Genomic DNA, 57,671 nt, shown 5'->3' on the forward strand with positions numbered 1-57,671 from the left:
TCAGTAACGGAAAGGGCGTGCGGGTATATGAACTTCTCGTGGAAGCGAAATCTCATCATATTGTGGATTGGTGTATTTTTTTGCAGCACGGCGTATTCGATCTCAATTCCATTTCTACCCCTGTTTCTAAGTGCTGACTTGGGGATTCGTGATCACCTGGAGTTATGGTCGGGACTTGCCTTCGGCATTACGTTTCTCGCGAGTGCGCTCGTGTCTCCGTTCTGGGGTTCGCTGGCTGATAAATACGGGCGCAAACCTATGCTCATCCGGTCAGGATACAGCCTTGCCGTCTTGTATCTTATCAATTATTTCGTGCAGGACCCCTATTCGCTAATTGTTGTTCGATTGTTTCAGGGTCTGCTTGCAGGGTTTGTTCCAGCAGCAATTGCCCTGGTGGGTACAAATACACCTGAGGAGAAGACCGGTTATGCACTGGGTATTATGTCTACTGCTGGAGCCACTGGTGGTATTATTGGACCGTTAATTGGTGGCGTGGTGAGTCACTATTATGGCAACCGGAATGCATTTTTGTTTTCGGCAATTGTTGTATTGGTATCAGCTATTATTGCAACCTTTTGGGTAAAAGAAGAGAACTTCAACCGAAATAAAGCTCGTTCCCATGTCTTGGATGACATTCGTGAAGCGAGAGCGAATCGTGTGTTTATGACGGTGCTTGGCATGATGGGCATATGTACATTCTCCGTTATGATTCTGGAGCCCCTTTTGACGGTCTATGTGATGGAAATGGGTGTTCAGCCTGATCGTGCCTCACTCAGCTCAGGGATTATTTTCTCGGCGGTGGGGGTAGCAACAGTTATTATGGCACCGCGTTGGGGCAAGATTGGTACAAGGATCGGATACGGTAAAGTGCTGATCATTGGACTGGTTGGCGGGGCTGTAGGCAATCTTCTACAGTTCTTTACAACAGGTTATATCGCATTTGGCATTTTGCGTTTCGTGTATGGTCTATTCTTTGCAGCTGTATTTCCGGCCATTAACGCCATGATTGTGCAGGCTACCGCATCAAGTTTCAGGGGAAGGGCTTTTAGTCTGAACCAGTCCGCTGCCCAGATCGGGACGATGGCGGGACCAATTATTGGTGGCGTTCTCGGTGGCTGGTTGCCAATACGCTGGATATTTATCATTAATGGACTTGCACTGATCATCACTGCGATTGTAGCGAAGTGGTCGGGATTGGATCACAAACTGCCTGGAACAGGCAAGATCTCCGCTAAGCGGTGATACTGAATTGCAAAGAGAAATTGAACTTACAGGTAACGAAACGAAAAAAGATGACGCTGTGGAATTACAGACGTCATCTTTTTTAAGTCTACTATGGATCTATATAAGTTGAACTAATCTTTTACACGAGAACGTAGAGGGCAGAAATAATCTGAAGAAACGGAGTGCTCGCCTTTATCCCCGGATTATTACCTTTGAAAAGTGAATCAAAAAATCTGGGGATAACAGCGATCAGAAGGTTATTTCTGTCATCGGAGTGGCAAGTGTAATACTTTATAGTTCAATTTTTATAGGAAGGCTTTATTGACCATCCGAAGAGGGCTTGCGAGAAGCCTTCTCTTTAGGAATGGCATGCTCCACCGCATCACGTTGATCCTCATCCTCAAGTGCTTCGGGGAAGGAGTCCTCAGTGAACAGTCCGAAGTCCGGGTCAATATCCCTTTCGGTCACAAGATTATCCGGTTCATGCGTATGTTTGTCGCGATCTTCCTTCATCGTGTATGCACCTCCTCATTCAGGATGTCATAATTGCCGTTAACGTCGTGGTGGGACATCGTTCTCGGGTTTGGCATCTGCACCAGCACCATTGAGCAGATCAGTACCATGCAGTGCATCCGGATCGGGGGCAGCAGGATCAACTGGACTGTTTGGTTGCAGCAGGTCTGCATCCGGTACAGATTCCAGCGGTGTCTCCGCCAAACGTGAATCCAATTCCGGCTCGTCCACAGCCGTTGCGGCTACCGGTGCAAGTTCCGCATCTTCCGTTACAATCCGTCTGCCGGAAACTTCATCAAAGGTATCCATATCGCCTTCCGGGACTTCCGTCTCTGGCGGAATATCGCGGAACCTCTGATAACGGTCATAATAGCGGTCGCTCTCTTCGTTACTAATTGGTTTGTCAGACATCAATAACACTTCCTTTCATTGTTGGTTGCCCAAGCTTCTTACCCCGTAGTTACCCAAAGCGCTGTTGTTGTAATCTTGCACATTTTATTATCCCCGGGGTTTGCTACGATATGAATGCCTTAGAATTTAGGGAATACATATTTAACCAGGAAGTATAAGAATCCGAAAAAGATTATCACATAAGCGGCATATTTAATAAATGTGGAAGCGACCATACTTGAATCCGATTTATGCTGAACATCCTTATGTTCCACCTCAACTGTACGATGCGGCTCATTCATTGCAATCATCTCCTTAGCGTGTTTGTTTGCTTTGAGAAACCATTACACCTGAAGCAAAGGATTGAATCTCGGTCACCGTTTTTACAGCTTTTCCTGTTTTGCCTATGTTATGATTAAGCTTGAATATGTAAGGGAGGGGTCTCAAGTGGACTGGTTCACACTGGGAAATATGATTACACGCATCCGTATCGGGCAAAAGGCGTCTACACCCGGTTTCTCCCGTACCGTCATCCGTCGTCCGGACGGTTTATTTTGGGTAGGCGGAATATGGTCCGGACAAGTTGTACAGTTGCGGGATTTCCTTTTTTCCGATATATGGACCATCTATGATGATGAGGAAACAGAGCAGTGGCTTGAATTCCGCAGTCAAGTTGAACAGAAAGAACGGGAAATGATAGAGAACCAGTTCGAAGACTTGCGTGATTAATCATATATGCATAACAATAAAATGGAAATAAAACTATAAATCGACTTAAATGTGAAATTTCATTTTATCTAAGAAGGTGACGTGACAAATGGTGGCGAATGATAAATGAGAGAATCTAAGATAGGGAAAATTGGAACTTTGAGGTGCTGTGAATGAAAAATGTGCCCAAAGCTATCGTCATCTTATGGATGAGTGTATTGATTATTCTAGGTATGCCACATGGAATGGTCTTTGCAACTACAGGAGCGATTCAGCAACCTGCATCCATTACAGGATGGGAAGTAAAATGGGGGAACGTTGACGATCAAGGGTTCATAAGTGAGGTTAAGGGAACAGATGAGATATGGGAAAAGCAGGGCATCGATAAGTTGGAGTATAGCAATACGGATCGATCGAGTTCCTTATGGACTCGCCTGACCATCCCTGAATTGAGTGAAGAAAGCTCAGCCATTCGATTTGAGAACATTAAAGGCAATCATATTGTTATCTATCTGGAGGACCGCAAGGTCTACGAGAACTATCATTACAATTATGATAATAATGCGGTGTTACTACCCTTATCCAGCGAAAATTCAGGTGACACGCTCTATGTATGGTCGCAAAATGAGAAAGGTCGTCTGGGCATACAAGGTACTGTTCAAGTTGGACCATATGCTGCGTTACAGGAGAGATATATTCATAACGGGCTTATTGATGTCATTTTGGGTGCGACCTTTGTTTTCACAGCGATTACGATGCTGAGTTGTACGTTCTTCCTTGGCAAATTCCATAAGGGATTGTGGATCTCACTATGCATGGTGATGGGTTCCATCGGCACAATGATCATCACGTATTCGCAATTTTTGTATACGTTCTATCAGGTGTATGGTGATCTGTATTCGGTAGTCTTTGATCTGGCTATGCTGCTGGGAATGCCAGCGCTATGTTATTTTTTTGAGCAGATTATCGGGCCGGGACTGCATGGTATCTTCACCAAACTGCGAAAAATAACATTCATATATTCAGTTATCGCTGTGTTCTCTCTATTTATCTACGTTACTTCAGGTGGGCAATGGGAGTTTCTCTACAATCTGCTCGTACAGCGTGTGGTCGGTATGGTGCTGGTCATCCTGCTGACAATTCTGTTGGTTGGAACCATCGCCAAAGCACTTCAACGAAATCGGGAAGCCATCCTGCTTGCGACAGGATTCGGTACATTTGCCTTGATCAGTGTGGCTGAACTGTTGTGGTATTATCAGCGGAGTGGGACGTATCATCTGTTATGGTGGAAATGGTCCATGGTTGCATTTGTGATCTCGCTGATTGCCATTCTCGGAAGTCGGTTTGCCGAAAAACACACCAAAGTGCTGGAGTATTCCAAGGAACTGGAGTTATTCAACAATGAGTTGCAGCGATCCGAGAAGATGGAGATTATTAGCGAATTGGCAGCTTCCGTTGCCCATGAAGTACGTAATCCGCTTCAGGTGACAAGAGGGTTCCTGCAACTTATGACAGAACAGGAAGACAACAAAAATAAGGGATATGTGCGTATTGCACTGGAGGAACTTGACCGTGCTTCGGGCATTATCACGGACTTTCTTACCTTTGCCAAACCTGAATTCGACCATATTATCTCGCTTAATATCTCGGATGAGTTCAATCATATTGAAGGTATCCTTGTACCGATGGCTAATCTGGAAGGTGGCAAAATCACCACTGACATTCCGCCAGATTTATATATTCGGGGCAATTCCTCGAAGTTTAAGCAGGCTTTTATCAACATTATCAAGAACAGTATTGAAGCTCTGCAGGGACAAGGCCAGATTGATATCTGGGCTTACAAGCAGGATGGGGTTATTAAGGTGCATGTCAGGGATAATGGAGAGGGAATGGATGAGGAAGCACTCTCCCGGTTGGGCGAGCCTTATTTCTCCAATAAAATCAAAGGCACTGGTCTCGGCATGATGGTGACATTCCGAATTGTTGAAGCGATGCAAGGACAGATCAGCTTTACAAGTACCAAAGGGGTAGGAACAGAAGCGGTTGTATCTTTTGCTGAGTTCGTCGAATGACGAACTCACAGAAGCATACAGCGGCTTTTTTTGTCCCTACCCCTAATCACTTACGTTACCAATTTAACTCACCCGATTTAACTTCTCCAAGGTCCGCAATTCACATCATAATTTACTTTGGAAGGATTGGGAGGTATGACAAGAACATAATCATTCTGCTGCTCCTCAACGGTACGTACCTGAATGTGCTCCGGGATTATGATTCCGAAAGCTTCACGAAGCGCTTGCTTCGGATTGGAGTGCAATTGTTGTCTGAAATGCTCGTCAGTCCAAGCCTTTTCAATAATATCCTCATGCAACGTTTTTTCTGATACCATCATCGTCAACATTCCCTTCATATTTGAAATTAAACTGAATCAGCTTAGTCCTTATGCTCATAATTCCAAATGTTGATCGCTGATCCAGTGATGAAACCCACCTTGGAGGAGCCGTTTCTTCCGTTGTGTAATGTCCTGAACGGCTTGTACTAAAGTGCTGCATAAATAAGAATCAAACACCTCGAGATGCGATATTCCTAAGTTAGACGATGTTAATGTACGATTATAGTGAAATGCAATGTCTACATAAGAGTTCATGAGTTGAGTGTTGTATACATTGTCATGTATACGTTCGCTAAGAGGATGAGCGGGATAGTTGTGATTCAGTGCTGCGGATATGTGGGAGAGGTAGCTGTTGTAGTTTCCATGCACAGCATCTTGATGCGTATCTGTGAAGTCATCGGTCATCTGGAGTGTCATGAGTGTAATGTTGATGGCAGAACATACTGGGATGATCCGCTCGGACTGATTCAACAGAAGGAGTGCACCCGTAGCTCCGATGAGTAGAGGGGCAGCCTTTTGCGCAATCAACAAGGGATTTTGTTGAAAATAATCAATGAAATGCTCACCCGTAACACTCACGGCCCAATCCACTACATATTGTCTGAAATAGATCCAGAACGTGGAGGAAAGATCGAATAATGCCGAGTAAGATTGAAGTGCATCCATGTAATATAAATTGCCCAGGGATAACTTCAGAGCGGCATTCTCCGGTTGTTCATCCATCACGTCGTCCTGATTCAGAAAATATAACATGTGAATCAGACAGGCTGTACTTAATTGGTGTGCTTTCTCCTGAGGCAGTTGATCCGAGTACTGCATCCAAAGTGGGATGATATACCCGATATAACTGTGCCCCGAATCTCGTAACAGGGGATTAACCGAATGAAGTTGCTCCAATGCATGTCCTGACAAGGGTTCGGGATATTCCCGTACGAGTTGTTCCGCTGAAGCAAAAACGACCTCCAGATCGGAGCTAAACGGATCTAACCAATCTTTCCGCATCGTTACGTCTCGTCCTTCCTGCGATAAGGTGGTCCAGGACTGTTCGACTGAATCATGAAGTACATTCAGTATAGCTGAAATAAACTGAAAAAAATAGGATTTTTTGTGATCAATTGTGAGAAAAATGATGACTTTTTGTATTTTATGGCATAAAAAAGTGGATTTTAGGCTCAAACTAGGAAGGTACAGAGATTTCGACATCGGAAAGGCGGCAGAAAAATGAATTTGAAATGGAAAACATGGATGGCAGCCGGATTGGCAGCCGTAGTTATAACAGCAGCAACAGGACATGTAGCATTCGCTGATTCAACGGCTCGGGCTGAGGAATATGGTGGTGCATCAAAAACTTCTTCCTCCGGCAAACCAGCTAAGCCATGCATGCAGGCAGGACACGGTCTGTTCATGATTGGTGAAACGGCAGACTTGCTTGGGATTGGGCTTCGGGATCTGAAAGAACAGATGGAACTTGGCAAGACGTTGTCCCAGATTGCGAAAGAGCGTAAGGGACTTAGTGAGGAGCAGTTATTGCAGAAGTTGAAGCCTACACTTGCACAGCGTCTGGATCAAGCAGTAGAAGAGGGGTGTCTCACCAAGGATCAGGCTGCAGCCACGAAGGTGGACATGGATACCAAATTAAAAAAGGTCATCAATACCCCGCTGCGTGATTTGCGGCGTGAATTTGCCCACCATGGCAAACGTCCCATGGTGGATAAGGGCGAAATTGCCCGGTTTATTGGAGTCACCCCTGCTCAACTTCATGAGCAGCTTCAGGGAGGGAAATCCTTGGCTGAGATTGCTCAGGCAAAAGGCATTAGCGAAACACAGCTGGTTAACAAGCTGAAAGAACAATTAACGGGTGATCTGAAGAGATTTGTGAATCAGAAGGGCAACGTACATCCAGCCCCAGGGCCCCAGGAACCTGTTCCGGGACGATCAACGTCGAGCGAAGCAAAATAAAGAAGCGTGTCTCCATCAGGGGACGCGCTTCTTTATTTTAAAACGGCTCACTTGTTCCCGGACTGCGAGTTGCACCGGGTGAGGGGGTTCGCTCAGGTAAATTTCTTTTGTCCACAGCGCCAGCTGAATCCGGGGTTGAACGTGGTTTGCGCATTAACCCTACGGTGAAACGTGAGCCAGGAAGTTTGGAGAGTGCCCAGCTGATTGCAAGAGCAATACTAACCGTAACAAGGAACGATAGCAATGTTACAGGCAGATGCCATCCACTGAGTTGGAGCGGTCTGGTTACGTAAGCGATCGCGTAGATCACCAGTGCATGAACCAGATATCCACCAAACGAATAACGGCCAATCCAGGCTAATAGGCGCTGAAACCATGTGTCTTTGCTCCGCATCAGTACAAGGAAACCATACATCATAAGCATCTGGGCCATAATGATCAGAAATGTGGTTGGTTTCAAATAGGTGGAGATATTCAGATTAACAACATCCCCGGACCCGCGGAGCACATCGTAACCAAGCCATATATACATCCCTATAAACAGACAGATGGTCCATGGCAGTAACTTGGTGGTCCAACTTCTCCAGTTATCGACTGACCAGGCACATACGGCACCCAGTAAAAAGTAGAACCAGTACATCACCCATGAATAGGAGCGATACTGCAGCAACGTTGACCATGGCTCAGACATGGATTCTGTCCAGCCCCCCATATTGTAGTAGGACCATTTCATAAGCAGGGCGTAGAGTGCAGCTGCAAAGAGAATTAATGCCACAATAACTTGCATTGGCGTGAAACGTATGACGTTTTGGATACGCTTCTGAATGGCTTTTGCTCCTGTCCAAAACAGGGGGAACAGAATATAGAACTGAAACACCATAATGACAAACCAGAGATGATATCCGGTCTGTGGTAGAAACAGTTCACGAACCAGACTGCGCATATCCGGTATGCCACTGGCCCAGAACGCAGGGGTGAAAATTCGGACAGCAAGCCAATAGATGAGTGTCCATACCACAAACGGCATATAGATATCGCCAAATCGCTTTCGAATGAAGCGAGGGTATTCCGGTTTGGTGTTATGGTGATGGTAAAACAACATGACTCCCGACAGAAATACAAATGTTGGCGTACCAAAACGGGTCAGATGATAAATCATAGTCAGCATAATGGAATCGGGTTGTTCAATATCGGCGCGATAGATATACTCGGCAATATTATGCTGCATGACGATCGCCAGAAAGGCAATGCCACGCAGTTCGGTCCATTCCGCTATTCGCGGTTTTTTCACATGTAATCCTCCCTCCAGGAACCGGAGTTCATCATATAAGGGTACCTGTTAAACATTAAGGCTGCATTAAATGGGGAAAATAGGTACAAAAGAAGACGGCCGAAGCCGTCTTCTTTTGTGGGTATTAAACTGAAATATACGTTGTTTAATAATCGCTTCATTTTCAACTCTGTTATTCTCAGTTCTGTTCATCTGATGATGAAGACTCCGAGGGCGCAGCATCTTCTTCAAACAGTTTCTGAATATAGGACTGGAGTTTGCTTACATCGACACCCAGCACCTGAGCGGAGCCTACCAGTTCATTGGTGAGCAGCTTGTTCGGTGGAATCTGCTGCTGGTCTATTTCGTTCGCATGGATATCGAAGCCAAGGGACGCCAGTTTCAACATCTGGGTCGGACTAAGATCCGTCTCTATGTAAGGTGCGATCGCTTCCAGGATATCCGGGATTTTGAAGAGCGAAGTGGTACTCTGCATCTTTTTGGCCAGTTCGGTCATGAAGATTCGCTGCCGTTCGGTACGGGTGAAATCCGAGGTAGCATCATGGCGGAAACGAACATATTGAAGGGCTGTTTTGCCATCCATATGCTGCAATCCCTTTTTTAAATCGATGTCATACATATGTTTATCTGCTTTGCTGGTGTAATACATATCTTTCTCAACATCAATCTCAATACCACCTACCGCATCAACGAGTGCCATGAAGCCTGTAAAGTCCGTGTACACATAATGCTGAATGGGAATACCGAGCAGATCACTGACGGTTTGTTTGGTCAACTCTGCACCTCCGTAGGAAAAAGCTGCATTGAGCCTGCTCTTTCCATGACCGGGAATTGCGACATAGGTATCTCGCAGTACGGAGAATAGATGGGCTTTCTTCGTGACGGGATCAATAGAAGCGACCATGACCGAGTCTGAGCGTCCCGCATCGTCACCTCTTGAATCTCCGCCAAGCAGCAGAATGTTCACCCGTTCCTGGCCCTCCCATCTGGGAATCGTTCTCGTTGGGGTATCTGAGTCGCTGTCTGTGCCAGATGAGGAAGCGTTGGATGAAGTCCCGGAAGTGGTTGAGATGCTATTGGCAAAATGAACAATCGAATATCCGTAATATACAACGACCCCTGTGACAGCAAGCATCAGGGTCAGGGCTGTACCCCATAACCATTTTTTAAGCATAATCTTCACCTTTCTATGTTTGAACTGATATGTAACCCAAACTAGTTTAACAAAAAGAAAGAAAAATGTCCTCTTTGATTTCGTAACTTCGGTCAATGTGAGGATTGTTTGACAAATAGTTAGTGAATATTTAATATGTAAAAAATAATCTTGTTGTGTGTAATGGAGGTATTAAAAGCTAGTTATGAATCAATCCGTATTTCATTGGATTAATCAGTTTGCAGACCGGATTCCATTTCTGGACTGGTTTATGATTGCATCATCGGAGTATGCGGTCTGGGTTATGATTGCACTGCTCATTATTGTATGGTTTCTCGGTGATCCATCAAAACAGCGAATCGTCTTCTATGCCTGCGTGGCTTCCATTGTAGCGCTAGTTCTGGCCAAATGGGGCATATCACCAGCAGTAGGACATCCAAGACCTTTTGTGGAGGGAAACGTACATCAGCTGGTTGCTCATGTACCTGATCCATCTTTTCCAAGTAAGCATGCTTCCTTCGTATTTGCTCTAGCGGCTGCTTCATTCTTTATTGGACGTCGCTTTGGGTTATGGATGCTGTTACTTGCTGCGTTGACTGGAGTGTCTCGTATATATGTTGGTGTGCATTATCCAGGAGATATCCTGGGGGGATTCCTTCTCGGTAGTCTGCTCAGTGTGGTTCTGATTACAACCCGCAATTATACCAAGTCGATACCTGACTTCTTCATTAACATACACCGGCGTGTTTTTGGGTAGCGATTGAAAGAAATGTCTAGTAAATTGATGGTAGTTATTATTAATGAAAGAAGTCTTATATCTCTGGTTCTGCCAAAGATTGGAGGCTTCTTTTGCTTTATTTTCGAAGTTACATGAGATTTGCAGAAATTGAATTCTGACATCTACAATTCATGACTAGAGGTGACGATATATTATTCATATGCATTAGTTTATGCGCTAAGTTGAGGAGTGGGGAATGTGGAAGACACGCGGGGGAATATGTTGGGGAAATTGAGGTTAACGATTCGAGGCAAGTTATTGACTGGTTTTCTGGCAGTCGTAATTCTGCTGGTTTTTGTAAGTGGCTATGCATTAGTCCAGATTCATAGTATGTCTGGCAAGGCGAATGAAGTGGATCAGACCTGGATGCCGAGTGTGAGCTTACTGGGAAAGATGAATGGTGATATTTCCGATGTAGAGCGTTTGGCTCTGGGAATCATCGTTGAACAGAACGAAGATGAGTCGGCTAAGATGAACGAAGCGCTACAGTTGCTGCTTACCAAGATTGAAGATGAGCGTAAACAGTTACAAACGTTGATTGCAAACAACGATGCAGCGCTTAAGCTCTATAATGATTTTAGTACGAATTATGATGCTTATGTAGCGAAAATGCCGGCATTTATCGAATTTGGTTTGAACAACAATTATGATGAGTCTAGTCGTTTACACACAGAGGCTTATCCGATGTGGTACACAGCAAATGACTCTATCACCAAGTTAATTAATTTGGGCAATGAAGGATCGGATGCTGCAACAAATGAGTCTGTTTTGCTTGCGGAAAATACATTTAATGTAATTTTGGCTGTGACAATTTTTGCCTTCCTGGTTGCGATGTTCATTGCCTTCTTCATTGCAAGCATCATCTCACGTCCAATCAAAAAGATGAATGAAGCTGCCATGGCAATAGCAAGTGGTGATCTGACAGGCGAGAAAATTGTACTGAAGAATAAGGATGAATTAGGCACGTTGGCTAATTCCTTCAATACCATGTCGGGTAATCTGCGCGAGATGATTGAATCGGTATCAATGACTTCCGAACAGGTAGCTGCTTCATCGGAAGAGCTTCTTGCAAGTGCGGAGCAGAATACCCAAGCTTCGGAACAGATCTCCCAAACGGTAGAGGAATTGGCTGTGGGTACGTCCGATCAGGTCGATATTGTGAAGCGTTCTTCACAGGCGATGAATGAGATGGCTCTCGGGTCGGAGCAGATTGCTGAGCTTGCCCAGAGTGTATCTGTATCTGCTGTGGATGCGGCGAATCAATCTTCCGAAGGGAACATGATCATTCAGCAAGCGGTTGAACAGATGGGTTCTGTTCGAAATTCCATTGCTTCACTTACAGAGTTGGTAACAGGGCTGGGGGAACGTTCAGCAGAGATTGGAACCATTACCGAGGTAATCAACAACATTGCCCGGCAGACCAATCTGCTTGCACTGAATGCAGCCATTGAAGCCGCACGAGCAGGAGAGCATGGACGTGGTTTTGCTGTAGTTGCAGGAGAAGTGCGTAAGCTTGCTGAGGAATCTTCCACATCAGCCCAACGGATTACGGATCTCGTTCAGTTGATTCAGAAAGATACCGATCATGCTGTTCAGGCAGTCAAAGTGAACAGCAGTGAGACGGAAGCAGGAATCGAGATGGTTACTGCGGCAGGACAAGCGTTCGAACAGATCTCGGATGCGGTTAACAAAGTAGCGGGTGAAATTCAAGAAGTATCCGCTGGTTCAGAAGAAATGTCAGCGAGTACGACTGAAGTCGTAGGCTATGTAAGTCAGATCTCCAACATCGCCGGAGAGGCAGCAGGCGGGGTTCATAATGTGTCTGCCGCAACTCAACAGCAGTTGGCTTCCATGGAAGAGATCGCTTCATCTGCAGGTTCATTATCCAAAATGGCTGAAGAACTGCAGGAGCAGATTAACAAGTTCAAAGTATAATCATTAAGATGTTTGGATACCTAAGGGTAGAAGAACATACAGACGGAATGGTCAGAATGCCATTTAATTTGTGGTATTGATTATAGCAAGGGCGAGAAGCTGTTTCTCTAACGCGTATATGGGTTAGAGAAACAGCTTTTTTTGTCGTTTGACGCAGACTAGGTCACAACAATGTTATTTCAGAAGTCACCAACGCTTATATAGCTAGTAAAACAAACGGCTATAATGGTAATTAATGGTGGAACTTACACTCAAATACACCATGGAGAGGAGCGATATAAACTTGCAGTTCAGAGTAATGCATAAGGAATATTCATGAAGAGGAGATGAATAGTTGAACATGAAGGGGAGCTGGTGGAGACGAGTCGCCATGATCGCGTTATCGGCAGGATTATTGGCAGGGAGTTTCTCGATGAACACAGGACTTCGTAAGGCGGATGCGGCCGCCGGAGATCAGAACTATGCTGAAGCACTGCAAAAAGCCATTTACTTCTATGAAGCCCAGCGTTCGGGGCCATTACCAGCAAATAATCGGGTCGAATGGCGTGGTAATTCAGGCATGCAGGATGGGTCTGATGTAGGCGTCGATCTGACCGGAGGGTGGTATGATGCCGGGGATCATGTGAAATTCGGCTTTCCGATGGCTGCTTCCGCTACGATGCTCGCTTGGTCTGTCGTGGAATACGGCGACGGATATGAACAGGCAGGACAACTGGAGGAGATCAAGGATAATATCCGATGGGCGACCGACTATTTTATGAAAGCGCATACGAAACTAAATGAATTATGGGGACAAGTCGGAGCAGGTAATACGGATCATGCCTGGTGGGGACCGGCAGAGGTCATGCAGATGAACCGTCCGTCGTTTAAGATTGATGCTTCCTGCCCAGGCAGTGATCTGGCGGCAGAAACGGCGGCAGCGCTGGCAGCGTCGTCGATTGTATTTGCAGATGATGATCCGGCATACTCGGCCAGACTGCTCCAACATGCCAAAGAGCTGTACAACTTTGCAGATACTTATCGTGGGGAATACACCGATTGTATCACGGATGCCGCAGCGTTCTATAACTCGTGGACAGGATACGAAGACGAGCTGGCATGGGGTGGAGCATGGTTATATTTAGCCACTAATGATAGCGCTTACTTGTCCAAAGCCATTGCAGCTACGGACCGTTGGTCTTCTAGCGGAGGCTCAGCCAATTGGCCGTATACCTGGACACAAGGTTGGGACAGTAAACATTATGGTGCCCAGATCCTGCTTGCCCGGATTACGTCCAGCTTGAACATGCCGGAGGCGACGAGATTTATTCAGTCGACAGAACGCAACCTGGATTACTGGACAGTTGGAGTTAATGGGACACGAGTCAAGTATACGCCAGGAGGTCTTGCGTGGCTGGATCAATGGGGCTCGCTCCGTTATGCAGCGAATGCAGCCTTTATTTCTTTCGTATACTCCGACTGGGTCAGTGATCCTGTGAAAAAATCAAGATATCAGGATTTCGCCGTCTCGCAGATGAATTATATTCTGGGTGATAACCCGCGTCAGAGCAGTTATGTGGTCGGATACGGTCAAAATGCACCCCAACATCCGCATCATCGAACCGCTCACGGTTCGTGGCTGAATAACGAGGATATCCCGGCTAACCATCGCCACATTCTGTATGGTGCCATGGTCGGCGGACCGGATGCATCAGATGGATATACCGATGATATCGGAGATTATGTGAGCAATGAGGTGGCAACTGATTACAATGCCGGTTTTACTGGTGCACTGGCAAAGATGAATCTATTGTTTGGTCAGAATCATCAACCCCTTGCGAATTTCCCTGCACCTGAGGTCAAGGGTGAGGAGTTCTTTGTGGAAGCTGCCATCAAATCATCCGGTTCCAATTATACGGAAATCCGGGCACAGCTTAATAATCGTTCCGCTTGGCCTGCCCGAATGGGAGATCAACTTTCTTTTAAATATTTCCTGGATTTGAGTGAAGTGTATGCTGCTGGACGTACTGTATCGGACGTTCATGTTACCACCTCCTATACGGAGGGAGCGACGGTATCCCAACCGGTTGTGGTGAATGCAGCCCAGCATATCTATGCGATTACGGCGAACTTTGGTAATACGAAGATCTATCCCGGTGGGGAAGGGAATTATTGCAAAGAAGTACAGTTCCGCATTACAGGCCCACAGGGCGCATGGAATGCAAACAATGACCATTCGTTCCAGTCGCTGACCACAGGCAATCCTGTGAAGAGCATCTACCTTCCAGTCTATGATGCCGGAGTGAAGGTGTACGGACAGGAGCCTGGTGTGGCACCAGTTACGGTTCCAAGCGCACCTGCTAGCGTGCAGGCTGTGGCGGGAAGCAGTCAGGTTAACCTGACCTGGATAGCTGGTTCCGGGGCTGAATCGTATACGGTGAAGCGTTCCGAGGTAAGTGGAGGGCCATATACCACTGTCGCGACGGGTGTGAATGAATTGACCTATACGAACACGGGGCTGACGAATGGAACCACTTATTATTATGTAGTGACTGCCGTGAATTCAGCAGGGGAATCATCGGGTTCTATGCAGGTGTCGGCTACGCCGCAAGCAGCTTCAACAGTGCCGGGAGCACTGACTTTAAGTGGGACGGCTGGCAATGCACAGTCGGTCCTGACCTGGACAGCAGCTTCGGGCGCTACCAGCTATAAGGTACAACGTTCGGTGGCAGGAGGAACATACGCGGATGTGGCAACCGGATTGTCCATATTGACTTACACGGATACGACTGCGCTGAATGGCACCACGTACAATTACCGGATTGCAGCCATGAATGCGAACGGGCAGACGCTGTCCAATGTCCTGGCACTGACGCCTTCTGCACCTCCGGTGACGACGGATACACTCGAAGTGCAGTACCGCAGTGGAGGGTCCGGGAATTCAAGCAATGCGGTGACCCCGCAGTTCAATGTGAAAAATACCGGCACACAGGCAATCGATCTTAGTACAGTGAAGATCCGATATTATTTTACCAAGGATGGTACCGATGATATGACGTTCTGGTGTGATTATGCCCAGATGGGTACGGCCAATGTTGAAGGAACATTTGTCGCGGTGAATCCGGCGAAGGGTACAGCTGATACGTATCTGGAGATCAGCTTCAAGTCCGGAGCAGGCAGTTTGGCCGCTGGAGCAGAGACCGGCGTGATCCAGACACGCTTTTCCAAAAATAACTGGAGCAATTTCGATCAAAGTAATGACTATTCCTATGATGCCTCCAAGACGGCTTTTGCCACATGGAACAAGGTAACCGCGTATCAGGGAACCAACAAAGTATGGGGCTTGGAGCCGTAACTGGCTGAATGTCATAAGTCGAAGAGCAGCATGGGCAGACCAACAGCACTTATAGAGGATGTTCAAAAAGTTCGCTTTTGATTACGAAGGATGCCTGGTGGCATCATCAGCATCGAATATGGAATTCAGCCGAAATAAGTGGGAGGCTTACGAAGAATGTTTCCTTGGGAAACATTGTGGTCGCTCACGTAGTTTTCCCTACGCTGCGCTACTCCATTTCTAGCTTCATCCCATCTTCTCGGTACTGAAAACCGCTCTTTTTGAACACGCATTTATATTCCACTATTCCAGGGAGGTATATATCAATGTTGAAATCAGCTGCGAAAAAAAGTTTAACAGCCATGCTGGCGGGTACTGTCATGTTGACCGGATACACCGGACTGTGGGCAGGGCCGCAAACGGCACACGCCGCAGATCAGGCCATCGAGATTCAGTCCGACAGCATCAATGAAGCCCGGTTTTTGCAATTGTATGAACAGTTGAAAGATCCGGCAAACGGATATTTCTCGCCAGAGGGTCTGCCTTATCATTCCATTGAGACCCTGCTGAGTGAGGCCCCGGATTATGGTCATATGACGACGTCCGAGGCATACAGTTACTGGCTATGGCTAGAGACCATGTATGGTCACTATACGGGAGACTGGTCCCAACTGGAAGAAGCATGGGACAGTATGGAAAAATTCATTATCCCGGTCAACGAAGGTGACGGCAAGGAAGAGCAGCCGACGATGAGCTCATACAACCCGAACAGCCCTGCTACGTATGCAGGGGAAAAACCATTCCCGGATCAATATCCATCGCAACTTAATGGGCAGTATGCAGCGGGTAAAGATCCGATTGATGCTGAACTGAAGGCGACCTATGGTGACAATCAGACTTATCTCATGCACTGGCTGGTGGATGTGGATAACTGGTATGGATACGGTAACCTGTTGAATCCATCCCATACGGCTACCTATGTGAACACATTCCAGCGTGGGGAGCAGGAATCTGTGTGGGAAGCGATTCCGCATCCATCCCAGGATGATAAATCCTTTGGTAAGGCAAACGAAGGCTTTATGAGCTTGTTCACAAAGGAAAATCAGACACCGTCAGCGCAATGGCGTTACACCAACGCAACGGATGCCGATGCACGTGCTGTTCAGGTTCTGTACTGGGCGAAAGAGATGGGATACAACAACCCGGAATATCTGGATAAAGCGAAGAAGATGGGCGACTACCTGCGCTATGGCATGTATGATAAATACTTCCAGAAAATTGGAAGTGCTAAGAACGGTACACCGACGCCGGGTACAGGTAAAGATTCCAACATGTATCTCATGGCTTGGTATACGTCATGGGGCGGTGGTTTGGGTCAAGGTGGGGATTGGGCTTGGCGCATTGGAGCGAGTCACACCCATCAGGCTTATCAAAACCCGGTTGCAGCCTATGCCTTGTCTGACCCGGCTGGCGGCCTGATTCCTGAATCAGCAACAGCGAAGGCAGATTGGAATGCCACGCTCAAACGTCAGCTGGAATTCTACACATGGCTACAATCCCATGAAGGAGCCATTGGCGGGGGGGCAACCAACAGTATCGGTGGTTCCTATGGGGCCTATCCGGCAGGAATTAGTACCTTCTATGACATGGCCTATCAAGAAGCACCCGTGTATCGTGACCCGGATTCCAACACATGGTTTGGATTCCAGGCATGGCCGCTGGAGCGTGTAGCCGAGATGTATTATATTCTTGCCGAGAGCGGTGATCTGTCCTCTGAGAACTTCCAGATGGCCAAGAAAGTGATCACGAAGTGGATTGACTGGTCCAAGGACTATGTATTTGTAGGTGAGCGTCCGGTGACAGATGCGCAAGGCTACTATCTGAATGCAGCAGGACAGCGCATTTTGGGTGGAACCAATGTTCAGGTAGCGACAACACCGGCTCCAGGAGAGTTCTGGATTCCAGGTGGTCAGGAATGGCAGGGTCAACCGGACAAATGGAACGGCTTCAGTTCGTTTACGGAAAATCCGAACTTCCGTGTAACGACCAAAGATCCCGTGCAGGACACAGGAGTTCTGGGAAGTTACGTTAAAGCACTGACCTTCTTCGCGGCAGGGACACAGGCGGAGAACGGCACACTTAGTGTGAAAGGTCAAGAAGCCAAGGATCTGGCGGAAGCTCTGTTGGATACTGCTTGGGATTACAATGATGGTGTGGGTATCGTTACCGAAGAAGAGCGTAAAGACTACTTCCGCTTCTTTGCCAAAGAGATCTATATCCCGGCCAACTGGTCCGGAACCTTTGGTCAAGGCAATACGATTCCAGGTACAGCAGGTGTACCTTCCGATCCAGCGAAAGGCGGCAATGGCGTATACATTGGATACTCCGACCTGCGCCCGGCCATCAAGCAAGATCCGGCATGGGCTTACCTGGATAACCTGTACAAAACGTCGTATAACCCGACCACGAAGCAGTGGGAGAACGGAGCACCTACCTTTACGTATCACCGCTTCTGGTCACAGGTGGATATGGCTACAGCTTATGGAGAGTATGATCGACTCCTTGGAGATTCCGATAGTCCGGGAGTGGAAGTGCCCGGTGCTCCTGCTGGCGTAACAGCAACCGGAGGAAGCGAGCAGGTGGTTCTGAATTGGAACGCAGCCGCTGGTGCAGCCTCGTATACTGTGAAACGTGCAGAAGTGAACGGTGGTCCTTATACGTCTGTAGCAACAGGGGTCTCAGGATCAACATTCACGGATACGGGCTTGACCAACGGTACAACGTATTATTATGTCATCACTGCGGTGAATGCCGCAGGTGAGTCTGCACCGTCGACACAGGCATCTGCAACACCACTCGCAGGTGTCGTTGTGCCAGGCGCATTCAACCTTACTGGAACGGCTGGGAATGCCCAGGCGGTACTGACATGGACAGCATCGACTGGAGCAGCAAGTTATAAGGTACAGCGTTCGGTAGGCAACGGGGCGTATGCTGATCTGGCAACGGGGTTGACTGCACTGACGTATACCGATGCTACAGCGGTGAATGGTACGGCATATAATTACCGAATCGTAGCCGTGAATACGAGTGGTCAGACGAATTCGAATGTCTTGGTATTGACCCCATTAGCCCCTCCGGTCACAACGGGAGCACTTGAAGTACAATATCGCAATGGTGGTTCAGGAACTTCAGGCAATGCGATCACTCCACAGTTCAATGTGAAGAATACAGGTACAACTGCTGTGGACTTGAGCAAAGTGAAGCTCCGGTATTATTTCACGAAGGATAGTGCGGCTGATCTGAGTTTCTGGTGTGATTATGCCCAGATTGGAAGCAGTAACGTGGAAGGACATTTTGTTTCGATCGATCCGGCCAAGGGCACGGCAGATACCTATCTGGAGATTGGATTCAAATCGGGTGCGGGCAGTTTGGCAGCGGGTGCCGAGACCGGAATTATCCAGGTGCGTTTCTCGAAAAACAACTGGACGAATTTTGATCTAACGAATGATTATTCCTTTGATTCCACCCAAACGGCCTTCAGTGCATGGACGAAAGTGACAGCTTATCAGGACGGCGCGAAGGTATGGGGAATTGAACCTTAATCAGTAAACAGCTGCTTAACCAGTTGTAGGATCATTAAGGACATGAGAAATACAGATTAAGCTGGGGAGAAATCCCTGGCTTTTTCTTTTTTTATAATAATCCTTCAAATGGGTAACGGTAATTAGAAATTGAACCATAGTAATGTTTACCATATTTGCGATTTTAAACATTAAAATATAGTTCATATGACCCATGTACTGGATGAGGATTGACCTAACTCTTTTATTGGTGAAAAATGAAGCATATCAAATAGTTACAATAATTTAACCTTTGTAAAAGAAGGAATCAGCAGTGCTTTTTGCCAATAGAGGATGGACAGACCCTGTTACTTAGTGCTCAAGTGCGCCTGCATCAATACAGGACTTTTGACTGATGAACGTTATGGATAGCCCGTTTACAATGGGGCAAGCCGGGGAGAAGCAACCCAGGTTAAAATTCTGTAACATCAGGGGGAACTCGACATCATGAATTGGAAGAAAACAATTATTACAGCAAGTGTCACAGCATCGATGCTGATGGGAAGTCTGACGACAGGAGCACTAACGGCACAGGTATCGGCAGCTGCTGTTGAGAATTCACAAGTAAAAGTAATTTGGGGCGTAAACCTACGCACAACACCTTCTTCTTCTGCGAAAGTTGTTCGCTTGATCGCTAAAGGGGAGACGGTAACAGTGCTTCAGCAATCCGGTTCGGATTGGTATAAGATTAAGGATTCTGCGAATCGGACAGGCTACATATCTTCTTCATCCAAATACACACAAGCTGTAAGTGGCGGTACAAGCGGGTCGGGTTCAAATAGTGCCACATCGGAAACCGGTAATGCGTCTGTAGAAAAAGTCATTGCAGCGGGTATGAAATATTGGGGTACACCGTATGAATTCGGAGCGAGTCGTAACAGCACAGCTACGTTTGACTGTTCCAGCTTTATACGTCAGGCTTTTATCGATGCACTTGGCATCAAGCTTCCAGCTGATTCTCGTAAACAGGGAGCATATGTGAAAGCTAAGGGTGCTGTTCAGACCAACTGGAAAAACCTGAAGCGCGGGGACCTGATGTATTTCATGTCGTATAAAGGCAGTTCTGCATCATCGTATTCGGGCGTGAATAAATCCAGCGCAACCATTACGCACACAGGGATCTACCTGGGCGACGGCAAGGTATTACATACGTATTCCAACGCCGGCGGTGGTGTAACGATTAGTGATATCTCTGGCAAACATTGGGAGTACCGCTTCCTGTTTGGTGGCAGTGCGCTGTAGGTTAGAACAAGAACTTTCTTAGAACCGCTGTGATATTCTGCGGATGTTTATAGGTATACAAAACACCTTCCATTCTGCCTTTGACGGGCGAGTGGGAGGTGTTTTTGTGTTATCTATTGAACCGAACAATTCAATCCTGATAGTACAGGCGGAACAGGATGTCCTGATTGTAGTTGCCAAATCCCTCACCATACAATGTGAGTCCGCCTACATGCTGGGCATCTTCCTCTACAGATAGACGAAGGGTCCACTGGTTGCGTTCGACAGGGATATCTGAAAGTGTAATTGCGGATAGGTGTTGTCCATCAATAAATGTGCCCTCATTGGTGATTCGCAGTACCTTGAGCATGCCATATTGATTGACACTGTCGCTCCACCATTCAGGGGTAAACATGCCGCGTCCGTTGCCTGAATCTCCAGGGCTTGTCCATTCACCCAATCGGATGCCATTGAGCATAAAAGTAATATCCGAGGGCCAATTGGGATTAACGGATGGGGCTTCTGATCCGATCTCCAGGGAAAGTTCAATGGCGTTGATCTGCTGTCCGGATAAAATATAGTTTGGAATTTTGTATTCCACAAATCCACGGCCAAACCACAGAATATGGGCATGCATTCGCTCGGGGTCGAGGAAATAGCGAGGGTCATCGTACTGGCCAATCACCTGAGTGGACGTTGCCAGCCCGCATGTCGGATAGACGTCAAAGTGGGTGTAGTGTCCCACAGGTACAGAAACCTCGTGCAGCTTGCGGGCTGTGCCGCTTTCCTGCGGCATGGAGATGCCAATCCAGTCTACAGCAAGGCTGTTCATTTTATGCGTGCCACCGTCTTTGCGTATCATTTTGGACTGAATAATGCCCACATCCTGAAGTTTGCGGACATGCATGGTCACGATGGCACTACTCAGACCCAATGAAGCAGCGAGGTCTTTCACATTCATGGGTGTCTCGGCAACAAGGCGGATAATCTGTAAACGTACTTCACTGGCAAGTGCTTCATATAGGGGTAGCCATTCGGCATCGGTATTTGCTCGGATCACAGTTGTTCCTCCATTATGTCTTTATAGAATTAAGTTAAACATAAATTCAGTAAAAAGAATAACATTTTGCAAAATTCAGGTTGAAATTGAGGCTATAATCGATTTTAATATAAATATGAACGTTGATCCATAGAATATCAATTAATTTTTATATTAATCTTAGGGAGTTGAAATTCATTATGGAAAAAGCAAAAATGACGGTAGACAAAGATTTTACTATTGGAGTAGTTGATAAGCGTTTATACGGTTCATTCATTGAGCATCTTGGACGTGCCGTGTATGGTGGAATATATGAGCCTGGACATCCATCTGCGAACGAACAGGGTTTTCGCACGGATGTGCTGGAGATGGTCAAAGAGCTGCACGTACCGATTGTACGTTATCCAGGAGGTAATTTTGTATCCGGTTACAATTGGGAAGATTCGGTTGGACCTGTGTCAGAACGCAAACGCAGACTGGAACTGGCTTGGAGAACAATTGAGACCAATGAATTTGGCTTCAACGAATTCGTGGACTGGGCGAAACAGGCCAATTCCGAAGTCATGATGGCCGTTAATCTGGGAACACGTGGCGCCGATGCAGCCCGCAATATTGTAGAGTACAGCAACCATCCGGAAGGTTCGTATTATAGTGATCTTCGCATCAAGCATGGATACAAGCAGCCGCATGCGATCAAAACATGGTGTCTGGGCAACGAGATGGATGGTCCTTGGCAGATCGGTCACAAAACGGCAGAAGAGTATGGACGTGCTGCTGTTGAAGCGGCAAAAGTCATGAAGTGGACGGACCCGACCATTGAACTGGTAGCCTGCGGAAGTTCGAATCTGAATATGCCTTCATTCCCGGATTGGGAAGCAACCGTGCTGGATCATACTTATGATCATGTGGAGTATCTGTCCCTGCATCAGTACTATGGTAATCAGGAGCAGGATACGCCAACGTTCCTGGCACGCTCACTTGAAATGGATCGTTTTATCGATACCGTGAAGGCAACCTGTGATTATATTAAAGCGAAGAAACGCAGCAAAAAGACCATGTATCTGTCCTTTGACGAGTGGAATGTATGGTATCACTCCCATGAAAGTGACTCCAAAATGGATCCGTGGCAGATTGCTCCGCCACAGCTGGAGGATATCTACAACCATGAGGATGCACTGCTCGTTGGTTGTATGTTGATCAGTATGCTCAAACATGCGGATCGGGTCAAAATGGCATGTCTGGCACAACTCGTTAACGTTATTGCGCCGATCATGACAGAGACGGGCGGTGGTTCGTGGAGACAGACGATCTTCTATCCATTCATGCATACGTCCTTATTTGGACGTGGAACGGCATTGGTGCCATTGATCCAATCTCCGAAATACGATACCAAACAAATCACAGATGTTCCTTATCTCGAGGGCATTGCAGTTCATAACGAAGAGCAGGGTGAAGTGACTGTATTCGCAGTCAACCGTCATCTGGAAGAAGCGCTTCCGCTCGAAGTGGATCTGCGCAGTTTCGGGAAATGCAGCTTGATCGAGCATATCGTGCTGGAAAGCGATGACCTCAAAGCATCGAATACGGCCGCACAACCGAACCGCGTTGCTCCTCATAATCGCGGGGGTGCAGTGGTATCCGAGACCCTGATTACAGCGAGCTTGGCGAAAGCGTCATGGAACGTGATCCGTTTGAAAGTGCAATAAGGGATCAGGTAAAAGGTGAGGCACGGGAACCTGATTGCAGGTTGGATGTCCGAGAGGGATGCCTGCGGGTTAGCTTGGTTCATGTATCAAAAAAGCTGGGTGCAAGTTCAATGCATCCAGCTTTTTCGTCGTATTTTATAGGGGAACAGAAGGCATGGCGACACGGGCAATAATGTGGCTGACGCGTAGCAAGCAGGGTATCGATGTAACACGTGTGTTGAACATGTAGTAAACAGTACACAGTACGGAGTAAATAGTACGTATTACACACTACATACTACAAACCACATACTACAAACCACATACTACACACTACGCAGTTACACACTGCATGTACACAGTGATCTGCGTACGTGCTAACGAACCTGGGACACCTTATTATGTCGATTATCTTTATAGTTGAAATTTAACGAATCTGAGACACCTTATCATAGTAAAATGACGGGCAAATCTCGGGAAAAGCACATCCAGATAGCGAATAACGTGTAAAGGATTCGTTAGAATATTAGATTAGCCGAAAACAGACGAATAGCGTGTGCTGAGTTCGTTACAATCACCCGCCCGTTTGAAAGGTTATTTCTCTTCAGCGTAGCGTGCACTTCAACCTCCAACCTTAAAACTTAAAACTCAAAACTTTCGCCATCACGCGGAATGAGTACCTGACCATCCAACTGCTCGGATGTCAGATAAGTGGCAAGATCCGTACGAGACATCATACAATGATTAATCGCATCCATGTGCACGGCGATGACATGAGCAGACGGCGCATGGCGCTTCACGGCTACAACGTCAGGCCCGTCCATTGTAATGGGATCACCCTCCAGGAAGCGTGCGCCTCCGGCATTCACGATAATGACTTCAGGTGTGTATTGACGAATGGCTTCAGCAGGTTCTTCGCACCAGATGGTATCCCCAGCGATATAGGTGACGGGTTCTCCATCTGCTTCAAGTACGAAACCGGACACGTTGCCCATACGTTCTCCGATTTCACCTGTGCCATGATGCCCGGATGTGCGGGCGAATCGGACAGAGTGATGCTCATGTTTTTCTTCGACAGCTGTTACATTTGTGAATCCGGCACCCAGAAATACATGCTCATCCCCAGGCTGGCAGATTAGAGGAATGTCTTTACCAAGTTGTTTCGCCGCTGCTTCATCCCAGTGATCGGGATGGGTATGTGTCACAATCAACAGATCTGGATGCAGATAATCCGTTTCGGTTTCAGGCAGAGCTACTCTTGGATTACGTAACTCATTGGGTGTATTGGGGAATGCGGGCATGACTTCGGCGTCCATCAGCATGGGATCAACGAGAATGTTCAGCCCTCCGTATTCCAGCCACAGTGTTGCATTGCGAATCAATTGAATTTTCATGATATTTGCACTCCTTCGGGTTGTTGAATAGTATTACCCTATATGGTATACAACCCGTTTAACGGCGTACATAACATGATGAATGGAATTAGGCTAAGCTAATTTCACCGTGAAAGGATTGCTGAAGCAAGATGAATGAAATGATAGATGACACAGATATCCGTATTTTGCAGATCCTGATTCAGGATGCCAAACGTTCTCACAAAGAGATCGGTGAAGAGGTTCATCTCACGGGACAGGCCGTCGGTGCAAGAGTGCGCAAGCTGCAAGACCTGGGGGTAATCGAAGGGTACACGGTAAAATGGAACCCGGAACGCCTTGGCCTCGGCCTACAGGCCTTTGTCACGGTTTTCTTGAACTCCGGTAACAGACATGCTGCCTTTCGTATATTCATTGCTGATCGTAAGGACATCGTTGAAGTCCATCGCGTCAGCGGAGAGGGCTGTTATCTGATGCGGGTGCAGACCAGCACCACAGAGGAACTTGGACAACTGTTGGAAGCATTGCTGCCTTACGGCAATTACAGAGTCAGCCTGTCCATAGGTGTGGAGAAATCACAGTGATGTGTGGTGTGGGAGGCTTGTCTCATCCCTCACGATAGTCCATGATCTTGCTGCTGATCATGCAAAGTCTCCTGAAGCAAAGTCACCGCTTGGTTCAGCTCTTTTTTGCTGAGCAGATGATCGGTCTGAATATGAGACCGGGTGCCGTCTTTCAGGAACAGAACGATCATGGGAGAAGCAGACAGGAGCCACTTGCTGCGGGCAGGTGATGCAAGTTCGACTTTGCGAATCCGGCTCCATGGAATCTTCCGCTTGCCCGTGTTCAACGCATCATCATCCCAGGATAACAACACGGCAGGGCTTCTGGTTAGTCGTGACACGAACATGAAGAATAGCGGTCCGACCAACCACATGCCCAGCACGGCAGCGATGGAATAGTATATCGTCTCCAGTCTTTCGGCTTGTCCGTCCACGATGATCCATAATAGGCTCACACACAAGAGAAGGAAAAGGAAGCATAGACTTGCTTTCCATAGAGCAGTGCTGCGTCGGTAATATATCTGCTGATGATCATGCTTGGGTATTCCAGGTTGCTGCATAGATGTTCCTCCTCATAACAATGCTGATCGATATGCCAAACGTGCCGCCTGCATAAGCAGAGCGGCATGTTCAACGTTATTGGCTATAACACAGATGACAGACTCAGATGAATTCATTAGCCTGATCTATAGTTTAACACGAACTTAATTCAGGTCCATTACCCTGATATCGCTGAATTTTTACCTGCATCACGCGCATGTGTGTACAGATCGGCATACACGCCTTGAGCCTCAATCAGCTCTTGATGCGAGCCTTCCTCCACAATCTCGCCATTCTCCATCACCAGAATTCGGTCCGCATGCATCACTGTGGACAGACGATGGGCAATGACAATGGTGGTGCGTCCTTGGGATACCGATTCCAGAGCCTGCTGCACGAGCTGTTCCGTGTGTGAATCCAGATTGGCCGTTGCCTCATCCAGGATGAGCACTCGGGGCTGGAACACAACGATCCGGGCAAACGATATCAACTGCCGCTCCCCGGCGGAAAGCCCGCTTCCGCGTTCGGACAGATGTGTATCATATCCTTGTGACAAACGTGAAATCATGGCATGTGCTCCGACAAAACGGCAGGCTTCAATTGCTTGCTCTCGCGTAATATCCTCACGAAACATTCTCACATTATCAATGATGGAACCGGAGAAGAGGAATGGTTCTTGTTGAATCAGACCCACGATCCGATGAAGTTTGGCCTGCGGCAACTGCCGAATATCGGTACCATCAATTTCGATACTGCCCTTGTCTACATCATAAAAGCGATTGAGCAGGGAGATCAGGGTGCTTTTGCCAGCGCCTGTTGTGCCCACGATCCCTACCATTTCACCTGGATAGAGGTGCAGGTTCATATGCTGGATCAGGGGCCGATCTGCCTGATAACCAAACGACACATCATTAAAATCAATCTGGCCCATCACGTTCCGAGGTTCCAGCGAAGAGGCCTGCTTAGGCTCAGGATCGGCAACTTCAGGCCGCGTATTCAGAATGTTCCAGATGCGATCCATGGATACGGTGGTGGACTGGAATGTATTCCACTGCATCGTAATCTGGTTGATTGGTTGGAAGAACTGCCGAATATAACTGATAAACGCATATAATACCCCGACTTGCAGGGACTCACCCAGAACGGCGCGACCTCCAAGCCAGACCATCATGACCAGTGCCGCATTGCCAAGGATATCAAAGGCCCGGTTGAATATGACATTGGAGCGGGCTTGAGCAATGTTGGCTTTCAGATGGAGCGCATTTTGTTCCGAGAAACGTTTCTTCTGTTCTTCTTCCTGGTGAAAAGCCTGAATCAGGAACATGCCGGACAGGTTCTCCGCTGTAAATGCGATTAAACGGGAAAGACGCGTACGGGCATTCTGATAAGCCTTCCGCAGTCGACTACGGAATAATACCGCAACCACTGCAATGACAGGCAGGACGATCAGGGAGTAACCCGCGAGCACAGGATCAAGTTGGAACATAAAGACGATAATGAGCACCAGCATCATACCATCCCGAATCAGACTGAGCAGGACTTGGGTGAAAAAGCTGCTGATAGTCTCCGTATCACTGGATACGTTCGTGACTAGACTGCCGATATGAAAACGGTCAAAGAAAGACATGGACATCTTGGAGATATGTTTGAACAGGTCCTTTCGAATCCGGGATACAATGTTCTGTCCCACATGCTGCAACAGATTATTCTGCACATAGGTAAAAATAAAACTAATAACTGCCAGCCCGAGAAAGATGGCTGCGAGCTGAACGAGAAAGCCCACACTGGTCTGGCCGATGGCCAGATGATCATCGATGGCGATCTTCACCAGATAGGGTTGCAGTAGATCTGCCGATATGCCCAGCAGTGAGCAGAAGAAGATGCCGGCAAATGCCCATTTATGCGGTTTGGCGTATGCCATCATCGCTTTGAACGAAGTTCGTTTACTCTGATCGTCTTCTGCATCTGGTCGAAGTTCAGCGTTAGACATGATGTAATCCCTCCTCCTGCAAACGGTAGGTGGCCGCATATAACCCCTTGGCAGCCATCAACTGCGCATGTGTTCCCTGCTCAGCGACGCGCCCTTCATCCAGAACGATGATATCGTCTGCGTGACGGACCGCGCTGATGCGATGAGAGATGATCAATGTGGTCTTGCCCTTGCCGATCTCGCGCAAACTGCGCAGAATACCGCTCTCTGTAACGGCATCAACCGCGCTCATGCTGTCATCCAGAATAAGTAACTGTGCTTGCTTGATCAATCCTCTTGCAAGGCTGGTTCGCTGACGTTGTCCACCAGACAGGGTAAGTCCACGTTCGCCAAGACGTGTATCGAAGCGATCCGGAAAACGGACAATATTGTCATAGATCATGGCTTGCCGTGCACTATGTTCCACTGTATCCAGCGATACTTCCCGGTCGCTGAATGCGATGTTATCCCGGATGGTGGTGCTAAACAGGAAGCCATCCTGAGGGACATAGGCGATGCGCGATCTCAGACTTTCCAGCGATAGCTGCCGAATATCGGTACCATTGATGCGAATCGTTCCTTCAGGTGGTTCATATGTACGCAGCAACAGCTTAACGAGGGTGCTTTTACCTGAGCCGGTCTTGCCTACAATACCCACCGTTCGCCCGGCACGAATATGGAGTTGAATATGTTTGAGAGCAGGGGATGAACTGCCAGGATAGGAGAAGGTTAGATTCTCCATGGTGATATCTTGTACGGTATGGAGCGCTGTGGCTTCGGGAAGTTCACGCACATCCGCTACTTCGCTGAGCAGGTCATTCACCCGCTCCAGGGATGCGCCTGAGCGCTGAACGGTATTAATGACATTACCGATCTGTTGAAGCGGTCCCATAATAATGCGCAGATATAAGGTTAGGGCGACAAAACTCCCGAGTGTAATGGAATTCTGCATGGTCATCATACCTCCGACAAGCAGAGAAACAACCAATGAGATGGCTCCCAGCAGCGGGAGCAAGGCTTGAAACAAGGAAGACAGACGAACAAGACGAAGCTGTTTGCTCTTAATTGCATCGACGGTAGTTCCAAAACGTGCACGAGCACTGTCTTCGATGGCAAACGTCTTGGTTACGCGAATGCCGCCCAGCTGTTCTTCTGCAGATTCCGTCATGGTTGCAAGGGCTTCCTGTACTTCACGAGAGCGCTTGCGAATCCGCGGACCGAAAAATACGACCAAAAATGGAATCGCCAGCAAAGGTACAACGCTGATTAGAATGAGTGTCAACGGAATCCCGCTAAGCAGCATCATCACAATGCAGGACAACAGCAGGAAGGTGGCATTGGTCATGAGTGTCACGCCATTGGATATTGCTTCACGTACGGAAGTAACATCGTTCATGACATAACTGAGCAGTTTTCCGTTCCCTTGTTTGGAGAAATAATGTTCGCTAAGTTCGGAAAACTTACTGAATATACGCTCACGCGTCATGAATTCGAAGCGTCGACCAAGCTTCATAATCATGAACTGTCCGGTACCGAACAGTAGATTATAGCCGATGGCAATAGCTAGAAGGGACAGGCTGTACCTTACGATTGTCTGCATCTGGAGTGTGTTCTGCATCAATTGATCCGTGAAACTGCCGAGTATGCGGGGCAGGGATGCTTGCCCGACATTGGAGGCAATAATCAGAAGAACAGCAAACAGATAGATAGGCCAGTTCGATACGACATAACCGCGAAGTAATCCTTTCTTGGACATAAGCATTGTTCTCCTTTTGTTATAGGTGAAGTCAGTTCAGCGGGTGGAGTCAAGAAAAGGGCCGACACCTGTTATTAGCGCGTCGTGCCCTCTTACTGTATGCGATCCGGTTCGCTGTTTATCCGTCATCCGATGGATTTCTCTATTCTTATTTTTGCGCTAATCCGATGGGATGTCAACGAAGTCAGTTAGCAGCAGGCAGGTGGATCGGATTAGTGACTGCGGAGAAAAGTTCTATGCAGTGTTCCCGTGTTGTATTCACCAGATGTCGAAATTACTGAAACATTTTCTAGAGGTACCCCGTCTGTAGGAATGAAGAGGTAAAAAATAGGCTTTACTAATCATATGGAGGTGCCAGGAAATGAAACATAAAAAAGGATTGGCTGCAACGCTTGCACTCTGCGTTTCTTTGACAGCAGGAGGTGCATCCGTATTTGCTTTCTCAGATGTGAAAGATGAGGGTCAGAAGTCGATTGTGGATTCATTGAAAACAAAAGGTGTTATTAACGGAGTAACAGCGGATCTGTTCCGTCCAGATCTTGCATTGTCCGAGCCACAGGGTGTTCAACTGATTGTGAATGCATTTGGTCTGAAAAATGCATACGCGGCGTCTGCCGCTCAGAATAAAATTAGTCCGGACACATGGTATGCGGATGCTGTACAGGCCGCTACCCAAAATGGATTGTCTATTCCGGTAGAAGTAAACCCGCAGGGCAAAATGACACGCGAGCAATTTGTTATTTTGCTTCATGAAGGTATTAACACAACCGGGAATTATCCGGTCATCATGAAGTATAATCTTGTTAAGGACGAAAATAAAATCGGTAAGGACGCCATATCTGCGGTCCAGAACTTGCTGAACATGAACATCATTGAACTGGATAAGGACGGTAATTTCCGTCCAGATCAGTCGCTTACCCGTATGGAGGCTGCAAGCATGATCTTCAATGCACTCGAATTCGTGGATAAACACGGCAATGGCGGCTCAGCAGAGCCGGCTCCAACCAATCCAGGTGAAGGCCAACAAGCGATCGTACCTGAAGTGACTACAACGAAGGTTGATGACAAAACAACCAAAGTTAAACTCAGTGCTGAAATGCCACACCCAGGTTATGGATTGAAGATTGATGATGTGAAACTGGAGAAGAATGGACGCGCGATCGTGCTCTATTCCATTATTCAACCTGACCCGGACATGATGTATCCGATGGTTATCACGAATGTGACTGCAGAAACGGATATCCCAACAGGATATACGGCAGAAGCTCAACCTTCAGGCAAGTAAATTCACTGCAAACCCTATAAACTATCCTGGATAAACGAATTGTATCCTGGAAACCACTCTCCATACGTATATGGAGAGTGGTTTTTTTATTTGACTGAAAACGTAAAAAAGTTCTTATATGTTCACTTATATTACATTTAAAGAAAAATAATATTACATTTAAATCAATTGAATGGATAACTGCTTGGGTTATAAGGCCAATTCATGTTATGAAATCGGTGATTTTTAAATAGTATTTTCCCAAATATCTATGGGTCTAAGCGTGCAAACCTTGTGCAAAATCTACACATATAACTTCGAAAACTCAATGTTTATAAGCGTTTTTGTATCCTGCACGCAAAGATAAAAACAACATATATACGAAAGAGACAGGAGAAATATAGAATAAAAGCAAGCAATGACGGGTTTGTAAAATGCGATAGATGTATGATAGGTAATATTACATAATTCGCATCGGTAACATCTGTAAACCTCCACATTCAGCATAATGCTTGTAAACATGAACACGGTGTCTGATCGTATATGTGGGTTTTGACTTTAATGCCTGTTTTCTAACCTCATTTAAGATCTGACATCTTTCCAGGTTCATGTGACGGAATCCTAAATGACACTTAAGGAGGGAAACCGGTCAAATTCTACATGTTTTACTTCCCCAAAATGACAATGACAAGCTGGCAACATAAGTGTAAACCCCTGTTGTAACAGTATATTCGGTGATTTTATATGGAAAGATTGAAATGGCATATTTACGGATGGGGAAATGAACCATAAACTCGGTATGTAAGCGTTACCAAAAAAGGAGGAAACAACTGATGCAACCAGATGGGAAGTCCACCTTGTCGCAAAACCTATCGGTATACACCAATCCGAGCAGTAAGAAAAATAAATTAGGGAGAAGGATGATTCGAAACTGGGAGTTGTATCTGTTTATCGCGCCAGCCTTTCTATACTTTCTGATATTCCATTATGGTCCGATGTACGGCATACAAATTGCATTCAAAAATTTTATTCCAACGCTTGGTGTCACGGGAAGCCCATGGGTCGGATTCGATCATTTCATCCGTTTCTTCAATTCTTATTATTTCTGGGATTTGCTATGGAATACACTTAGCATCAGCTTATATGAGTTGGCTATAGGTTTTCCACTGCCAATCATTCTGGCGTTAGCGTTCAATGAAGTGAAGGATTCCTTCTTCAAGCGTACTGTGCAGACCGTCACGTATGCACCGCATTTTATTTCGGTCGTTGTGATGTCGGGCATGATCATTACCTTTTTGTCTCCCTCATCAGGCATGATTGTCAATTTGGTGGAAGCCCTTGGATTTCAGGCACCTCAATTCCTGACGGACCCTGCGTGGTTTAAAACAGTGTACGTACTGTCCGGAGTCTGGCAAAGCGCAGGCTGGGGCACGATCATATACCTCGCCGCCCTATCTGGCGTAGACCCGCAACTGCATGAAGCGGCTGTGGTGGATGGTGCGAGCCGGTTTAAACGGATTTTACATATTAACATACCAGCCATCATCCCTACGATCACCATCTTGTTAATTCTAAATATGGGTAGTATTTTGGGCGTCGGATTTGAGAAAATCCTGCTGTTGCAAAATCCGCTGAACATGGGCTCGTCCGATGTCATCTCAACCTTCGTCTATCGATCGGGTCTGGTGGATGCACAGTACAGTTTCTCCACGGCGGTGGGATTGTTCAACTCCGTAGTTAATGCGATTCTGCTCATTACCGTGAATCAGATCGCACGTCGTACCAGTGAAAACAGCCTGTGGTAAAAGGAGGGAATACACATGTCATCCGCAGTGAAAGAAAGCAGAAGCGATAAGGTGTTCTTAGTGTGCAATTACATCTATCTAACGGTAGCACTCGTGATTGTGTTGTATCCGCTACTATACATTATCAGTGCCTCAATTAGTGATCCCAAATACGTAAGCTCCGGGGAGATGTGGTTACTTCCGAAAGGAATTACATTTGAGGGCTATGCCCGAGTGTTTGAGAACACCAACATCTGGATCGGATACAAAAATACAATCATCTACACTGTCGTAGGTACCATCGTCAACCTGATTGTCACGTTACCAGCAGCCTATGCGCTCAGCCGCTCGGATTTTGTGGGGCGCGGATTCTTCATGGCGATGTTTATGATAACGATGTTCTTCGGCGGAGGGCTTGTCCCAAGTTACCTGCTAGTCAAGGATCTTGGTATGGTGAACAGCATGTGGGCACTTATTCTGCCTGGAGCTGCATCCATCTGGAATATTATCGTATGTCGTACGTTCTTCCAATCGACGATTCCCAAGGAGTTGCAGGAAGCGGCGCATATTGATGGGTGTACCAACACCCGGTTGTTCATCAAGATTGTGCTTCCGCTCTCCATGCCAATCATTGCAGTGATGGCACTCTTTTATGGAGTCGGACACTGGAACAGCTATTTCAGCGCCATGATCTATCTGAATGATTCTTCCAAGTATCCGTTGCAGCTCTTTCTACGGCAGATTCTCGTGCTTCAGGAAATGGCAGCTCAAGGGGGAGGAGCCATTGATACCTCTTCAGCAACGGCGATGAATACCAAAGCGGAGATTGCTGCACTGGTTAAATATGCTGTCATTATTGTTGCGACCCTTCCTGTCATTGCAGTGTATCCATTCCTTCAGCGTTACTTTGTCCAGGGTGTTATGATCGGTTCCGTTAAGGGCTGATCTTAATCCATATACCACATTAAACAAGGGGAGTTGTTGTCATGAAAAAGCTTCGCAAGGCTTCATCCATTACACTCTGTCTCACCTTATTCGCAACATTGCTTGCAGCCTGTGGTTCAACCAATGAAGAAGGAAGTGCGACCTCCACAATTGAGGGGGTCAAAAAAGAAGGTTTCCCCATTGTAGACAAAACACTAACGCTGAAGGTCATGTCCCAGGATGCGGGTGTAGCCGACTGGAGCACAATGCCTGTGCTGCAAGAGATGGAGAAATTGTCGGGCATCAAGCTGGAATACCAGCTATCACCGATCGACAGCTTTGAAACGAAAAAAAATCTGGTATTTGCCAGTGGGGACTTGCCGGATATGTTCTATGCTGCGGACCTCAAGCCAGCCGAGCAGGTGACATATGGCAGCCAAGGCATCCTGATCCCGTTGGAGAAATACATTGACGAAGGTTACGCCCCGAATATCAAAAAGATTCTCGATGAGAACCCGGATGTCCGCAAATCATTTACAACACCTGATGGGCATATGTATGCACTCCCATTCATTGATAAAGCCGCTGTGTGGTATAGAGGCCCAATGTGGTACAACGGGGAGTTCCTAAAGGCACTTAACGTAGAAGAGCCTAAGACCACGGAAGAATTGTATACGTATCTCAAGCGTGTCAAAGAAGAAGACCCTAATGGCAATGGCCAGCAAGATGAGATTCCGCTAACTTCTGTAAAACTGGATGATCTTCGCATGTTTTTCTTCGGCTTCTGGGGGATGTACAACGAAGGTATCTATTCCGATAAGGACGGAAAAGTTCACTACCCTTATCAAGAAGAAGGCTATAAAGGGTATCTGACATTCATGAATCGCTTGTGGAAAGAAGATTTGCTGGATCATGAGACCTTCTCTCAAACAGGCGATCAGAAAAAAGCAAAAGGTGTAAGCAACAAACTTGCACTGTTCAACGATTACCATCCATACTTCACGCTCGGTGGTGAGCCAAGCACGGATCATCCGCTGATGACACCCGTGAAGAGCGAAGTGGCAGACTCTCCGGTATACGGCAAGCACCCAGGTATGTCGGCTCGCGGTACCTTTGCGATTACGAGCAGCAACCCGTCACCTGAGGCGACGATGAGATGGATTGATTACTTGTACAGCTATGAAGGTGCGACTCTGTTCAATCAAGGTCCGGAAGGTGTGTTATGGCAATTCAAAGACAAGGAAAATCACGTAAAAGAGTGGCTCCCCGTTCCTGGGGGTGGAGATCGTGAAGAATATCGGGGTAAGATCACGCCGAACTTCGGTATCTTGACACCGGGCATTAATGATCCCGAAGTAGCGAAGGGTCTTCGCACCGAATTTGATGAGTGGATTGACCAGCAGAATCAAGAGAAGTTGGTACCTATTGGTAAAGCACCATTTCCTAACGTTTATCTGACAAATGAAGAGCAAAGCGAAGCAACCGCTCTATTGTCTGACCTGGATACGTACGTCAAGCAGATGGAAGCAAAGTTTGTGACGGGTCAGGAACCCCTTGAGAACTGGGATAAGTACATTGCACAGATGAAGAAAATGGGCAGTGACCGTATCATCGAACTGTATCAGGGAGCATACGACCGCTGGAATTCCGGGCAATAAAAAAAGTCTGTCGATCCAACATATTTCCCAGGGAGGAAGAAAGATAACCGCAAGCTTCAGTGATTTTCATATTTTTCGTATATCACAATGCTCGGGGGAGGTGTGAACAGATATGCAAAAATGGTTTGAAGAAGCCAAGCTGGGGATATTCATCCACTACGGCATCTATGCGGTAGACGGGGTTGCGGAGTCTTGGTCCTTCTATAACGGCAGGATGTCCTACGATGAATATATGAAGCAACTGAATGGGTTTACGGCTTCGGCATTCAACGCAGAGAAGTGGGCGGACCTGATTGAGAAGTCTGGAGCCCGGTATGCGGTACTGACAACGAAGCATCATGATGGCGTTGCATTATGGGATACGCAATATAGTGACCTGAACGTCGTCAAACAGACACCGGCGAATAGGGACATCGTGAGGGAGTATGCGGAAGCGATCCGTGAGAAAGGGATTCATCTGGGGATGTATTACTCGCTCATTGATTGGTCACACCCGGATTATCCTAGCGTGTATGAAGGGGAAAAGGTGCCGGACGATCTCAGCGATGTCAACCCGTATTCAAGTCCGGTGGACGGCGTTCAGGATCAGGAAAAGTGGCAGAAGTTCCTGCAATTCAATAACCATCAACTAGGGGAGATATTAACGAATTACGGAAGGGTGGATCTGCTATGGTTTGATGGGGATTGGGAACGGAGTGCACAGCAGTGGAATCTGCCGGAGTTCAAGCATTACCTGCACTCCTTCAACCCGGATATCATCATCAACTCCCGCCTTCAAGGGTATGGGGATTACAAAACGCCTGAGCAGGGCATTCCGATTACAAGACCGGAGGGACCTTGGGAATTCTGCACCACGATCAACACATCCTGGGGATATGTACCAACTGATCATAAATATAAATCCCTGAATCAGATCATTCGGATGTTCTGTGATTGTATATCCATGGGCGGTAATATGTTGCTGGATATAGGTCCGCGTGAAGATGGCACCATCGATCAGAGGCAGGAATATATTCTGCTTGGGCTGGGAGCTTGGATCCGAACCCATGAGGAGGCTGTCTTCGGAACGGGTGAAGGCATTATGTCCCGCTATTATCTGGGGGGCAGCACGGTATCCGGGGATCGAAAGACGTTGTATCTGTTTGTGTATGATGATCCAAAAGAGAATGTGTGCATCAAAGGTCTCTGCAATCCGATCCAAAAGATTACCGTGCTGCATTCGGGCAAAGAGCTTCATCATGAGATTCATGGAGGCGTGCCATGGTTCAATATCCCGGGAACAACGTGGATTAAAATGACCCCGGAGGACACACATGAACAGGTGACCGTTCTTAAGCTTGAATTCGATGAGGAGCTGGAAATGTACGGCGGCGCTGGAGCCGTTGTCACCCATAACTAACCATTACGGGGAGGGCGTGTGCCGATAGATGCATGCCCTCCCTTACGAATTGGAGAGAGTGACATGAACAGAAGTGGAGTGCCAGAGCCCAGGATTGAGTATGCTCCCAAACATTATATATGCAAGCGTGCGCAAGAACCGTTGGTGTTAGACGGCCGTGTGGATAAGGCATTTTGGGAGGCGGCCCCTTGGACGGATGATTTCGTTGATATCGAAGGTGATCTTCGTCCGAAGCCAGAGAAACAGACTCGGGTAAAGATGCTGTGGGATGACGACTATTTCTACTTTGCTGCCGAGCTGATGGAAGATCAGATATGGGCTACCTTGACTGAGCGTGATTCCGTTATTTTCTATGATAATGACTTCGAGATTTTTATCGATCCTGACGGGGATTCCCATCAATATTATGAGTTCGAGATCAATGCGCTCAATACGGTATGGGATCTGTTATTGGTGAAGCCTTATCGGGATGGTGGGCCACCGGTTAACGGTTGGGATATCAGCGGTCTCAAGACGGCCGTATATATCGATGGAGAACTGAACAATCCTGGGGCGGATAACCGGAAATGGAGTGTGGAAGTCGCGATTCCCTGGACCAGTCTAAAGGAATGTGCCGAAGGAAACCGTCCACCTGCACCAGGTGAGTTCTGGCGTGTCAACTTTTCACGTGTGGAGTGGCAGACCGAGGTACAGGGCGGTGAGTACCGTAAGGTGCTGAATCCGGAGACAGGCAGACCTTATCCGGAGGACAACTGGGTGTGGTCACCTATGGGCATTATTAACATGCACTACCCGGAGTTATGGGGGTATGTTGTATTCTCGAATGACGGAACGGATGAGTCGTTTGCGTTGCCGGAAGACGAACGAATCAAATGGGAGCTTCGCAAGCTCTATTACCGTGAACGCAATTATTATGAAACCCATGGCGAATTTACCCAAGATATGAAGTTGCTTATGAGTGAGGATTCGTGGAGTTGTGAGCCTGTAATCGAAACGACGCGCAGCCTGTTTCAGATTACTGCGCCTTCTTCGGACGGCACGGCCTTAATCTGTATTCGGGAAGACGGAAAGCTGTGGAAGGAGTGAGAACATAATGACCAGTCAAACCTTGATATTTTCCCTTGATGCACAGTCTTTGGCGAGGATCGAGGAGAAGTTCCAAGAGAAGGTGCAGTTTGCAGAGGCCCGCAAATCGGAGTTGTTTGATATTTTTCAGCAGGAGCTAACGGAAGAAGAGACATGGGCGTTGAAATATGTCTATGCCTATATGCCAGTAAACGACATGGCTGATTATAACGGGGACTTGTTCTTGAGTCATGTGCGCCGGGCTTTGGACACCCGCATACGTGTGCCTTGGGGAGATCGCGTTCCGGATCATCTGTTCCTTCATTTTGTGCTGCCATATCGGATAAATACGGAGAATATTGAAGATTTTCGCGGTTTTATCTATGACGAATTAGCTGAGCGGACAGCGAAGTTATCCATGGCAGATGCGATTCTGGAGACCAATTACTGGTGTCATGAGAAAGCGACTTATATTGGCAGTGATTTGCGTACGATATCACCGCTGACAATGATCCGAAATGCTCGTGGTCGATGCGGCGAAGAATCCACGCTGGCGGTGGCCGCTCTTCGCAGCATCGGCATTCCTGCCCGTCAGGTCTATACACCTCGCTGGGCTCACTGTGACAGTAATCATGCTTGGGTAGAAGCTTGGGCAGATGGTCAATGGTATTACATTGGGGCATGCGAGCCGGAAGCCCGTCTGAATCAAGGATGGTTCAGTCCGCCAGCCCGCAGGGCCATGCTCATTAATACGAGAATATATGCCAACTATCCCGGACCGGAGGATATAACGCTCTCCGAAAAGGGATTTACGGAAATTAATCTGCTTGAGAATTATGCACCGACACGCACCATTCATGTGAAAGTGAACAATGAGCAGGGAGAACCCGTACCCGATGCCAGCGTCCGCTTTGAGCTGTATAATGCGGCGGAATTCTATCCGATTGCCGAAGTGAGGACGGACGCACAAGGGGAAGTGGCCTTAAAGACAGGCTATGGCGACCTGTTAATTCGTGCGGTCAGTGAGGGTAAGTGGAGGGAGATCCTATTCAAGGCTCAGGGGAACGACCATGTAGAGCTTGTGCTGGATTCGTCAGAGCAGCCGGCAGGGAGCGTGGACTTTGATATGGTTCCTCCTCCAGAAGGGGATGGAGAGAACACGGTTGCGTTATCGGAAGAGCAGATTCAGATTCATAATCGTCGTCTGGAGGAAGGAGCACAGACCCGAAGCGAGTATGAGGATACTTTCTTGAGGCAAGAGGAGGCCGTCTCACTGGCTCATTCGGTTGGACTACCCCAGGTGCGGGTGTGGGATATTCTCCAGAAGGCACGAGGCAACAGTCGTGAAATTGCAGCTTTCATAGAGGAATGCTCCAATGTATACGGTGAGTGGCCGCTTCGTCTGCTGGAGTCGATGAATGAAAAAGATTTAATTGATACCTCTCGCCAGACGCTGCACGATCATCTGATTGGTGCGCTCTCGCAGCAAGGATCATGGGCGGAAGATACGTTTGTGAGATACATCCTCTGTCCGCGGATCTCCTATGAGATGCTGGTCCCTTATCGAAGTGTATTCCAGAATGCATTTTCGGCAGATGAGACAGCAGCGTTCAGGGAGAATCCCTCGACACTTGTCCGAATGCTGGAACAGCAATATGAATACTATGACGATCTTCCTAATCTAAAAGGCAAAGGGAATCCGATTGGAACGTTTAGTCTAATGAAGGGAGACGCTCAGTCGCTGGATATACTGTTTGTGGCGGTATGTCGCAGTTTGGGTATTCCGGCCCGATTACATCCGAGCGCTCAGAAACCACAGTATCTATGCGATAGAGGATGGGAGGATGTGGTGTTTAGTCTCACCTTACCTCCAACTCAGGGAAGTACAACCTGGGGAAAGCTCCAACTTTGTAGAGATCCAAAATCTACGCAGGATACCCCTGCAGCATCTTATTTTGAGAACTTCTCGTTTGCCCGTCTGGAAGATGGTATCTATAAGACACTGATATATCCTTATGGCAGTACGGATGTCTATAGCGAGCCATATGAGGTTGAACCGGGCGCTTATCGCTTAACGACAGGCATTCGTCTAAAAGATGGAACGGTAAACGTACGCTTCGTGTACTTTACCGTGAATGCCGGAGATACAACTGAGGTTGTGTTAACTTATCGCGAGATTGAGGTTGATATTCCTGTACTGGGTAAACTTGCACCAGGAAGTATACTGACCCATCTGAATGGTTCAGAGGTGGAGTTGGAAGAACTTCTGGGATCGGAGGGCGCCATAGCTGCCTGGATTGAACCTGAGCGTGAACCAACGAAACATCTGATTCGTGAACTGTGCGAGCTGGCAGAGCCGCTGGATAAGTTGGGCATCCCCATCGTGCTCATAATTGGAGACACGGAATGGAACGCTTCCTTTGACCCTGTTGGTTATCCTAAGCTGCCAATATGCACAGTTTTTGTACGGGATTCCAATTATGCTTCCTTGTCCGGTTTCATTTCGAAACCTGCAGCTCACGAAGCAGGCTACCCACATCTGTTTGTGCTGGATAACCAGCTTCAGATTCGTTACTCGGCTTCCGGGTACAAGATCGGTACTGGGAAGGAAGCCTTGCAGATAGCTGCTGCGATAACACAATCATCGAATGGATTGGAGTGAAGCGGGTGACGAAATATATTGTTGCAGGTTATGCCGTGGATTCTGATCTTCCTGACATGACACATGAGGATCTGTTGAAGTTAACACATCTGAACGTAGCCTTCGGACATGTTAAGAATGATACGATCACTATCGAGCATTTAAAAAATGGCCATGTGATCGCGAACATGAAGCGAAATCATCCGAATCTTACGGTGCTGTTGTCTGTAGGTGGATGGAGTGCGGGCGGTTTTTCCGAAGCCGCCTCAACCCAGTCTGGAAGGGAGAGCATGGCTGCATCGGCGGTTAGGGTGCTGGAGGAATATCCTTTTGACGGGATCGATCTGGATTGGGAATATCCTTGTTACGGTGAAGCCGGTATTGCATCCAGCCCTGATGATAAACGGAATTTCACCTTGCTTCTCAAGACGATTCGGGAGGCGATGGATACCAAGGGCGCAGTGGATGGTCGTCATTATCTGCTCACCATTGCGGCAGGGGCTGATCAATACTACGTTGATGGTACAGAGATGGCCGAGGTGCAGCAGTATCTGGACTACGTGCAGTTGATGACCTATGATATGCGCGGCGGTTTTCAGGTTCTGACCGGACACCATACGAATCTGTACACGTCAACAGGAGATCTGTTTCGAATTAGTACGGATGCTTCCGTAAATCTGTTCATCCGCGCCGGCGTTCCGAGAGAGAAGATTGTGATCGGCTCCGCATTTTATTCCCGGATCTGGACGGAGGTTCCTGATCGAAACCACGGGCTTCATCAAATGGCTGGCAGCACAGGCGGCTACGGCCCATCCTTTGCCGAACTGGAAGCGAAGTACATCAACAAGAATGGTTATACCCGTTATTGGGATGAGGAAGCCTGTGCACCGTTTCTGTTCAATGGGTCCAGTCTCATATCGTATGATGATGAAGAATCGATCCAATGCAAATGTGATTACGTAAAGGATCAAGGTCTGGCCGGCATCATGTTCTGGGAGTACGGCTGTGATCATACCCACCGTTTGCTTGGTGCACTGCATCAAGGACTTCATTATTTTCCGGCTGGAAAATAGGATAAGTAAGTCGGAGCAGGCGGATCAGATTATGTATATGGACTAAAAACATACGAAGGGGCCGTTCCATAAGTCAAGAGCATGACTTATGGAACGGCCCCTTGTGTGCATTATTTTGGTCTAATGAATCACGCACTGCGTCACAGAGGTGATATCTCCATTTATCCAATACACTCCTCGTCATCATCATCCGGGGAATCGGCAGAGCCGTTGGGACGGTGCATTTTACGGTATTGCCCTGGGGTATAACCTGTTTCTTTCTTGAATTTGCGGATGAAGTTTGGTGTGTCCAGATAACCGACGCGGGTGATGATATCCTTTAACGGATCGGTTGTATGCAGCAGTAGCCGAATGACCTCATCCACCCGTTTTTGCCAGATATATTGGGTGAAATTCATGCCGATCTTTTCTTTGAAAGAACGACTGAAATAGGATGAAGAGATTGTAAATTTTGATGAGATCGTACCCAGACTGAGGTCATAATCCGAGTAATTGGCATCAATATAAGCAACGATTTCATCCATCAGGGAGCTTTCTTCCGTCTCACTCTTCGCCTCGACATGAGCGCAGATTTCAGCGGCAAGGCCTGTCAGCTTCTTCTCCAGATCCTCCAATGAGTCATAGGACGTGATCCTTGGAAGTTGATCAACCACATGATGGATTCCAAGCTCCGAGGCGGTTTTGAGCATGGTATTTAGGATATCAAAGCAGATGCAACGCAGTAGCGGTACAGATGGCATTTCAGTTTTCAAATTGTTCAACGCGGTCGAAACCATCTGAACCGCCACATCATAGCTGCCCTGTTTTAAGCTCTGGACCAGCTTCAATAACACATCCTTAGGGACCCAGAAGGAAGAATCCTGCACAGCGGAACCGGAAAGGTTGTTAAAGTATGTACTGCTTCCCTGTCCGTGCAGCATCGATGCTTCCAGAGCGGTCGACGCCTCGATGTAGGACTGATTCAGTTGTTTCGGATAAGTGTATCGATTGCCTATCCCGATTGCGGGCGCGACCCCGGTGTGTTCTACCACCATCCATTGCAGTTTTTCAACAATAGGCTCCATACGGGCATTGGGACTACCTTCATGCCCAATTTCGGCATCGAATCCCACGATAAGGGCCAATTGGTCTGCCTGTGGCAGCTCCACACCGTAAGCATATGCAGACAACTCCGGCAGCTCCACATCGTTCATCAGCTGCATGACCGTAGGCTGCTCGGGGGCATCCCCAATACGTAAAGCATGCATCTCCCAGCCCATGGTCATGACAAAATAATGGGATCGGTTGAAGTGTATGCCAAGCTTATCCGTAAATTCAGCAGGGAAATCTCCGGTGTGACCGTGCTTCAGCAACATGAGCAAAATATGATTGCGCGCATAGGGCTCTTGAAGATCTACGCGCTGACTATAATCATGCAGTGTTTTCTTGATCCATTCCAGCTCGTTGGTGGTTGCAGAAGTATCAGGATCATTTTTCAACCGAATGAACTCCATTAAGTCTGAAATGGGATGGTATTGTCTTCGGGCCAACATGATGGCAAGGATCGTGCCCATCGTCACCACAAACGAGAATACAAGGATAATAAAGGTGCGAATATGGACAATTCGGCTGAAAAACTGGTTGCTTGGCATAGCGGTGACATAGGTCCAACCCGCATCCGATTTAACGGATACAACCGAATGGGGTTCTTGATTTAAGGAGATGCTGTGCGTACCGGGTTCAAGGGAAAACAGAGCGCTGACTTCCTGTTCGGATATGATTTCTCCTTTGTAATTGGCTGCCAGTACTTGCCCGTAATTATCGAAAATATAAGTCATCCCGTGATAATCACTCAGGATGGAATCAATTAAGCCTGTTAGATTGGACTCGTGAATCAGGTACATGACGGTTCCATGGGCGGGTGTATTGTTAGGTGCAATCGGTACAAGGTAGGCCAGCATGGAATTGGGGATTCGGGTTCCTTGGACGACCTGCTCGGCTGGTCGTATCGTGGGGAACGGGACGTTATTCAAATCCCGGATCATGTCCGTTTGGTTCCAGGTATTAAATTTGTAGCGGGCCGTGAATACATCCAGATTCTCCGAGCCTTGAGAAGAGTAGATGTTATCATCTCCGCGGAAGAACAGGAATAACTCATCAATAATGGAACTGGTGGCTTTGTATTTGACTAATGCGTTAATGGATTCCCGGCTATAGTACGGATGGTGGGTCCAATAGCGCGTTAACTGCTCATCATAGGCGATGCGAAACGCGATGTCCTGTAATTCCTTCATGCGATCATCAATGACCGTTTTGGCTTGAGTGAGCTGATTAACATTGGTCTGTTCAATCTCTGAACGGAGTGTGTCCACAGCATTGTGATAAATAATGATGGTTAGGATAACAAGAGGGATAAGGAAGATGGAGATATAGGATAGTGTGTACTTAAGCAGAAGCTTGGACTTGAAGTGATTCCATTTCATATCTGCAACCTCCCGTTTTCTTTCGTGCTGCAGCGATAGCGCTCTCATATGGGCAGTGAAGGTATTGCCAAAATGGGAGCTGCTGGGGTGTTCCTTCTAAAAATACTAGGAGAACTTCTCTAATAAAGCAATGGTTCTTTTATATATTTCAGAGCAATCCTCGAAAAAAATATACAGATAGCAAAATCCCCTCAAAGTTTACTCATTTCCTTATGCTACCACATAAGGCTTTGGTAAGAGTATCTACTTTAAGGGGATAACTTTAGCTGATCATATATTATATTTTCTATTACTGAATATAGGAGTTAAAACGATTATTCATCCAGCGGTTCATAGTCAAACCAATCGAAACTTGCAGGTGTACACTCCTCTGATGGAGCATAGGCGTACATGGCTATCATCACACCTGTGAAACCACTCGCCACTTCGGTAGATAACAGATGTGTTTCTCCTAAACCCACTTCAATGGCATCGGATGAACCCTGCTGATAGAGAAACGTAAAGTGATTACGGTCAGACTTGATTTGTAATACAACTGGCCCTTTGTCACAATCAAGCACCTGTTCGGTTCGCATAGAGCCGACAGTTCGCCGCAATACGATTTTCTTCTGACCGTCAATCCGAGTTACAGCCAAATCATAATGGTATTTATGATTCATAAATACAGTTAATCCGGCTTCCTCGCCGTTCACACGCGGCTCATAATATAGCTCGGTCGACATATTACATAAGAAATGGCTCAATCGACGCCCAATAAAGGCTGGATTTCTACCCTCATCAAGTGAAATCGAATGACCACGCAAGATGAGCCGTCCTGGATTTTCTGTGAGAGTCCAACTACCCGGAGCCGGGTTACGCAAGAAAATCCAGTTCAAGCCTAATGATGCTTCGTCAAAATCATCCCGGATAGGCTCATCCGACCAAAGGTGCTCAGTTAGCAAAGGCCCCGTCATCTCCTGCTCGATATGTCCGTCAACACCGATCATCGGCCAACCGTTATCCGTCCAAGTGACGGGTGCCAGGAACGTTTCGCGTCCCAGATGGTGCCGCATGGGGTAACCCGCTGGACGAATGCCAAGAAATACAGCCCACCAGCTTCCATCCTGGATCTGGACAAGGTCTGCATGACCGGTTGCGTGGATGCTGGATTTCATGCTCCGATTGGAGAGAATCGGATTATGAGGACATGGATCATATGGTCCGTATGGCTCTGTGCTTCGAGCAATGGTCTCCATATGGCCATACTCGGTTCCGCCTTCAGCGATCATCAGATAGTAGAGGCCGTTTATTTTATACATGTGGGGAGCTTCGGGGGCTGCTCCTCCGGTTCCGGTCCAGATTAGTCGGCTATCTGACAGTCTCGTTCCGGTCTTAAGGTCTATTTCGCACTGATAGATGCCCTCGCCTTCATCACCGTTGCAAGCAGTTTGAAAATACACTCGTCCATCTTCATCGAAGAGAAATGAGGGATCGATGCCCCCCTGATCAACAAAAATCGGAGCAGACCATGGTCCTTCGGGTTGGGTACTACGTACATAAAAATTTCCGCCGCCGCTGACATTGGTTGTTGTCATATAGAACCAGCCATCATGGTACCGCAGTGTTGGGGCAAAAATGCCGCCAGAGCTGCCTGCGTTTGCTAAAGGGAGCTGCTCCGTTGTTGTGAGGACATGGCCGATCTGTCGCCAGTTCACAAGGTCTTTGCTATGGAAGATGGGCACGCCAGGGAAATATTCAAAGGTGCTGGTTACCAGATAATAGTCTTCATCTACACGGCAGATACTTGGATCCGGATAAAACCCCGGAATGACCGGATTGGTATATTTCATCATGTTATGCTCCTATTCATGTCGAAAGTGTAATATGGACCTTAGCGTTTGAGCTGTATCCTTGCTACAAGGGGAATTATATCGTCTTCAATCATTTCCAACCTTGATTTTTCGGTCCTCGAATAGCATGATATAGACATTCAACCCAACATGGCTTGCGGAGGGGAATGCTTTTGAGTAATGCATATTTGAGATGGTTTACTTCGGATCAGCAGTTTCCATTTTTCATTCAGTATGGTGGACACGACCAAGACATGGAGCTTCATAATCATGTGGATTTTACGGAACTTGTCATTGTTCTGAGTGGTCATGCAACCCATGTGGTGAACACCGAGGAGTTTTTTATCAAAAAGGGGAACGTATTTGTAATTAATGGCGACACCCATCACGCTTATAAAGACCCTTATGATTTTAGGATCTGTAATATTATGTTCAGTCCCGAGATGCTGGCTTCGGCCGGGCCCGATCTGAGAAAATCAAACGGCTTCCAGGCGCTATTTGTTTTGGAACCGTTTTATCGTAATATTCATTCATTTCCGAGTAAACTTTCGTTATCCATTTCCAGTCTGGAGTATGTGGAATCACTGATATCGTTCATGATTGAGGAGTATCAGAGTAAACAGCAAGGGTATCAGACCATGTTGATCTCACGTCTTACGGAGATGGTTGTTTATTTGTCGAGACAATATGATACGCAGGAGAAAGGGATCGAAGGTAATAATCTCATGCATCTGGCCAATGCCATTTCATTTATTGAAGATCATTATCTTGAGCCGCTGTCGTTGGAGGATATTGCGGGGAAGTCGAATATCTCCATAAGGCATCTGAATCGGATTTTCCGATCCTATTATCAGATGACCCCGATCTCTTATCTGCAGAAGTTGCGTCTGGAGAAGGCATGCCATTTGTTGAAAAACGGGAATATGTCCATTACGGAAATTTCGTATGAATGTGGATTTAACGACAGTAATTATTTCACCCGCCAGTTCAAGAAGACCTTTGGTAAGTCTCCCAAAACATACAGGCAGAATCATTAACACCCGAATGAATATGATGTGTGAGCGGGGAGAGGTGAACAGAGAGTCTGGGCCGAGATTCGCCAACGTATAAATGCAAAAAAACAAGCAGGACCATCCTACGAGGAGGTCCTGCTTTCGTATTTTCAAGGCATCTTAATAGTCCAATAGCCGTCCATTGTCATGCCATTGACCGTACATTTTATTTTCCTTCGTGTTGGTTATGAATTTATCCAATCTGCTCTGGAATAAGGCGGGTTGATTTTTAACACTTTGAATCGTGTCAATCCTGACCTTCTGATACAGGGCAGGGAATGCCGCGAAATTCGCATAAACCTGCGGATTCTCTTTCAACCTTTGTTCGATCACATCATCCATAATGAAAGCATTTGGGTCCATAACAGGTAGTACCTGTCTACCCTCGTCATGCATGAGGCCTAACTTTTCAAGACGGCGGACACGTTCCTTGTTCAATTCAGTCCATGAGCTGCGTTTGCTTCTAGGCGACAATCTCTGTGCTAATTGAGTATCGGATATTTTCTTTTTGACTCCATCGATCCAGCCAAAGCACAACGCCTCCTCAACCACATCCAAATACAGCAGGGTATCCGGAGTTGGTTTCAAGCTAACCATGACCCAGCAAGATTTCTGGACTTTTCCATGCTCCTGCAACCAACTTCTCAATTCTTCCCTCGATGTCACGGGGATACAATGTACATTTTCCATCAGCTCATTGTCTAGACTTGAGCCGGTTCTTGATACCAGAAGAGAGAATAATCGTTCATGATGGAGGCGTGGCCCAATTGACGCAGCATCGTAGATACATTGCCTCGGTGGTAGGTCCCGTGATTGACCAGATGAAATACCATTTCGGATAAGCTGGTCTCGCGGACGCCGGCAAATGGATTATCAAGCAGTACGGTGTGTTCCAGATTGGTTTGGCCTTGGAGCCATTCGCTATATTGTGCCGACAGATCGGCAAACATTTGCATGTACTCATCTATTGAACCATGAATTTCACCATTGAGAGGCATGCATGCCTGGAGTGCCTCGGGCATACCGGTGCCCGTTAACACCAGATACCACATCTTATCCACTACATAGATATGGCTGAGAGCATGGGCGATGGTTGGAAATGAACTGTTCACTTCCTGACTTAGTACAGAAGAGGGGAGTTCTTTAATTCTGTTCAGGATGGTTTGATTAGCCCATGCGTTGTAGTTATACATTTGTTCCGGATGATTCATGAATGATCGTCTCCTTTAATTTGGCGAGGAATGTGGTTACTTACTAAAATGATTATAAAAAAAGAAGTATGACAACAGCGTGTCATACTTCTTCATAGAGTTTAAGTGCGTCTCGAAGCTGTTCTTTCAGAATACCTCGTAATTCAATCGGTTCAAGCACCTCAGCGCCACTTCCCAAACTAAGCAGAAACGACCATAACCACTTGGCTTGTAACGGTTGATGAACCCTAATACGCATCGTCATACTGCCATCCTCGTGAAATTGCTTATCTGCCTGTTGAAAATGATCCATGGCTTCCGCTAGCGCTTCCGGGTTCACCCGAAATACCACATCACTTACCTGATCTTGCCATGATGGATCGGACACAACCTCAGCCTGAGGAAGTTCGAGATGTGGTTGAAAGTGTTCTGATGTCAGGGCCACATTCATCATCCGGGACAGTCGGAACTCGCGATAATCCTGCCGTGTCTGGCAAAATCCATATACATACCAATTACGGTATTTGAACTGGAGTCTTACCGGCTCCAGATGGCGAGGGGTATGTTCATTTTTCGTATTGATGTAGTCAAAACGCACAACCTGATGCTTCGTAATCCCTGTACGCAGATGAGGAAGGGCATCAGGCTCCGTTCGGCGAGTCTCCAGATCCACAGATAGACTTGAGGTCTGATGCTCCGGTCCAATCGTTTGCAGACGTTCAATTGTGCCCTGTGCACGTGCATCCTCAAAGACCGTGGAGAGACTGCTAAGAACCGTAATCAGAGAATCGACATCATATGAACCAAGCAAGCTTTTATCCATTTTATATCCGTCCATCATGCCGTAGCCGCCCTTGAGTCCCTGATGGGAAATGACGGGGAAGCCGGCTGCACAGATTACATCAATATCCCGATAGATCGTTCTCGGGGACACCTGAAACTCTTCTGCCAAGGTGGAAGCAGACAACACTTCGTGGTTCAGCAGTTTGTATATGATTGAGATTAATCGCTCCAATTTCAAGAAATATCCCCGCCCGTTATTCCATTTTGTCATTACAGGCCTATATTATATCACGACATGATGAACACAATGGATGAATACAAAGGGTTCGTAAAAGTCATATCATCCAGTGGGTTTATTCCAGTTTGGTTGAGCTATTATTCCAACGTTTAGAGTAGAGTGGGCTCTACTCTTCCTGCACGTTATAGAGAACCCGAGCGAGCAGATTCTGTCCGTAGTTACCAAAGTTTTTACCAAAGATCGTTAAGCCCCGTTTGTTCAAAGGTCCGTCCGTAACCGCAATGCGGAAGTGAATATCGCTCTTGTAATCCAACCCAATCTGGTCCAGCGTTACGTCCGAGATGCGGCATCCGTCGATATAGCTGCCCTCTTGCGTAATCCGGATCAGCTTCAGCATGCCGTACTGATTCAAGTGGGGAGGCCACCATTCCGGGTTAAAGGTACCGCGTGTATTGCCGAAATCGCCTGGACTCGTCCAGCAGCCAATCTCAATACCGTTGATGTAGAAATAGATATCCGAAGGGTAATTGTCGCAAAAACCAGGTGCCTCCGACCCCAGCTCCATGGATAGCTGAATTTCGCTAAACAACTGATTGGGCTTGAGGTAGTTGGGGATACGATACTCCAAGTAACCTTCAGCCAGCCAGATCATCTCCGCATCAATCCGCAGTGGATCAGCAAAGTAACGCGGATCATCGAACTCTCCAACAATGCTGTCCCGGGTAGCAAGGCCGCATGTAGGTGCAGCTTGATAATCGCTGTAGTGGCCTACCTGAATTTCAACCTCGTATCGATTATTTATTTCCTGTGAACGCAGATCAACCATCAATTTTTCCTCATTGAGATAACATATCTTCTGAATGCCATGTTTGCCCACGGCGGTATTGATCTCGATCAATCCGCTCTCCTCAAGCTTTTTGATATGCATTGTGATAGCGCCATTGCTCAGCCCCAGTTTGGTTGCGAGATCATTGAGATTAAGACTTTGGTTCTTGGCCAGTAGCTCGATGATCTGAATCCGGATTTCTGAACTGAGCGCTTTGAAGATATTCACACCCGACATCAGATCTTTAATATAAATCATAGGTGGATTCCTTTCCCCGTTCTGAACAAAGTCTCTTTTCAATGCAGACATTTGCACATTTATATGTTTTATTTCAGATAATTATAAATCATTCCCTCATGGAAGGGAAGGGCAGAGAAATAGAAGCCAAAACCCTTCTGTATAGCGCAAATATGAAAATGTAATCCACTTTTTGTTCACTATTACGGTTAAAATAAGTGTTAATCAGTTCATGTATATTTGAAATATACCATTGAAATGTAATGTAACCGCTTTTATAATCCTATTATACCTAAATTGATTCAATACATCATGAACCAAATTAACCATTTGAAAGGTGGAGTTAGGTTTGGATAAGTTGAAGACGGTGCAAAAGTTCAAAAGGAAACGTTGGGCATTACCCGCATTGCTTGTCTTAGTGTTGCTGCTTGCAGGTCAATCACGGGCTTTTGCAGCATTTTGGAATCTGACCGGAGATATCGCTGTTCATGATCCATCGATTATCAAAGAGGGCAGTTCCTGGTACACCTTCTCAACGGGGCCGGGCATTCAGGTATTGAAATCGGATAATGGATCGTCCTGGTATCGGGTTCCGCAAATCTTCCTGAGTAAGCCATCCTGGTGGGCTTCTGCGGTTCCGGGGCAGAGTGGATTGGATGTATGGGCACCGGACGTAGAGCAGTATAACGGAAAAGTGTGGCTCTATTATTCAATCTCCACCTTTGGTTCTAATCGGTCTGCGATTGGTCTCGCGTCCGCGAACAGTATCGGTGCAGGGCAATGGAAGGACGAAGGGATGGTGCTTCAGACAACGACCGCCAATAATTATAATGCGATTGATCCGAATCTGGTCATTGATGCTTCAGGCAATCCATGGCTGGCCTTCGGTTCTTTCTGGAGCGGTTTGAAGATTGTCAAGCTGGACAAAAATACGATGAAACCGACAGGCAGCATAACATCCATTGCTGCGCGCCCGAATAACGGAGGTGCTATTGAAGGACCAAGTGTTGTATACCGTGGCGGCTATTATTACCTGTTTGCCTCCATCGATTCTTGCTGCCAAGGAGTGAACAGTACCTACAAAATGGTCTATGGACGTTCGACCAGCATAACAGGCCCTTATGTGGACAAAAACGGAGTCAATATGTTGAATGGTGGCGGTACGATATTGGATACAGGCAATGTGAAATGGAAAGGTCCAGGTGGTCAGGACGTGTACAACGGTAATGTCATCGCAAGACATGCCTATGATGCAGAGGATAATGGCAATCCGAAATTGCTGATTAATGACTTGCTTTGGGATGCCAGTGGCTGGCCTATGTATTGATTTATTTTATATAAATATAAAATGTTTTATAAAAGTGTTGACTAAAGTGATCTGGATTTGATAAATTTAACAACAGAAATCTTATTTCATCCAATTGAATACGGTTACAAGTCCAGATCAGGAGGGGTTCAGATGGTAAAGAAAAAGAATTGGGTCACATTTATGCTTCTAATGCTAGTAAGTGCACTGGTACTTGCGGGCTGCGGAGGAGGAAGTAGCGCTTCAAATGGGGACAAGGAGTTAACGTTTATGTTCCGCGGCGGTACGGACGAGCAGAAAGCATACCAGGCGGTGGTCAAGAAATTCGAAGAAGATCATCCGGGTGTGAAAGTCAAAATCATTGTAACGGCTGCGGATCAATATGCAACCAAGTTGAGAGCGGCAATTACAGGCAACAGCTTGCCTGATGTATTCTACATCAATCCGGGCGATGTGAAAGCGTATGTGAACAGTAATGTACTGATGAATCTTACACCGTATGTTGAAAATAACCCGGATGTTGATCTCGATAATATCTGGAAATACGGTGTGGACTTGTACCGTTATGATGGCCAAATGTCAGGACAAGGCGACATCTACGGTATGCCGAAGGATCTGGGGCCATTTGCACTGGGATACAACAAAACTTTGTTTGAAAAAGAAGGCATTCCCTTCCCTGACAAGGATAAACCATATACATGGGAAGAGTTCATTAAAGTAAACCAGCAAGCGACCAAGGATACTAATGGGGACGGAAAACCCGATGTGTATGGTACTGGCTTCAACGTACAGTGGGCACTGCAATCCTTTGTATGGAGCAATGGCGGCGATTGGTTGGATGAGACTAAAACAAAAGTAACGATTGATGATCCGAAATTCGCGGAAGCACTGCAATTCTTCGCGGATATGCAAAACAAATACAAAATCACACCTTCCATTGAGGAAGCGCAAACATTGGATACGTACCAACGCTGGATGAAAGGTGAGATGGCTTTCTTCCCTGTTGGACCATGGGATATGAGTACATTTGAGAAACTGCCTTTCGATTATGATTTGCTGCCATTCCCTGCGGGATCTACTGGAAAATCGGCAACGTGGATTGGATCTCTCGGAATTGGGGTATCCGCGAAAACGAAACATCCGGAAGAAGCCGCTGCATTGGTGAACTACCTTACGGCTTCGAAGGAAGGCATGCAGCAACTGGTGGATGCCAAGGTACAGATTCCAAACTTGCTTGATATGGCAGACGAGTGGGCCAAAGATACATCCACGAAACCAGCCAATAAACAGGAATTCATTGATATCGTTGAGGATTACGGTCGGGCTCTGCCAGGCAATTACACATACAATGCGGAGTGGTATGACCTGTTCTTCACGGACATCCAGCCGGTATTGGATGGCAAGATTACAGCCGCAGACTATGTGAAGCAGCAACAGCCGAAAATGCAGAAGCTGCTCGATAAAGCAGTTGAACAAGAAAAGAAATCACAGAAATAGTAGATAGGTAGAGCGATGCCGGCAGAGTGCAATCATGCTGCTGGCATCATTCGTGTTGGAATTTGTGGAGTTCCATACGGGCATGTGGCATTCGTTGATCGGCAAGGTTCAATCGAAGAATGCCACATGCTGATACTAGAAACAGGGGTGAACGCCGTGATTACGAAATCGAGTTTGTATCGCAAAGAGATGCTGTACGGATATCTGTTTATTTTACCTCCGATTCTTGGATTGCTGATCTTTGTCATGTTCCCGTTCCTCTACTCCCTATATGGTTCCTTTACGGATTGGGACGGACTGGGACAGATGAATTTTATTGGTCTGGCCAACTTCAAGGATCTGCTCACGGATGACCTCTTTTACAAAGCGATGTTTAACACATTTTTCCTGATGCTTGGTATCCCGATTGGTCTGTTGTTGGCGCTATTGCTGGCAATGGGGCTGAATCGTAAAATCCCGGGCACAACGACATTCCGAGTGATCTACTACATTCCGGTTATTTCCTCACTCGCTGCCGTGTCCATCATGTGGAACTGGGCGTACAACGGAGATTACGGTCTGGTGAACCAGTTCCTTGACCTGTTTGGGATTAAAGGCCCTAACTGGCTCGCGAACAAAGATACGGTCAAACCCGCTCTGATTATTATGACGGTGTGGAAAGGCTTGGGATACACGATGTTATTGTACCTGGCAGCACTGCAAAGTGTATCACGTACATATTACGAGGCGGCAGAGCTGGATGGAGCGAATGGATTCCAAATCTTCCGCAATATCACCTGGCCGATGGTGAAGCCGGTTACCTTTTTCCTTATCGTTACGAATATTATTGGCGGTTCCCAGATCTTCACCGAGATGAACATTATGACACCTACGGGTGGTCCTGAATATTCTTCGGCATCAATCGTTTTCTACATCTGGCAGAAGGCCTTCAGTAACTTGCAGATGGGTTATGCCTCAGCGATGGCCATGATTCTGGGTATTTTCATTTTTGTCATTACCCTTGTGCAATTCAAAATGAACGAAAAATCAGCCTATGATGGGGATTGATTGTCAAGGAAAGGAGTGAACCGGAGATGTCTTACAGTCAAAAGAGGAAGTTAACGAATTCGATCATTTTTATCGTACTCGCGATTGGTGCAATTGCGATGATTGCACCACTGATCTGGATGTTGTCCACGTCATTGAAGGAGAAGCAGGATGTGTTCGCGCTTCCGCCTGTATGGATACCTGAAGTATTCCAGTTTGGAAAGTATAAAGAAATCTGGGAAGCAGGGCCGCTGCTTAGCGGGATCAAAAACAGCCTCATCGTTGCGGTGAGTGTAACGGTGGTGGGTACGTTTACGTCCAGCATCGCTGCATTTGCTTTTGCCAAATTAAGATTCCCGCACAAAAATAAACTGTTTCTCGCATTGCTGGCATCCATGATGATTCCTTATCCGACCGTCATGATCCCGCAATTCATCATGTTTGCGAAGCTGGGCTGGGTGGATACGCTGCTTCCACTGATCGTTCCAGGCCTTTTCGGTAACGTCATCATGATTTTCTTCCTGCGCCAATATCTGCTTAGTGTGCCTGATGCCATTATTGAGGCGGCCAAAATCGATGGAAGCTCCTATTTCCGGCTGTACTCCAGCATTACGTTCCCACTGATCAAACCGGCGATAGCTGCACAGTTGATTCTCTGGTTCATGGGCATCTGGAACGATTATCTGGCACCAATTATCTATCTGAACTCACCGGAGAAGCAGACGTTACAGCTCGTTATAGCGAATTTCAATGCCACGTATGCGATTCAAACCGATTACCCACTTATTATGGCGGCATCCATCGTAGCTCTGTTACCAGTGTTGATCATCTTCCTGATCTTCCAGAAACAGATTATTGAATCGGTTGCGATCTCGGGAGTGAAGGGATGAATCAGTGGAAGAGATTCCGGGGTTGGACATTTTCGAAGAGAGGGGTTGTTGCTTCCATGTTGCTTATGCTAATTGTTGGAGCTACGGGTTGTTCTGGAGAAGGAGCAGGAGAAACGGTGTCCCGTCCGGTCTTTCCTGAAGCTCCTCAAGATACCCAACTGTATGATACCTCCATATTGGATGACGAGTCCCGTTGGACAGTAAACAATGCACATGATCCGGCCATTATCAAAACAGACCAAGGTTACTACGTCTATTCCACAGACGTTCGTGTAGCGGGAGAACCGAAACCCGGCGTCATGGTACGCAAATCGGATGATCTGATCCACTGGACATGGGTAGGCCAGGCTCTGCCAGGCATTCCGCAAGAAGCGCTGGATTGGACAGGTGCAGTGAACCTGTGGGCGCCGGATGTGATTCAGGCTGGTGACACCTATCGGATGTACTATTCGGCATCCAGTTTCGGTAGTACCCAGTCGGCCATTGGTTTGCAGACAGCTAAGTCCCCGGAAGGCCCATGGACAGATGAAGGGCTGGTTGTGAAAACCCTTGCGAATGAAGAGGATAAACTGAATGCCATTGATGCCAATCCCATTGTGGATGCCGAGGGCAATTCGTGGATGGTATATGGTTCGTTTTTTGATGGCATCTATATTGCCCCACTCGATCCGGATACCGGAAAGTTCAAGGACGAGGGTTATGGTACCCGCATTGCTGCACGGGATCGTGCAACCGAAGAGGGTGCAGTCGAAGGTCCATACATCGTGTATAACCCGGAGTTCAAAAAGTACTATTTGTTCGTCTCCTATGATTCCTTATTCGAGGACTATAACGTGCGGGTTGCGCGTGCCGATTCAATCACAGGACCGTACACGGACATGAATGGCATGAACATGCTGGATACAGAACATCTGCCTCAATATGAGATCGGCACCAAAATTCTGGGGGGTTATCGCTTCACAGAAGGTGAGGGCTGGGTAGCGCCCGGACATAACTCTGTTCTCAAGGACGGAGACGATTATTATATTGTGCATCATGCACGGGGCGAGACGGATAAAAACTGGCCCTATCTGCATGTACGCAAAATGGTATGGACGAAGGACGGCTGGCCTGTGGTTTCACCTGAACGGTACGCCGGTGAGACTGCCCAGGATATTCCGAAATCCATGATTGCCGGGGAGTGGGAAGGCATGGCGCTTGATCCGTCCGTGGACGGGCAGATTCAGGCAATGCCTTATACCCTAACAAGTAACGGTAAAATTAAAAGCGAAAATGGTTCTGGAACCTGGACATTTGATGGCCAACAAACATTGACACTGACGTGGAAAGAAAGTCCATGGGGCGGAGCTTCCATAGAAGAGCTGAAGCTGCTCCCGTCCTGGGACTGGGAGCGAAGCCAGCCTGCGCTGGTGGTAACAGGACTTAATGACCGCGGTGTAGCGGTCTGGGGCAAGCAGATTAGCGCAGCGGAGGAGTAAGGCAGGAAGCAGCGTGTAACCCGCGAGCGCGAAAAGAGCGAGCTCTACGCCGAGGATGCACAAGCAGTGAGGGGGAGGAAGGAGCCGCAGGAGCGAGTTTGGCATCCGATTTCAACCGCTAGGAGCGGTGGGAAAAGAAATCGGAGGACAAGAGAGCACCAAGTCCCTCCCACCCCTGAACGTCCGCAGTGTATGCCAAAGCTTTCCTGTTAAGGCGCGTTAACGCACAAGACATTGCTGCTTTTGGACAATCAAGAATCATCTGTACTAGCTTTGCGGCCAGCCCTGCATTAAGACGGGAGAGTTGACCCAGCGAAGCGGTCAACCCCATTAGACCGAGCCAATATAAGGCTCGAGTGAGGTAGTAACCCAGCGAGCGCGGTAAGAGCGAGCTGCTGAACCAAAGGTGCACAAGCAGTGAGGGGGAGGAAGGAGCCGCAGGAGCGAGTTTGGCATCCGATTTCAACCGCTAGGAGCGGTGGAAAAAGAAATCGGAGGACAAGAGAGCACCAAGGCCCTCCCACCCCTGAACGTCCGCTGTGCACCATGTCTTGCCTGTTCTTTTCACGTATGCGTTACATCCTCAACTCCGAGCCATCACACACACATTTGAAAGGGGAGCATTCCCATGACAGATTCCATTACCTTTACTAATCCCATTCTGGAGCAGCGTGCTGATCCGTGGGTGTACCGTCATACAGACGGCTACTATTATTTTTCCGCTTCCGTACCAGCCTTTGACCGGATCGAGATCCGGCGAGCAGAGACGTTGGAAGAGTTAAGAGATGCGGAGCCGGTAACGGCTTGGACCAAGCGTGACACGGGGCCGATGAGTGCCAACATCTGGGCACCGGAGATTCATTTTATCGATGGCAAATGGTACATACATTACGCTGCGGCTCATACCAGTGAGACCAACGAAGGTCTGTTTGATCACAGGATGTATGTGCTGGAGAACGATTCTACGAATCCACTCGAAGGGGAGTGGGTAGAAAAGGGACAGATCTATACACGCTGGGAATCATTTGCGCTGGATGCAACGACCTTTGAACATAAGGGAATCCGCTATCTGGTCTGGGCACAGAAAGATCCCGATATCGTGGGTAACTCGAACCTCTACATTGCCGAAATGGAAAACCCATGGACGCTACGCGGCGAACAGGTCATGATCTCTACGCCGGAGTATGATTGGGAAATCATCGGCTTTAAAGTGAATGAAGGCCCTGCGGTAATGCATCGCAATGGACGGTTATTTATTGGATACTCGGCGAGCGCGACCGACTACAATTATTGTATGGGTTTGCTCACCGCGGATGAAGATGCCAACCTGCTTGATCCGGCGAGTTGGGTGAAGTCACCCAAGCCGGTGTTCCAGACCTGTGAAGCGAACGGACAGTACGGTCCAGGTCATAACAGCTTTACTGTATCACCAGATGGCAAGACGGATATCTTGATCTATCATGCGCGTAATTACAAAGATATCGAGGGCGATCCATTGTATGATCCAAACCGTCACGCCCGTGCTCAAGTGATTCGCTGGCGTGAAGATGGCACACCTGATTTTGGTGTTCCGGTACCGGATGGAAAAGCAGTAGCAGAAACGAAATAAGATGTAGTATGTCTTTTT

44 protein-coding genes are annotated in these 57,671 nt (G+C 47.2%); 26 read left to right on the forward strand and 18 right to left on the reverse strand.

The window, feature by feature from the left end:
• Positions 1-27: 27 nt before the first annotated feature.
• Complete coding sequence (locus NLBNIHML_RS23265; protein ID WP_494354747.1) at positions 28-1,242, forward strand: MFS transporter; 1,215 nt, start codon at positions 28-30, stop codon at positions 1,240-1,242.
• Between the two features lie 300 nt (positions 1,243-1,542).
• Here the strand turns inward: NLBNIHML_RS23265 and NLBNIHML_RS23270 are convergent, their stop codons facing one another.
• The 3 genes from NLBNIHML_RS23270 to NLBNIHML_RS23280 form a co-directional block, all read right to left on the reverse strand.
• Positions 1,543-1,737: a hypothetical protein gene (locus NLBNIHML_RS23270; RefSeq protein WP_339240136.1), complete on the reverse strand. Its 195-nt coding sequence runs from the start codon at positions 1,735-1,737 to the stop codon at positions 1,543-1,545.
• A 39-nt stretch (positions 1,738-1,776) separates the two neighbouring features.
• Positions 1,777-2,148 (reverse strand): hypothetical protein, encoded by a 372-nt coding sequence (locus tag NLBNIHML_RS23275; RefSeq protein ID WP_339259284.1) that lies wholly within the window; start codon positions 2,146-2,148, stop codon positions 1,777-1,779.
• 119 nt (positions 2,149-2,267) lie between these two features.
• Positions 2,268-2,429 carry a hypothetical protein gene (locus tag NLBNIHML_RS23280; RefSeq protein ID WP_221819028.1) on the reverse strand — a complete coding sequence of 54 codons (162 nt, stop codon included), beginning with the start codon at positions 2,427-2,429 and terminating at the stop codon, positions 2,268-2,270.
• 145 nt (positions 2,430-2,574) lie between these two features.
• Between NLBNIHML_RS23280 and NLBNIHML_RS23285 the strand changes: the two genes are divergently transcribed.
• Positions 2,575-2,856, forward strand: coding sequence for a hypothetical protein (locus NLBNIHML_RS23285; protein ID WP_062832955.1), 282 nt, complete (start codon positions 2,575-2,577; stop codon positions 2,854-2,856).
• Between the two features lie 152 nt (positions 2,857-3,008).
• A complete protein-coding gene (locus tag NLBNIHML_RS23290; RefSeq protein ID WP_339240139.1) occupies positions 3,009-4,907 on the forward strand; it encodes an ATP-binding protein in 1,899 nt (632 codons plus the stop codon).
• Between the two features lie 77 nt (positions 4,908-4,984).
• On the opposite strand, the gene NLBNIHML_RS23295 is transcribed toward NLBNIHML_RS23290, so the two are convergent.
• Positions 4,985-5,227 carry an NHLP leader peptide family RiPP precursor gene (locus NLBNIHML_RS23295; RefSeq protein WP_017690236.1) on the reverse strand — a complete coding sequence of 81 codons (243 nt, stop codon included), beginning with the start codon at positions 5,225-5,227 and terminating at the stop codon, positions 4,985-4,987.
• A 54-nt stretch (positions 5,228-5,281) separates the two neighbouring features.
• Entirely contained in the window at positions 5,282-6,229 is a 948-nt protein-coding gene (locus NLBNIHML_RS23300) for a hypothetical protein (RefSeq protein ID WP_494352878.1), read from the reverse strand.
• A gap of 219 nt (positions 6,230-6,448) precedes the next feature.
• Between NLBNIHML_RS23300 and NLBNIHML_RS23305 the strand changes: the two genes are divergently transcribed.
• Positions 6,449-7,186, forward strand: coding sequence for a hypothetical protein (locus tag NLBNIHML_RS23305; RefSeq protein WP_494352879.1), 738 nt, complete (start codon positions 6,449-6,451; stop codon positions 7,184-7,186).
• 37 nt (positions 7,187-7,223) lie between these two features.
• On the opposite strand, the gene NLBNIHML_RS23310 is transcribed toward NLBNIHML_RS23305, so the two are convergent.
• Both NLBNIHML_RS23310 and NLBNIHML_RS23315 read right to left on the reverse strand, forming a co-directional pair.
• A complete protein-coding gene (locus NLBNIHML_RS23310) occupies positions 7,224-8,477 on the reverse strand; it encodes an acyltransferase (protein ID WP_494352880.1) in 1,254 nt (417 codons plus the stop codon).
• A gap of 178 nt (positions 8,478-8,655) precedes the next feature.
• On the reverse strand, positions 8,656-9,651 hold the full coding sequence (locus tag NLBNIHML_RS23315) for an LCP family protein (RefSeq protein ID WP_494352881.1): 996 nt from the start codon (positions 9,649-9,651) through the stop codon (positions 8,656-8,658).
• 184 nt (positions 9,652-9,835) lie between these two features.
• Here NLBNIHML_RS23315 and NLBNIHML_RS23320 point away from each other — a divergent pair, with 184 nt between their 5' ends.
• The 5 genes from NLBNIHML_RS23320 (at position 9,836) to NLBNIHML_RS23340 (ending at position 20,518) form a co-directional block, all read left to right on the forward strand.
• A complete protein-coding gene (locus tag NLBNIHML_RS23320; RefSeq protein ID WP_494352882.1) occupies positions 9,836-10,387 on the forward strand; it encodes an undecaprenyl-diphosphatase in 552 nt (183 codons plus the stop codon).
• 240 nt (positions 10,388-10,627) lie between these two features.
• Entirely contained in the window at positions 10,628-12,343 is a 1,716-nt protein-coding gene (locus NLBNIHML_RS23325) for a methyl-accepting chemotaxis protein (RefSeq protein WP_494354748.1), read from the forward strand.
• 412 nt (positions 12,344-12,755) lie between these two features.
• Entirely contained in the window at positions 12,756-15,677 is a 2,922-nt protein-coding gene (locus NLBNIHML_RS23330) for a glycoside hydrolase family 9 protein (protein WP_494354749.1), read from the forward strand.
• 305 nt (positions 15,678-15,982) lie between these two features.
• Positions 15,983-19,258 carry a glycoside hydrolase family 48 protein gene (locus NLBNIHML_RS23335; protein WP_494352883.1) on the forward strand — a complete coding sequence of 1,092 codons (3,276 nt, stop codon included), beginning with the start codon at positions 15,983-15,985 and terminating at the stop codon, positions 19,256-19,258.
• Between the two features lie 465 nt (positions 19,259-19,723).
• The gene (locus NLBNIHML_RS23340) at positions 19,724-20,518 is read left to right on the forward strand and encodes a C40 family peptidase (RefSeq protein ID WP_339240152.1); all 795 of its coding nucleotides are present in this window, start codon (positions 19,724-19,726) and stop codon (positions 20,516-20,518) included.
• 130 nt (positions 20,519-20,648) lie between these two features.
• Here the strand turns inward: NLBNIHML_RS23340 and NLBNIHML_RS23345 are convergent, their stop codons facing one another.
• Positions 20,649-21,554 carry an ArsR/SmtB family transcription factor gene (locus tag NLBNIHML_RS23345; RefSeq protein ID WP_445252963.1) on the reverse strand — a complete coding sequence of 302 codons (906 nt, stop codon included), beginning with the start codon at positions 21,552-21,554 and terminating at the stop codon, positions 20,649-20,651.
• A gap of 182 nt (positions 21,555-21,736) precedes the next feature.
• Between NLBNIHML_RS23345 and arfA the strand changes: the two genes are divergently transcribed.
• Positions 21,737-23,242: an arabinosylfuranosidase ArfA gene (arfA, locus tag NLBNIHML_RS23350; protein ID WP_339240155.1), complete on the forward strand. Its 1,506-nt coding sequence runs from the start codon at positions 21,737-21,739 to the stop codon at positions 23,240-23,242.
• A gap of 620 nt (positions 23,243-23,862) precedes the next feature.
• Here the strand turns inward: arfA and NLBNIHML_RS23355 are convergent.
• Positions 23,863-24,615 carry an MBL fold metallo-hydrolase gene (locus NLBNIHML_RS23355; protein ID WP_339259297.1) on the reverse strand — a complete coding sequence of 251 codons (753 nt, stop codon included), beginning with the start codon at positions 24,613-24,615 and terminating at the stop codon, positions 23,863-23,865.
• Between the two features lie 131 nt (positions 24,616-24,746).
• On the opposite strand from NLBNIHML_RS23355, the gene NLBNIHML_RS23360 reads away from it, so the two are divergent.
• Positions 24,747-25,178, forward strand: a complete 432-nt coding sequence (locus NLBNIHML_RS23360) for an Lrp/AsnC family transcriptional regulator (RefSeq protein ID WP_339259299.1) — start codon at positions 24,747-24,749, stop codon at positions 25,176-25,178.
• Between the two features lie 29 nt (positions 25,179-25,207).
• On the opposite strand, the gene NLBNIHML_RS23365 is transcribed toward NLBNIHML_RS23360, so the two are convergent.
• The 3 genes from NLBNIHML_RS23365 to NLBNIHML_RS23375 all read right to left on the reverse strand — a co-directional run bounded on the left by NLBNIHML_RS23365 (position 25,208) and on the right by NLBNIHML_RS23375 (position 29,422).
• On the reverse strand, positions 25,208-25,717 hold the full coding sequence (locus tag NLBNIHML_RS23365; RefSeq protein WP_494352884.1) for a DUF5381 family protein: 510 nt from the start codon (positions 25,715-25,717) through the stop codon (positions 25,208-25,210).
• 158 nt (positions 25,718-25,875) lie between these two features.
• The gene (locus NLBNIHML_RS23370) at positions 25,876-27,687 is read right to left on the reverse strand and encodes an ABC transporter ATP-binding protein (protein ID WP_494352885.1); all 1,812 of its coding nucleotides are present in this window, start codon (positions 27,685-27,687) and stop codon (positions 25,876-25,878) included.
• Positions 27,680-29,422, reverse strand: coding sequence for an ABC transporter ATP-binding protein (locus NLBNIHML_RS23375; RefSeq protein WP_339240161.1), 1,743 nt, complete (start codon positions 29,420-29,422; stop codon positions 27,680-27,682). Before NLBNIHML_RS23375 ends, NLBNIHML_RS23370 begins: the two co-directional genes overlap by 8 nt.
• 361 nt (positions 29,423-29,783) lie before the next feature.
• Here NLBNIHML_RS23375 and NLBNIHML_RS23380 point away from each other — a divergent pair, with 361 nt between their 5' ends.
• The 8 genes from NLBNIHML_RS23380 (at position 29,784) to NLBNIHML_RS23415 (ending at position 41,230) form a co-directional block, all read left to right on the forward strand.
• Positions 29,784-30,707, forward strand: coding sequence for an S-layer homology domain-containing protein (locus NLBNIHML_RS23380; protein WP_494352886.1), 924 nt, complete (start codon positions 29,784-29,786; stop codon positions 30,705-30,707).
• 812 nt (positions 30,708-31,519) lie between these two features.
• A complete protein-coding gene (locus tag NLBNIHML_RS23385; RefSeq protein ID WP_339240163.1) occupies positions 31,520-32,491 on the forward strand; it encodes an ABC transporter permease in 972 nt (323 codons plus the stop codon).
• Between the two features lie 15 nt (positions 32,492-32,506).
• Positions 32,507-33,415, forward strand: coding sequence for a carbohydrate ABC transporter permease (locus tag NLBNIHML_RS23390; RefSeq protein WP_494352887.1), 909 nt, complete (start codon positions 32,507-32,509; stop codon positions 33,413-33,415).
• Between the two features lie 41 nt (positions 33,416-33,456).
• Positions 33,457-35,052 (forward strand): extracellular solute-binding protein, encoded by a 1,596-nt coding sequence (locus NLBNIHML_RS23395; RefSeq protein WP_339240164.1) that lies wholly within the window; start codon positions 33,457-33,459, stop codon positions 35,050-35,052.
• 112 nt (positions 35,053-35,164) lie between these two features.
• The gene (locus tag NLBNIHML_RS23400) at positions 35,165-36,451 is read left to right on the forward strand and encodes an alpha-L-fucosidase (protein ID WP_494352888.1); all 1,287 of its coding nucleotides are present in this window, start codon (positions 35,165-35,167) and stop codon (positions 36,449-36,451) included.
• Positions 36,452-36,514: 63 nt separating this feature from the next.
• Positions 36,515-37,537 (forward strand): carbohydrate-binding family 9-like protein, encoded by a 1,023-nt coding sequence (locus NLBNIHML_RS23405; protein WP_494352889.1) that lies wholly within the window; start codon positions 36,515-36,517, stop codon positions 37,535-37,537.
• A gap of 7 nt (positions 37,538-37,544) precedes the next feature.
• On the forward strand, positions 37,545-40,178 hold the full coding sequence (locus NLBNIHML_RS23410; RefSeq protein WP_494352890.1) for a transglutaminase domain-containing protein: 2,634 nt from the start codon (positions 37,545-37,547) through the stop codon (positions 40,176-40,178).
• 5 nt (positions 40,179-40,183) lie between these two features.
• Positions 40,184-41,230, forward strand: coding sequence for a glycoside hydrolase family 18 protein (locus tag NLBNIHML_RS23415; protein WP_494352891.1), 1,047 nt, complete (start codon positions 40,184-40,186; stop codon positions 41,228-41,230).
• A 161-nt stretch (positions 41,231-41,391) separates the two neighbouring features.
• Here NLBNIHML_RS23415 and NLBNIHML_RS23420 read toward each other — a convergent pair whose 3' ends face one another.
• On the reverse strand, positions 41,392-43,692 hold the full coding sequence (locus NLBNIHML_RS23420) for a helix-turn-helix domain-containing protein (protein ID WP_494352892.1): 2,301 nt from the start codon (positions 43,690-43,692) through the stop codon (positions 41,392-41,394).
• Positions 43,693-44,006: 314 nt separating this feature from the next.
• Positions 44,007-45,521 (reverse strand): glycoside hydrolase family 43 protein, encoded by a 1,515-nt coding sequence (locus tag NLBNIHML_RS23425; RefSeq protein WP_494354750.1) that lies wholly within the window; start codon positions 45,519-45,521, stop codon positions 44,007-44,009.
• A 167-nt stretch (positions 45,522-45,688) separates the two neighbouring features.
• On the opposite strand from NLBNIHML_RS23425, the gene NLBNIHML_RS23430 reads away from it, so the two are divergent.
• Complete coding sequence (locus NLBNIHML_RS23430; protein ID WP_445252936.1) at positions 45,689-46,558, forward strand: helix-turn-helix domain-containing protein; 870 nt, start codon at positions 45,689-45,691, stop codon at positions 46,556-46,558.
• Between the two features lie 135 nt (positions 46,559-46,693).
• Here the strand turns inward: NLBNIHML_RS23430 and NLBNIHML_RS23435 are convergent, their stop codons facing one another.
• The 4 genes from NLBNIHML_RS23435 to NLBNIHML_RS23450 all read right to left on the reverse strand — a co-directional run bounded on the left by NLBNIHML_RS23435 (position 46,694) and on the right by NLBNIHML_RS23450 (position 49,868).
• A complete protein-coding gene (locus NLBNIHML_RS23435; RefSeq protein WP_494352893.1) occupies positions 46,694-47,263 on the reverse strand; it encodes a YdeI/OmpD-associated family protein in 570 nt (189 codons plus the stop codon).
• An 11-nt stretch (positions 47,264-47,274) separates the two neighbouring features.
• Positions 47,275-47,784: a DinB family protein gene (locus tag NLBNIHML_RS23440; RefSeq protein WP_494352894.1), complete on the reverse strand. Its 510-nt coding sequence runs from the start codon at positions 47,782-47,784 to the stop codon at positions 47,275-47,277.
• Positions 47,785-47,866: 82 nt separating this feature from the next.
• Positions 47,867-48,784: a helix-turn-helix transcriptional regulator gene (locus NLBNIHML_RS23445; protein WP_494352895.1), complete on the reverse strand. Its 918-nt coding sequence runs from the start codon at positions 48,782-48,784 to the stop codon at positions 47,867-47,869.
• A gap of 166 nt (positions 48,785-48,950) precedes the next feature.
• Positions 48,951-49,868 carry an ArsR/SmtB family transcription factor gene (locus tag NLBNIHML_RS23450; RefSeq protein ID WP_339240179.1) on the reverse strand — a complete coding sequence of 306 codons (918 nt, stop codon included), beginning with the start codon at positions 49,866-49,868 and terminating at the stop codon, positions 48,951-48,953.
• 337 nt (positions 49,869-50,205) lie between these two features.
• Between NLBNIHML_RS23450 and abnA the strand changes: the two genes are divergently transcribed.
• The 6 genes from abnA (at position 50,206) to NLBNIHML_RS23480 (ending at position 57,653) form a co-directional block, all read left to right on the forward strand.
• Positions 50,206-51,174, forward strand: coding sequence for an arabinan endo-1,5-alpha-L-arabinosidase AbnA (abnA, locus tag NLBNIHML_RS23455; RefSeq protein ID WP_445252810.1), 969 nt, complete (start codon positions 50,206-50,208; stop codon positions 51,172-51,174).
• A 132-nt stretch (positions 51,175-51,306) separates the two neighbouring features.
• Positions 51,307-52,650 carry an ABC transporter substrate-binding protein gene (locus NLBNIHML_RS23460; protein ID WP_342572101.1) on the forward strand — a complete coding sequence of 448 codons (1,344 nt, stop codon included), beginning with the start codon at positions 51,307-51,309 and terminating at the stop codon, positions 52,648-52,650.
• Between the two features lie 156 nt (positions 52,651-52,806).
• On the forward strand, positions 52,807-53,697 hold the full coding sequence (locus tag NLBNIHML_RS23465) for a carbohydrate ABC transporter permease (RefSeq protein ID WP_036611613.1): 891 nt from the start codon (positions 52,807-52,809) through the stop codon (positions 53,695-53,697).
• Between the two features lie 26 nt (positions 53,698-53,723).
• Positions 53,724-54,566, forward strand: coding sequence for a carbohydrate ABC transporter permease (locus NLBNIHML_RS23470; RefSeq protein WP_036611483.1), 843 nt, complete (start codon positions 53,724-53,726; stop codon positions 54,564-54,566).
• Between the two features lie 56 nt (positions 54,567-54,622).
• Positions 54,623-56,044, forward strand: a complete 1,422-nt coding sequence (locus NLBNIHML_RS23475) for an arabinan endo-1,5-alpha-L-arabinosidase (protein WP_494354751.1) — start codon at positions 54,623-54,625, stop codon at positions 56,042-56,044.
• A gap of 628 nt (positions 56,045-56,672) precedes the next feature.
• Positions 56,673-57,653: a glycoside hydrolase family 43 protein gene (locus NLBNIHML_RS23480; RefSeq protein ID WP_339259325.1), complete on the forward strand. Its 981-nt coding sequence runs from the start codon at positions 56,673-56,675 to the stop codon at positions 57,651-57,653.
• Positions 57,654-57,671: the final 18 nt, after the last annotated feature.

The sequence above is a fragment of the Paenibacillus sp. JNU01 genome, assembly GCF_059130585.1.

What these genes read in the sequence shown, in the direction of transcription:
- NLBNIHML_RS23265 (WP_494354747.1), top strand. Translation starts at nt 28, where the DNA reads ATGAACTTCTCGTGGAAGCGAAATCTCATCATATTGTGGATTGGTGTA.
- NLBNIHML_RS23270 (WP_339240136.1), bottom strand. Translation starts at nt 1,737, where the DNA reads ATGAAGGAAGATCGCGACAAACATACGCATGAACCGGATAATCTTGTG.
- NLBNIHML_RS23275 (WP_339259284.1), bottom strand. Translation starts at nt 2,148, where the DNA reads ATGTCTGACAAACCAATTAGTAACGAAGAGAGCGACCGCTATTATGAC.
- NLBNIHML_RS23280 (WP_221819028.1), bottom strand. Translation starts at nt 2,429, where the DNA reads ATGAATGAGCCGCATCGTACAGTTGAGGTGGAACATAAGGATGTTCAG.
- NLBNIHML_RS23290 (WP_339240139.1), top strand. Translation starts at nt 3,009, where the DNA reads ATGAAAAATGTGCCCAAAGCTATCGTCATCTTATGGATGAGTGTATTG.
- NLBNIHML_RS23295 (WP_017690236.1), bottom strand. Translation starts at nt 5,227, where the DNA reads ATGATGGTATCAGAAAAAACGTTGCATGAGGATATTATTGAAAAGGCT.
- NLBNIHML_RS23300 (WP_494352878.1), bottom strand. Translation starts at nt 6,229, where the DNA reads ATGCGGAAAGATTGGTTAGATCCGTTTAGCTCCGATCTGGAGGTCGTT.
- NLBNIHML_RS23305 (WP_494352879.1), top strand. Translation starts at nt 6,449, where the DNA reads ATGAATTTGAAATGGAAAACATGGATGGCAGCCGGATTGGCAGCCGTA.
- NLBNIHML_RS23315 (WP_494352881.1), bottom strand. Translation starts at nt 9,651, where the DNA reads ATGCTTAAAAAATGGTTATGGGGTACAGCCCTGACCCTGATGCTTGCT.
- NLBNIHML_RS23320 (WP_494352882.1), top strand. Translation starts at nt 9,836, where the DNA reads ATGAATCAATCCGTATTTCATTGGATTAATCAGTTTGCAGACCGGATT.
- NLBNIHML_RS23325 (WP_494354748.1), top strand. Translation starts at nt 10,628, where the DNA reads ATGTTGGGGAAATTGAGGTTAACGATTCGAGGCAAGTTATTGACTGGT.
- NLBNIHML_RS23330 (WP_494354749.1), top strand. Translation starts at nt 12,756, where the DNA reads ATGAACACAGGACTTCGTAAGGCGGATGCGGCCGCCGGAGATCAGAAC.
- NLBNIHML_RS23335 (WP_494352883.1), top strand. Translation starts at nt 15,983, where the DNA reads ATGTTGAAATCAGCTGCGAAAAAAAGTTTAACAGCCATGCTGGCGGGT.
- NLBNIHML_RS23340 (WP_339240152.1), top strand. Translation starts at nt 19,724, where the DNA reads ATGAATTGGAAGAAAACAATTATTACAGCAAGTGTCACAGCATCGATG.
- arfA (WP_339240155.1), top strand. Translation starts at nt 21,737, where the DNA reads ATGGAAAAAGCAAAAATGACGGTAGACAAAGATTTTACTATTGGAGTA.
- NLBNIHML_RS23355 (WP_339259297.1), bottom strand. Translation starts at nt 24,615, where the DNA reads ATGAAAATTCAATTGATTCGCAATGCAACACTGTGGCTGGAATACGGA.
- NLBNIHML_RS23360 (WP_339259299.1), top strand. Translation starts at nt 24,747, where the DNA reads ATGAATGAAATGATAGATGACACAGATATCCGTATTTTGCAGATCCTG.
- NLBNIHML_RS23365 (WP_494352884.1), bottom strand. Translation starts at nt 25,717, where the DNA reads ATGCAGCAACCTGGAATACCCAAGCATGATCATCAGCAGATATATTAC.
- NLBNIHML_RS23370 (WP_494352885.1), bottom strand. Translation starts at nt 27,687, where the DNA reads ATGTCTAACGCTGAACTTCGACCAGATGCAGAAGACGATCAGAGTAAA.
- NLBNIHML_RS23375 (WP_339240161.1), bottom strand. Translation starts at nt 29,422, where the DNA reads ATGTCCAAGAAAGGATTACTTCGCGGTTATGTCGTATCGAACTGGCCT.
- NLBNIHML_RS23380 (WP_494352886.1), top strand. Translation starts at nt 29,784, where the DNA reads ATGAAACATAAAAAAGGATTGGCTGCAACGCTTGCACTCTGCGTTTCT.
- NLBNIHML_RS23385 (WP_339240163.1), top strand. Translation starts at nt 31,520, where the DNA reads ATGCAACCAGATGGGAAGTCCACCTTGTCGCAAAACCTATCGGTATAC.
- NLBNIHML_RS23390 (WP_494352887.1), top strand. Translation starts at nt 32,507, where the DNA reads ATGTCATCCGCAGTGAAAGAAAGCAGAAGCGATAAGGTGTTCTTAGTG.
- NLBNIHML_RS23395 (WP_339240164.1), top strand. Translation starts at nt 33,457, where the DNA reads ATGAAAAAGCTTCGCAAGGCTTCATCCATTACACTCTGTCTCACCTTA.
- NLBNIHML_RS23400 (WP_494352888.1), top strand. Translation starts at nt 35,165, where the DNA reads ATGCAAAAATGGTTTGAAGAAGCCAAGCTGGGGATATTCATCCACTAC.
- NLBNIHML_RS23405 (WP_494352889.1), top strand. Translation starts at nt 36,515, where the DNA reads ATGAACAGAAGTGGAGTGCCAGAGCCCAGGATTGAGTATGCTCCCAAA.
- NLBNIHML_RS23410 (WP_494352890.1), top strand. Translation starts at nt 37,545, where the DNA reads ATGACCAGTCAAACCTTGATATTTTCCCTTGATGCACAGTCTTTGGCG.
- NLBNIHML_RS23420 (WP_494352892.1), bottom strand. Translation starts at nt 43,692, where the DNA reads ATGAAATGGAATCACTTCAAGTCCAAGCTTCTGCTTAAGTACACACTA.
- NLBNIHML_RS23425 (WP_494354750.1), bottom strand. Translation starts at nt 45,521, where the DNA reads ATGAAATATACCAATCCGGTCATTCCGGGGTTTTATCCGGATCCAAGT.
- NLBNIHML_RS23430 (WP_445252936.1), top strand. Translation starts at nt 45,689, where the DNA reads ATGCTTTTGAGTAATGCATATTTGAGATGGTTTACTTCGGATCAGCAG.
- NLBNIHML_RS23435 (WP_494352893.1), bottom strand. Translation starts at nt 47,263, where the DNA reads ATGGAAAATGTACATTGTATCCCCGTGACATCGAGGGAAGAATTGAGA.
- NLBNIHML_RS23440 (WP_494352894.1), bottom strand. Translation starts at nt 47,784, where the DNA reads ATGAATCATCCGGAACAAATGTATAACTACAACGCATGGGCTAATCAA.
- NLBNIHML_RS23450 (WP_339240179.1), bottom strand. Translation starts at nt 49,868, where the DNA reads ATGATTTATATTAAAGATCTGATGTCGGGTGTGAATATCTTCAAAGCG.
- NLBNIHML_RS23460 (WP_342572101.1), top strand. Translation starts at nt 51,307, where the DNA reads ATGGTAAAGAAAAAGAATTGGGTCACATTTATGCTTCTAATGCTAGTA.
- NLBNIHML_RS23470 (WP_036611483.1), top strand. Translation starts at nt 53,724, where the DNA reads ATGTCTTACAGTCAAAAGAGGAAGTTAACGAATTCGATCATTTTTATC.
- NLBNIHML_RS23475 (WP_494354751.1), top strand. Translation starts at nt 54,623, where the DNA reads ATGTTGCTTATGCTAATTGTTGGAGCTACGGGTTGTTCTGGAGAAGGA.
- NLBNIHML_RS23480 (WP_339259325.1), top strand. Translation starts at nt 56,673, where the DNA reads ATGACAGATTCCATTACCTTTACTAATCCCATTCTGGAGCAGCGTGCT.